Annotated in this window: 45 protein-coding genes, 3 tRNA genes and 1 pseudogene (2 of these 49 only partly in view); 21 read left to right on the forward strand and 28 right to left on the reverse strand. The window is 51.7% G+C overall.

Annotated features, from left to right (window positions below; all coding sequences use genetic code 11):
- From HMPREF2554_RS05125 to HMPREF2554_RS05135, 4 genes are all read right to left on the reverse strand, one after another.
- A protein-coding gene (locus HMPREF2554_RS05125) for a sigma-70 family RNA polymerase sigma factor (protein WP_041321511.1) crosses the window boundary here: on the reverse strand, positions 1-520 show its 5' portion. It extends 122 nt beyond the left edge of the window; 520 of the gene's 642 nt are visible here — the first part of the coding sequence; its start codon is at positions 518-520; its stop codon lies off the left edge, out of view.
- Between the two features lie 203 nt (positions 521-723).
- Positions 724-798: a 50S ribosomal protein bL37 gene (locus HMPREF2554_RS11990; RefSeq protein ID WP_095343185.1), complete on the reverse strand. Its 75-nt coding sequence runs from the start codon at positions 796-798 to the stop codon at positions 724-726.
- A gap of 197 nt (positions 799-995) precedes the next feature.
- On the reverse strand, positions 996-1,592 hold the full coding sequence (locus HMPREF2554_RS05130) for a GDSL-type esterase/lipase family protein (protein ID WP_013397390.1): 597 nt from the start codon (positions 1,590-1,592) through the stop codon (positions 996-998).
- A gap of 239 nt (positions 1,593-1,831) precedes the next feature.
- The gene (locus HMPREF2554_RS05135; RefSeq protein ID WP_013397389.1) at positions 1,832-5,662 is read right to left on the reverse strand and encodes a multifunctional oxoglutarate decarboxylase/oxoglutarate dehydrogenase thiamine pyrophosphate-binding subunit/dihydrolipoyllysine-residue succinyltransferase subunit; all 3,831 of its coding nucleotides are present in this window, start codon (positions 5,660-5,662) and stop codon (positions 1,832-1,834) included.
- A 365-nt stretch (positions 5,663-6,027) separates the two neighbouring features.
- Between HMPREF2554_RS05135 and HMPREF2554_RS05140 the strand changes: the two genes are divergently transcribed.
- The 5 genes from HMPREF2554_RS05140 to HMPREF2554_RS05160 all read left to right on the forward strand — a co-directional run bounded on the left by HMPREF2554_RS05140 (position 6,028) and on the right by HMPREF2554_RS05160 (position 11,532).
- Positions 6,028-7,380 carry a hemolysin family protein gene (locus HMPREF2554_RS05140; RefSeq protein WP_041321824.1) on the forward strand — a complete coding sequence of 451 codons (1,353 nt, stop codon included), beginning with the start codon at positions 6,028-6,030 and terminating at the stop codon, positions 7,378-7,380.
- Complete coding sequence (locus HMPREF2554_RS05145; protein ID WP_013397387.1) at positions 7,377-8,471, forward strand: hemolysin family protein; 1,095 nt, start codon at positions 7,377-7,379, stop codon at positions 8,469-8,471. Before HMPREF2554_RS05140 ends, HMPREF2554_RS05145 begins: the two co-directional genes overlap by 4 nt.
- Before the next feature lie 158 nt (positions 8,472-8,629).
- Complete coding sequence (locus tag HMPREF2554_RS05150) at positions 8,630-9,598, forward strand: metal ABC transporter solute-binding protein, Zn/Mn family (protein WP_246826010.1); 969 nt, start codon at positions 8,630-8,632, stop codon at positions 9,596-9,598.
- Positions 9,599-10,585, forward strand: coding sequence for a metal ABC transporter ATP-binding protein (locus HMPREF2554_RS05155; RefSeq protein WP_013397385.1), 987 nt, complete (start codon positions 9,599-9,601; stop codon positions 10,583-10,585). It begins immediately after the preceding gene.
- Complete coding sequence (locus HMPREF2554_RS05160; protein WP_013397384.1) at positions 10,582-11,532, forward strand: metal ABC transporter permease; 951 nt, start codon at positions 10,582-10,584, stop codon at positions 11,530-11,532. Before HMPREF2554_RS05155 ends, HMPREF2554_RS05160 begins: the two co-directional genes overlap by 4 nt.
- A 126-nt stretch (positions 11,533-11,658) precedes the next feature.
- Here HMPREF2554_RS05160 and HMPREF2554_RS05165 read toward each other — a convergent pair whose 3' ends face one another.
- On the reverse strand, positions 11,659-12,123 hold the full coding sequence (locus tag HMPREF2554_RS05165) for a Fur family transcriptional regulator (RefSeq protein ID WP_037231042.1): 465 nt from the start codon (positions 12,121-12,123) through the stop codon (positions 11,659-11,661).
- Between the two features lie 194 nt (positions 12,124-12,317).
- Here HMPREF2554_RS05165 and HMPREF2554_RS05170 point away from each other — a divergent pair, with 194 nt between their 5' ends.
- Positions 12,318-12,977 carry an MBL fold metallo-hydrolase gene (locus tag HMPREF2554_RS05170; protein WP_013397382.1) on the forward strand — a complete coding sequence of 220 codons (660 nt, stop codon included), beginning with the start codon at positions 12,318-12,320 and terminating at the stop codon, positions 12,975-12,977.
- A 15-nt stretch (positions 12,978-12,992) separates the two neighbouring features.
- Positions 12,993-13,421, forward strand: coding sequence for an HIT family protein (locus tag HMPREF2554_RS05175; RefSeq protein ID WP_041321510.1), 429 nt, complete (start codon positions 12,993-12,995; stop codon positions 13,419-13,421).
- Positions 13,422-13,652: 231 nt separating this feature from the next.
- On the opposite strand, the gene budA is transcribed toward HMPREF2554_RS05175, so the two are convergent.
- From budA to glnA, 6 genes are all read right to left on the reverse strand, one after another.
- Positions 13,653-14,402, reverse strand: coding sequence for an acetolactate decarboxylase (gene budA, locus HMPREF2554_RS05180; RefSeq protein WP_004004988.1), 750 nt, complete (start codon positions 14,400-14,402; stop codon positions 13,653-13,655).
- A 90-nt stretch (positions 14,403-14,492) separates the two neighbouring features.
- Positions 14,493-14,978 carry a GNAT family N-acetyltransferase gene (locus HMPREF2554_RS05185; protein WP_013397379.1) on the reverse strand — a complete coding sequence of 162 codons (486 nt, stop codon included), beginning with the start codon at positions 14,976-14,978 and terminating at the stop codon, positions 14,493-14,495.
- A gap of 154 nt (positions 14,979-15,132) precedes the next feature.
- Positions 15,133-15,615, reverse strand: a complete 483-nt coding sequence (locus HMPREF2554_RS05190) for a GNAT family N-acetyltransferase (RefSeq protein WP_238382282.1) — start codon at positions 15,613-15,615, stop codon at positions 15,133-15,135.
- Positions 15,616-15,730: 115 nt separating this feature from the next.
- Positions 15,731-16,597 (reverse strand): GRP family sugar transporter, encoded by an 867-nt coding sequence (locus tag HMPREF2554_RS05195; RefSeq protein ID WP_013397378.1) that lies wholly within the window; start codon positions 16,595-16,597, stop codon positions 15,731-15,733.
- A 221-nt stretch (positions 16,598-16,818) separates the two neighbouring features.
- Entirely contained in the window at positions 16,819-17,334 is a 516-nt protein-coding gene (locus tag HMPREF2554_RS05200; protein ID WP_013397377.1) for a nuclear transport factor 2 family protein, read from the reverse strand.
- A gap of 613 nt (positions 17,335-17,947) precedes the next feature.
- Positions 17,948-19,372 (reverse strand): type I glutamate--ammonia ligase, encoded by a 1,425-nt coding sequence (gene glnA, locus HMPREF2554_RS05210; RefSeq protein WP_013397376.1) that lies wholly within the window; start codon positions 19,370-19,372, stop codon positions 17,948-17,950.
- Between the two features lie 190 nt (positions 19,373-19,562).
- Here glnA and HMPREF2554_RS05215 point away from each other — a divergent pair, with 190 nt between their 5' ends.
- Positions 19,563-20,012, forward strand: coding sequence for an RDD family protein (locus HMPREF2554_RS05215; protein WP_013397375.1), 450 nt, complete (start codon positions 19,563-19,565; stop codon positions 20,010-20,012).
- 109 nt (positions 20,013-20,121) lie between these two features.
- On the opposite strand, the gene HMPREF2554_RS05220 is transcribed toward HMPREF2554_RS05215, so the two are convergent.
- From HMPREF2554_RS05220 to lipB, 3 genes and pseudogenes are all read right to left on the reverse strand, one after another.
- Positions 20,122-20,841: a DUF4191 domain-containing protein gene (locus tag HMPREF2554_RS05220; protein ID WP_013397374.1), complete on the reverse strand. Its 720-nt coding sequence runs from the start codon at positions 20,839-20,841 to the stop codon at positions 20,122-20,124.
- Positions 20,842-21,097: 256 nt separating this feature from the next.
- Positions 21,098-22,105: a lipoyl synthase gene (gene lipA / locus HMPREF2554_RS05225; protein WP_004004979.1), complete on the reverse strand. Its 1,008-nt coding sequence runs from the start codon at positions 22,103-22,105 to the stop codon at positions 21,098-21,100.
- A 208-nt stretch (positions 22,106-22,313) separates the two neighbouring features.
- Positions 22,314-23,021, reverse strand: a pseudogene (lipB, locus tag HMPREF2554_RS05230) (lipoyl(octanoyl) transferase LipB); the annotation flags it as partial.
- Between the two features lie 494 nt (positions 23,022-23,515).
- Here lipB and HMPREF2554_RS05235 point away from each other — a divergent pair.
- Complete coding sequence (locus HMPREF2554_RS05235; RefSeq protein ID WP_246826011.1) at positions 23,516-24,664, forward strand: serine/threonine-protein kinase; 1,149 nt, start codon at positions 23,516-23,518, stop codon at positions 24,662-24,664.
- Between the two features lie 144 nt (positions 24,665-24,808).
- Here the strand turns inward: HMPREF2554_RS05235 and HMPREF2554_RS05240 are convergent, their stop codons facing one another.
- The 4 genes from HMPREF2554_RS05240 to HMPREF2554_RS05255 form a co-directional block, all read right to left on the reverse strand.
- A complete protein-coding gene (locus tag HMPREF2554_RS05240; RefSeq protein WP_070554273.1) occupies positions 24,809-25,156 on the reverse strand; it encodes a hypothetical protein in 348 nt (115 codons plus the stop codon).
- A gap of 146 nt (positions 25,157-25,302) precedes the next feature.
- On the reverse strand, positions 25,303-26,976 hold the full coding sequence (sucB, locus tag HMPREF2554_RS05245; protein ID WP_070554276.1) for a 2-oxoglutarate dehydrogenase, E2 component, dihydrolipoamide succinyltransferase: 1,674 nt from the start codon (positions 26,974-26,976) through the stop codon (positions 25,303-25,305).
- Positions 26,977-27,143: 167 nt separating this feature from the next.
- Positions 27,144-28,526, reverse strand: coding sequence for a dihydrolipoyl dehydrogenase (gene lpdA / locus HMPREF2554_RS05250; RefSeq protein ID WP_004004973.1), 1,383 nt, complete (start codon positions 28,524-28,526; stop codon positions 27,144-27,146).
- Between the two features lie 327 nt (positions 28,527-28,853).
- Positions 28,854-30,347: a leucyl aminopeptidase gene (locus HMPREF2554_RS05255; protein ID WP_070554278.1), complete on the reverse strand. Its 1,494-nt coding sequence runs from the start codon at positions 30,345-30,347 to the stop codon at positions 28,854-28,856.
- A gap of 224 nt (positions 30,348-30,571) precedes the next feature.
- Here HMPREF2554_RS05255 and HMPREF2554_RS05260 point away from each other — a divergent pair, with 224 nt between their 5' ends.
- The 6 genes from HMPREF2554_RS05260 to HMPREF2554_RS05285 all read left to right on the forward strand — a co-directional run bounded on the left by HMPREF2554_RS05260 (position 30,572) and on the right by HMPREF2554_RS05285 (position 38,265).
- Positions 30,572-31,483, forward strand: a complete 912-nt coding sequence (locus tag HMPREF2554_RS05260; protein WP_070554280.1) for a PAC2 family protein — start codon at positions 30,572-30,574, stop codon at positions 31,481-31,483.
- Positions 31,484-31,751: 268 nt separating this feature from the next.
- Positions 31,752-33,389 (forward strand): DUF4192 family protein, encoded by a 1,638-nt coding sequence (locus tag HMPREF2554_RS05265; protein WP_070554282.1) that lies wholly within the window; start codon positions 31,752-31,754, stop codon positions 33,387-33,389.
- A gap of 274 nt (positions 33,390-33,663) precedes the next feature.
- Positions 33,664-35,070 (forward strand): RNA polymerase sigma factor, encoded by a 1,407-nt coding sequence (locus HMPREF2554_RS05270; protein ID WP_070524231.1) that lies wholly within the window; start codon positions 33,664-33,666, stop codon positions 35,068-35,070.
- 411 nt (positions 35,071-35,481) lie between these two features.
- On the forward strand, positions 35,482-36,369 hold the full coding sequence (locus HMPREF2554_RS05275; protein ID WP_013399322.1) for a YwqG family protein: 888 nt from the start codon (positions 35,482-35,484) through the stop codon (positions 36,367-36,369).
- A gap of 144 nt (positions 36,370-36,513) precedes the next feature.
- Positions 36,514-37,368 carry a YwqG family protein gene (locus HMPREF2554_RS05280; protein WP_070554284.1) on the forward strand — a complete coding sequence of 285 codons (855 nt, stop codon included), beginning with the start codon at positions 36,514-36,516 and terminating at the stop codon, positions 37,366-37,368.
- Between the two features lie 12 nt (positions 37,369-37,380).
- Complete coding sequence (locus HMPREF2554_RS05285; protein ID WP_070554285.1) at positions 37,381-38,265, forward strand: YwqG family protein; 885 nt, start codon at positions 37,381-37,383, stop codon at positions 38,263-38,265.
- Positions 38,266-38,299: 34 nt separating this feature from the next.
- Here HMPREF2554_RS05285 and HMPREF2554_RS05290 read toward each other — a convergent pair whose 3' ends face one another.
- Positions 38,300-39,433 carry an ADP-ribosylglycohydrolase family protein gene (locus HMPREF2554_RS05290; protein ID WP_013399319.1) on the reverse strand — a complete coding sequence of 378 codons (1,134 nt, stop codon included), beginning with the start codon at positions 39,431-39,433 and terminating at the stop codon, positions 38,300-38,302.
- 104 nt (positions 39,434-39,537) lie between these two features.
- On the opposite strand from HMPREF2554_RS05290, the gene HMPREF2554_RS05295 reads away from it, so the two are divergent.
- From HMPREF2554_RS05295 to HMPREF2554_RS05305, 3 genes are all read left to right on the forward strand, one after another.
- Positions 39,538-40,725 carry a metallophosphoesterase family protein gene (locus HMPREF2554_RS05295; RefSeq protein ID WP_070554287.1) on the forward strand — a complete coding sequence of 396 codons (1,188 nt, stop codon included), beginning with the start codon at positions 39,538-39,540 and terminating at the stop codon, positions 40,723-40,725.
- Complete coding sequence (locus tag HMPREF2554_RS05300; protein WP_070554289.1) at positions 40,722-43,913, forward strand: AAA family ATPase; 3,192 nt, start codon at positions 40,722-40,724, stop codon at positions 43,911-43,913. Before HMPREF2554_RS05295 ends, HMPREF2554_RS05300 begins: the two co-directional genes overlap by 4 nt.
- 89 nt (positions 43,914-44,002) lie before the next feature.
- Positions 44,003-45,520 (forward strand): hypothetical protein, encoded by a 1,518-nt coding sequence (locus HMPREF2554_RS05305; protein ID WP_246826012.1) that lies wholly within the window; start codon positions 44,003-44,005, stop codon positions 45,518-45,520.
- 105 nt (positions 45,521-45,625) lie between these two features.
- Here the strand turns inward: HMPREF2554_RS05305 and HMPREF2554_RS05310 are convergent, their stop codons facing one another.
- The 8 genes from HMPREF2554_RS05310 to bcp form a co-directional block, all read right to left on the reverse strand.
- A complete protein-coding gene (locus HMPREF2554_RS05310) occupies positions 45,626-46,273 on the reverse strand; it encodes an MBL fold metallo-hydrolase (RefSeq protein ID WP_013399314.1) in 648 nt (215 codons plus the stop codon).
- Positions 46,274-46,295: 22 nt separating this feature from the next.
- Positions 46,296-47,387, reverse strand: coding sequence for an S-(hydroxymethyl)mycothiol dehydrogenase (locus HMPREF2554_RS05315; protein WP_070554291.1), 1,092 nt, complete (start codon positions 47,385-47,387; stop codon positions 46,296-46,298).
- A gap of 201 nt (positions 47,388-47,588) precedes the next feature.
- The gene (locus tag HMPREF2554_RS05320; RefSeq protein WP_070554293.1) at positions 47,589-48,524 is read right to left on the reverse strand and encodes an alpha/beta fold hydrolase; all 936 of its coding nucleotides are present in this window, start codon (positions 48,522-48,524) and stop codon (positions 47,589-47,591) included.
- A gap of 164 nt (positions 48,525-48,688) precedes the next feature.
- On the reverse strand, positions 48,689-49,984 hold the full coding sequence (locus HMPREF2554_RS05325) for a YihY/virulence factor BrkB family protein (protein ID WP_070554296.1): 1,296 nt from the start codon (positions 49,982-49,984) through the stop codon (positions 48,689-48,691).
- Between the two features lie 231 nt (positions 49,985-50,215).
- Positions 50,216-51,697: a malate:quinone oxidoreductase gene (locus HMPREF2554_RS05330; RefSeq protein ID WP_070554299.1), complete on the reverse strand. Its 1,482-nt coding sequence runs from the start codon at positions 51,695-51,697 to the stop codon at positions 50,216-50,218.
- Positions 51,698-51,879: 182 nt separating this feature from the next.
- Complete coding sequence (locus HMPREF2554_RS05335) at positions 51,880-53,862, reverse strand: ABC transporter substrate-binding protein (protein ID WP_070554301.1); 1,983 nt, start codon at positions 53,860-53,862, stop codon at positions 51,880-51,882.
- Between the two features lie 254 nt (positions 53,863-54,116).
- Positions 54,117-54,201, reverse strand: a tRNA-Leu gene (locus HMPREF2554_RS05340).
- Between the two features lie 65 nt (positions 54,202-54,266).
- Positions 54,267-54,743: a thioredoxin-dependent thiol peroxidase gene (gene bcp / locus HMPREF2554_RS05345; RefSeq protein WP_013399308.1), complete on the reverse strand. Its 477-nt coding sequence runs from the start codon at positions 54,741-54,743 to the stop codon at positions 54,267-54,269.
- Positions 54,744-55,010: 267 nt separating this feature from the next.
- Between bcp and HMPREF2554_RS05350 the strand changes: the two genes are divergently transcribed.
- Positions 55,011-55,083 (forward strand) — tRNA-Lys (locus HMPREF2554_RS05350).
- Between the two features lie 186 nt (positions 55,084-55,269).
- Positions 55,270-55,342 (forward strand) — tRNA-Lys (locus HMPREF2554_RS05355).
- A 113-nt stretch (positions 55,343-55,455) separates the two neighbouring features.
- On the opposite strand, the gene HMPREF2554_RS05360 is transcribed toward HMPREF2554_RS05355, so the two are convergent.
- Positions 55,456-55,974 carry a hypothetical protein gene (locus tag HMPREF2554_RS05360; RefSeq protein ID WP_013399306.1) on the reverse strand — a complete coding sequence of 173 codons (519 nt, stop codon included), beginning with the start codon at positions 55,972-55,974 and terminating at the stop codon, positions 55,456-55,458.
- A 533-nt stretch (positions 55,975-56,507) separates the two neighbouring features.
- Between HMPREF2554_RS05360 and HMPREF2554_RS05365 the strand changes: the two genes are divergently transcribed.
- Positions 56,508-57,671, forward strand: the 5' portion of a protein-coding gene (locus HMPREF2554_RS05365) for an acetolactate synthase large subunit (RefSeq protein WP_013399304.1). 657 nt of this gene lie beyond the right edge of the window; only the first 1,164 of its 1,821 coding nucleotides appear in the window; the start codon lies at positions 56,508-56,510; the stop codon falls past the right edge of the window.

Here is a 57,671-nt window from a genome sequence, read left to right on the forward strand (position 1 = left end):
TGACCGTCCCTAATGGAATATCCATAATCTCGGCGATCTCTTTATATGAGAACCCCTCGACGTCGGAGTAGTACACCACCATGCGGAAGTCTTCGGTGAGTGAGGCGAGAGCCTGCCGTACTTCGGTGTCCGGGAGCGCATCCAGAGCCTCCATCTCGGCTGAGCGTAGCCCTGAAGCGTCATGAGCGCCCGCTTGGGCTAACTGCCAGTCTTCGACGGATTCCGTATGGGCCTGCTGTGGCTCTCGCTGGCGTTTACGGTACAGATTAATGTATGTATTGGTTAGAATACGGTACAGCCACGCCTTGAGATTGGTACCTTGCCTGTACTGGTGAAAAGAGGCAAAGGCTTTCGTATACGTCTCTTGAACGAGGTCTTCGGCATCTGCCGGATTCCTGCTCATGCGTAAGGCAGCGGCATAAAGCTGATCGACGTATTGCATGGCATCCGCAGTGAAGCGCTCACGTAATTCACGAGGTGTGAGAGTCGCCGTCGCTTCTGCGGCGTTGGACTCGCTCATAGGTGCTCTTTTCTGTCGTGTAATGACTTTCGGGGGGCCTGTGTACAGCATACCTTCGTGTGAGGCTTCGGGGAATGTAACGGCTCGCTCGAATGAATTATTCCCGGTATCCGCAGTACGATCATTAGCTGAAAGGCCAGATAATTCGATAAAGCAAAACCCCGGTGAAAGACCACCGGGGTTCTTACGTATAGCAAGATACCTTATGCGTTGGGGCGCTTACCGTGGTTTGCGCCGCCTTTACGACGGTCCTTGCGCTTACGACCGCGCTTGCTCATAGGAGCCTCCTTCAGAATTGTGAACCTCTGCTCAAAGAAAGCCAGCGAGGTTCTAAACTAACCGCCCCGAGTCTTAGCACAGGCTTAAACGCATAGGGCAACGCCGTCTATTTTTTCATAGAAACGGCTTGAATGCATCTTACCAACAGGTTGATGCGAAAAATATGGAGATCTAGATACTCTGTCTGCGTAAGATCTTACTGCTCGGGAAGGTTAAGCCAGCTGTACCAACCGCGGTGGAGCACAAGCCACGCCATGAGACCGTATCCAGACTGCCCCGGACGCCCATCATTAGCGGCCAGATCATTGCGCCATTGTTCGTGGTGCAAAAGAGGGTTGAACGTATCGACATACACGTGATTGCGGCGGGTTACTACATCTGCATAAGCCGCCGAAAGATCAGCGATGCGACGGTTACGCTCCGGGTCGAGAGTCGGGGGAGGGCCCACCACAAGTACACGGATGCTGTTCTGAGACGCCATGTCTACCATATTGGCAAGATTCAAGCGTGAACGTGCACTAGTGAGTCCCAAATCAATGTCAAAAGTTGAGGGAGCTATGACCAAACGATTATCGGCACCGGGAAGGAACCTGCGGCGTGCCTCATCAAACCATCGAGTGCTCAGCTGCTCGCTTCCTTCATTCGGGGCGGCGAGATTATAGGCTGAAATGGATGCACTAGTTTGCGGGGTACGTGCCATCACGCGACCAAACCAACCTAGGGTGCGGGGGTCACCGACACCGGCGAGCAGGTCGTCTCCAACCGCTACAAGTCGAATATTGCGTTGCTCCACGGGGTTCTTTCTTCCGTTGATATCTTGCGTCTGCAGTACGTAAACGCTCTGTCCTTTTGTTTAAGCATAAGGTGTTCGAGTTATGTTTTCGAACTCCTCGAAAATTTTTGATCCAATCGTGATGAAAAATCCACTTGAGGCATAGGAAAAGCCCCATCACTACAGTCTTCCACAATCGCACGAGTTATAAAACTCGCTGTGAAGCTACGGTTGTGATGGGGCTTTACCCCACAAAGGATTTAGCCTTCGAAGACCTGCTTCATCAGTGCCTCAGCTTCAGCGGCATGGCGTTTACCCGTACCTGCTGCGGGAGATGCCGACGCAGGGCGGGAAACCAAACGCATCCGGTAGTCAATAATTGGCAGCAGGTTCAAAGCCATAAACGGCCACTGACCCTGGTTAGCGGGCTCATCCTGTGCCCATACAATATCGGTGGCGTTCGAGTACAAATCCAGCTGCGCCTTGATCTCTGCCTCGGGCAGGGGGTAAAGCTGCTCAACGGAGACGATAGCGGTTTTCGTATCACCGCGCTTTGCACGCTCAGCCTCAAGATCGTAGTAGAGACGACCAGAGACAAAGACTACACGCTCAACTTGGGCTGGAGTAACACCGGAACGATCGCCAATAACGGGCTGGAATGACCCCTCCGTGAAGTCCTCAATTGAGGAGGAGGCAGCCTTCAAACGCAAGAGCTGTTTAGGGCTAATAACCACAAGCGGCTTATACGGGCGGTGCTGTGCGTGACGACGCAACAGGTGGAAATACGATGCCGGGGTAGAAGGCACAGCAACCGTCATATTGTTTTCAGCGCACAACTGCAGGTACCGTTCTATACGCGCTGATGAGTGGTCCGGGCCCTGCCCCTCATAACCGTGGGGGAGCAGAAGAACCAGCGAAGAACGCTGACCCCACTTCTGTTCAGACGATGACACGAACTCGTCGATAATCGTCTGGGCACCGTTCGCAAAGTCACCGAACTGGGCCTCCCACACCACCATCGAATCGGGACGTTCAACCGAGTATCCATACTCGAAGCCTATGACACCGTACTCAGACAGGAGTGAATTGTAGATACGTAGCTTGCCCTGATGGTCCGAGAGGTGCTGCAGCGGTGACCATTCGTCATCGGTGAGATGATCATGCAGCACCGCGTGACGCTGCACGAAGGTACCGCGTTGAACGTCTTGGCCGCTCATACGCACATCGGTGCCTTCCATGAGCAGAGAGCCAAAGGCCAGAAGCTCGCCCATGCCCCAATTGACCTTGCCGTTTGTGCCCATCTCAACGCGCTGTTCACACAGTTTCTTGAGCTTTTTGTGAACCGTGAAGCCCTCGGGAACTTCGCCGAATGCTTTTGCGATGTGCTCGAAGGTATCGCGAGAGATCGCGGTGTTACCGCCATGAACAATTTCGGTGCTCTGCTGAGAAGCAGGCAGCTCAAGCCCAGCAACATTGGGGGTCTCGGGAGCGGGTACGGCCGCTTGGGTCTCGCTGAAGATCGCATCCAGCTTCGAGTGGTATGCACTCAATGCCTCATCTGCTTCTTCTTGGGTGATATCGCCGCGACCCACCAGAGCCTCTGCATACTTGGTGCGGGTCGAAGGCATATTATCGATCACCTGGTACATCTTCGGCTGAGTCATCGACGGGTCATCAGCCTCGTTGTGGCCACGGCGACGGTAGCAGAGTAAATCAATTACGGCATCGCGGCCGAAGCGCTCGCGGTACTCGAATGCGAGACGACCTGCCCGAACTACAGCCTCGGGGTCATCGGCGTTTACGTGGAAGACAGGCGCCTTGGTCATCCGAGCAATATCGGTTGCGTTGGTGGCGGTACGGCCATCCTTCGGAGATGTTGTGAAGCCGATCTGGTTATTCACCACGATGTGTACGGTGCCGCCGGTAGTGTAGCCACGCAGATTAGCCATCTGCAAGGTTTCCATGACGATACCCTGTGCGGCAAACGCGGCGTCACCATGAATCAAGATGGGCAGAATGGGATGACCTTCGATACCCTGGTCGTTAAGAACATCCTGCTTGGCGCGCACGATGCCTTCCAGAACGGTGTTAACAGCCTCCAAATGTGAAGGATTAGCAGCCAAATACACCTGAGTCTGCTTGCCTGAGGTAGAGGTGAACGTGCCCTCGGTGCCAAGGTGGTATTTCACATCGCCAGAACCACCTTCATATGGTGCCGCAGTACCGCTGAACTCACGGAAAATCTGGGCGTAAGACTTACCCGCGATGTTGGTCAGAACATTGAGGCGGCCACGATGCGCCATACCGATGGCGACCCCGTGCATATTATTATCTGCCGCTTTGTTGATGATCGCATCCAGCAGGGGGATGAGCGACTCTCCGCCTTCGAGTGAGAAACGCTTCTGACCCAGGTATTTGGTCTGCAGGAAGGTCTCAAAGGCCTCGGCCTCAACAAGCTTCTCCAGAACATGCATCAGACGTTCGCGGCTAGGCTTGCTGTAGCCATGCTCCAGCTTCTCTTGGAACCATTCACGGGCTTTACGGTCTTCCATGTACATGTACTCGACCGCGAGAGTACCCGCATATGCCTCACGTAGACGCGCCAGAATAGTACGCAAAGGAAGCTGTTCTTTGTCGCCAAACCCTCCCGTAGGCCATACTCGATCCAGATCCCACAGAGTCAGACCGTAGCTTTCTACGTTCAAATCGGGGTTTGAATGTAGCTGGTAGCCCACTGGGTTGGTGCGGGCGATAAGGTGACCGTGCACGCGGTACGCGTGGATAAGCTGCTGAATGCGGGCGACCTTAGAAACCTCAGTATCAGGATTAACCTGATTATCCTGGCTCCATCGAACAGGTTCGAAGGGAATCTGAATAGCCTGGAAGATTTCGTCATAGAATCCTTCGGCACCTAAGAGGTAGCTCTCTACTATCTTAAGGAATTCGCCGGAACCAGCACCTTGAATAACGCGGTGGTCATAGGTGCTCGTAAGGGTAATAACCTTGGAAATAGCATGCTGGGCTACCATCGTCTCCGCCACACCGCGGAACTCAGCAGGGTATTCAAGAGCACCCACACCGATAATTGCGGCCTGCCCTTTCGAAAGACGAGGAACAGAGTGTACGGTACCGATACCGCCAGGGTTCGTGAGAGTAACCGTAGTTCCCTGGAAATCTTCCAGCCCAAGCTGGCCTGCACGACCACGTTTGACGATATCGTCGTAGGCCTGCCAGAACTCCAAGAAGCTCAAGGTCTGTGCACCCTTGATATTCGGAACCACGAGGTTGCGGGAGCCATCAGGGCGGGGCAGATCGATAGCCAGACCGAAGTTCACGTTCGCATTGTGAATAGCAATCGGTTTGCCTTTTTCATCATGACCGTAGGTGACGTTCATTGAAGGCATGGCAGCGAGCGCACGAATAACAGCGTACCCAATGATATGCGTGAAAGAAATCTTGCCGCCGCGGGTTCGAGCTAAATAAGCGTTGATGGCAGAACGGTTTTCAATCAGCAGTTTAGCTGGTACCGCGCGCACCGTCGTAGCGGTTGGAACGGTGAGCGAGTCTTCCATGTTGGCGGCAACGGCTTTAGCCGGTCCGCGTAGGGGTACAATTTTATCTTCTAAAGGTTCCACGTTTTCTGCCTTTGATGAGGTTTTAGGAGCGGGCGATGCTGTCGACTTTGTTGGTGCGGCAGGCTGAGGTGCCGGGGTAGTAATAGATGCTGCAGCGGCTGGAGCAGAAGGTGTCGCCTCGGCTTTTTGGGTAGCTGTTACCGGGGCGGAGACCGCCGGAGTTCCTTGAAGGGCCTTATCAATGGACTGAAAAATGGGCCACCACGAAGGATCCACGAGATTTTTGTCTTGCTGATAACGTTCATATTGTTCTTCGACGAACCATTCGTTACCGGCAAATTCCTCAGGTACCAGGTGATCTGGCAGATTTGGCACTGTAAACGCCTCTTCCTTGACTGTGAATTTATCCGTCGCGTCCGGAGAAATCCGGCACAGACGACCCGCATCTTCGAGGGGCGAATCATCACGCTGAGTATAAGTTGGCTTTGTGTGTGCCTCTTCAAGTCTCGCACACATTGCGGACTGCAAGAGCTGCAGCGCACCAAATACTCTATAACCTAGTTTAGTGAGAACTCACCCGAACTTTCCAGCTGAACCCGGCGGATACGGTGAGTTGTTCTTCACGGGAACACGCTTGTAGGAAGGCAAAACATGCCTTGAGGGTGGGTAAGTTCTGCGAGATATTGTGCTCATGGGAGCTTATGCATCTCTGTTTTACATTGATATCTAAAGGAAAGCGTAGCGACCACTGCAAAATTGCCTTAAACATTCGCTAGAATATGGGCTATGGATGACCCCTTCAGTTACCCCAATACAGACTGTCGAATATTACACTTTTATGACGCTCGTCGTCCTGATGACGTTGGGTGCGCGGTGAACGCATGAACTTTATACTTCTTGCTCTCGGCATCGCACTCATTCTAGGAACCGGTTTCTTCGTAGCTGTCGAATTCTCACTTGTGGCGCTTGAGACCGCGACCGTGTATCAAGAACGAGAAAAAGGTGATACTCGCGCTAACGCCGTTCTTCAATGCTTACGTACTCTCTCAACACAGCTTTCAAGTTGCCAAATTGGCATTACGATCACGACTCTGCTCACGGGGTACACACTCGACGCTTCCATTAATGCGTTAACCGCTGGATTTATCTCTTCGTGGGGTCTTCCTAGGGCTGTAACTTCAACCCTGACCCTTGTGCTTGCTATGGGAATTGCCACCCTGTTATCAATGCTCCTCGGTGAACTGGTGCCTAAAGGCCTTGCGATCGCTGAACCCTACCGGGTGGCGCGGCAAGTCGCGCCTGCGCAGCTTATATTTACGCGCATCATGAAACCTGTGGTCGTCGTGATGAACGGGTCTGCCAATAGGATTCTTCGTCTCTTCGGTATGGAGGCTCAGGAGGAACTTTCTGCTGCCCGCAGTCCCGAAGAGCTTTCGGCAATGGTGCGTCGCTCTGCGGAGCAGGGAACCTTGGATTCGGATACGGCTCGATTTGTGGATCGCACGCTCAGTTTTGCTGAACTTACCGCTTCCGAGGTGATGACTCCGCGAGGGCGGGTTACGATGCTCGAAGATACGGCGCCCGTAACAGAGGTTATAGAGCAGGCCCGTGCGACCGGGCATTCGCGTTTTCCTCTATATCGTGGAGATCATGACAATATTGTGGGTGTTATCCATGTGAAGAAAGCTGTCGGGGTTCCAACCGATGTGCGTGAAACCCTGGAAGCCGGTGCATTGGCTGATGATGTGCTGCAGGTTCCTGAAACGCTGCACGTGGATGCGCTTCTTACTCAGCTGCGTGAAGGAGCATTACAACTTGCCGTCGTTCTCGACGAATACGGCGGAACATCGGGAATTGTGACTCTTGAAGACCTTGTTGAAGAAATTGTGGGTGAGGTATCCGATGAGCACGATCAAGGGCGAACGGAACGGCCTCTACGTTTTGGTAACGGCGACTGGGTGTTCTCAGGCTTGCGTCGCCCGAATGAGGTTAACGAATTTATTCCCGGTGTCATCGCCGAGCATCCTTCTTACGAAACCGTGGGCGGTTTTATGATGGAGCAGCTGGGGCGCATACCTGAACAGGGTGACCAGGTACCGATCTCTGGCGGTATTCTGCGTGTAGACCATGTTGAGGGGCGCCGGGTAGACCGCATCCGCTTTATTCCCGACAGCATCGGGAAAGGACTCGTATCGCAGCCAGCGGTTTTGCAGAATCGGCGGGTGCGCTCATGAATGACTGGATAGCTATAGCACTCCTCGTTATTTTGCTTATCGGCAATGCATTTTTTGTCGCAGGTGAATTTGCCATCATGTCTACCCGCCGAGCCCAAATAGAGCCCCTGGCGGATGGGGGAAATAAACGCGCAAAAGTGGTGCTCTACGCACTGGAACGCGTTTCTCTGATGTTGGCTACCTGCCAGTTGGGTATTACGATTTGTTCTCTGCTGATTCTGAACGTTTCCGAACCTGCTCTGCACCATCTGCTGGGGACACCTTTAGAGTTACTTGGTCTTCCGCACGCCACGGTCGATATTCTTGCCTTCGTCGTTACCCTTATCGTGGTGACGTATCTGCACGTTATTTTTGGTGAAATGGTGCCGAAAAATGCTGCGGTTACTCTGGCAGCGCGCGGTATTGCCCTGTGGATTGTTCCTACGTTGGTACGGGTTTCGCATGTTTTTGCTCCCATCGTGGCGTTTCTCAACGGTATGTCAAACATGCTTTTACGCTGGATGCGGGTGGATATTAAAGACGAGGTCGCCTCTACCTTTACACTAGGCGAGCTACAGTCTATCGTTGCCCAATCCACGGCAGAAGGCACCGTCGAGGACGATGCCGGCGTTATCGGCGGCGCTCTCGAATTTAGCGGGAAGCATGTTTCTGAGATTATGGTAAGTCGGGACAACGTGCATACACTGCCCTTCGGATGTACTCCGGCAGAGGTAGAACACGCCGTAGCACGCACCGGATATTCTCGTTTTCCCGTCCACGATGAAGCCGGAATCTATATGGGGTACCTGCACCTCAAGGATGCCCTAGACGTAGCCCCTGAACGCACAGACCAGCCCTTTCCCTGGTACAAGCTGCGGTCTTTGACCGTTCTAACACCGACGACCGAAATTGACGATGCGCTCGCCACCATGCAGCAGAATCGCTCTCATCTGGCGCAGGTCGTAGACACTTCGGGCACATTATTAGGTGTGGTCTTTATGGAAGATGTGATCGAAGAACTTGTGGGCGAAATTCGTGATACGACACAGGACTCGAAGCGGCGTAAAGCCAGCACATCGCACTCTGAAGGGATAAGCCAAGATGAACAATAAAGAGTTGTTTATACGTTATATGGCGTGATTTAGTGGTAATGCATCAGCAAACCCGGCGCGTCGTAATTGAAAATCGTTTTCACCTTGCGTAGCCTGGTAAAACTCGCTCGGAAAATATTCGCGCCGCAGTCGAAAGAAGAAATAACATGAAAAAACTCATGAGCACCATAACGGTATTGGCTGGAGTATCTCTCATGGTGAGTGGCTGCTCAACCGCTAACTCGGGTTCCAACGGGTCATCAGGCAACGACGGCGGGAAAGTAAAAGTTGTTGCAACCACTGATGTTTATGCCGATATTGTCAAGCAGGTGGGAGGGGACAACGTAGACGTTACCCCTATTATTGCGTCAACTAGCACTGACCCTCACTCCTATGAAGCAACCGCAGCAGACCGTGTTAAAACGAAGGACGCAGGTCTTGTTGTCGTCAATGGAGGCGGCTACGACCAGTTCCTTGAAGATATGGCAGGCAAAGACAATAGCTCACAGAAGGTTGTCAACGCCGTCAAGCTGAGCGGGAAACTAACTGACAGTGAATATGATCATCTCGCCGAAGACCACAAGGACGGTCATCATGACCATGAAGACGGTGAAGAACATAAACACGCCCACGAGTTTAACGAACACCTCTGGTACGACTTCGACACCATGAAGAAAGTTGCCACCGAAGTAGCAGAAGACTTGGCACAGCTGGATTCCGCACATGCAGACTCTTACCGCGAAAATGCTAAGAAACTCGGCACAGAACTTGATACTCTGGACTCCTCAGCGAAGAAGATTGACGGCAAAGGCAAGAAATATATTTCGACTGAGCCCGTGCCCGATTACCTGATCGCCTCCACGGGAGCCGAGAATGCAACCCCTGAAGAATTCGCGGAATCAATCGAAGCTGAGAAAGACGTTCCGGCACTCGTGCTTAAGGAAACCCAAGATTTGGTGACTGAGAAGCAGGTCTCCCTGGTGGCATACAATGAGCAAACCGAAACCTCACAGACCAAGGAAGTGCTTCAAACGGCTAAAGACGCGGGGGTTGCCCACGTTTCCTTTACCGAAACTCTCCCCGAGAACACCGATTACCTATCGTGGATGAAGACTAACGTTTCAAATCTCGAAAAGGCACTTTCCTAAGTGAAAAATACGACACCATCAGGCACCCCCGCGATAGAAATACGCGGGGGTAACCTCGCTTTTGGAACCCGTACCCTTTGGAATGACCTCAACCTGTCCATTGCTCAAGGAGAATATTTCGCGGTCCTTGGGCCGAACGGTTCCGGAAAATCTACATTCCTCAAAGTAGCCCTCGGACTCACCGCGATGAACACCGGCACAATCTCTGTTCTGGGCAAGCCGGCCCGCGCCGGAAACCCCGGCGTAGGCTACATTCCCCAGCAAAAAGCAATCGACCCATCAACCCCGATGCGTGCCCGCGACCTCGTTGGCTTGGGCATCGACGGGCACCGCTGGGGAATCCGGTTGGGCGGCAGAAAGTATCGTGCAAAAGTCAATGAACTCTTAGAGGCCGTCGGCGCTTTAGAATACGCCAATGTCCCGGTTGGTCTGCTTTCAGGGGGCGAACAGCAGCGACTGCGCATAGCCCAAGCTCTCGCGAATAACCCCCAAATGCTGCTTGCTGATGAAGCTCTTCTCTCTCTCGACCTGAACCATCAATACGCGGTTGCTGATCTGATTCATCGGTTTAACCGCGATCAGGGTGGCTCTGTTATCTTCGTAACTCACGAGATTAACCCCATCATTGAGCATGTTGATCGCGTCTTATATCTCGCCAACGGGCGATTTACCGTAGGAACTGTACCCGAGGTCATGAACAGCGAAACCCTGAGCGATCTTTATGGAACCCCCATCAACGTGCTGAAATCCAACGGGCGCTACGTTGTGGTAGGGGAGACCCATGCCAGCGACCATTGCCATGTGGTAGGTGGGGAGCAGAACCTTCATGGTGCGCATCAGGACCTTCGAGAAATTGCAGTCGAGACGGATCATGATGCATCCTCGGGCAAACCGGTCAAAACCGCGAGCGCGGCGGGTGCCTTAGAAGATTCTTCTAATACTACGAAATATCACGCCGAGCACAAGGGCGGAGGAACACCCCAATGATTCTTTCCACAGTAATCTCTCCGGTGCTTGCGGCAAGCCAGCAACAGAACGATTTACTCTCGCGGATTTTCGTTTTCGACCGATACAGCGAACTAGTTCAGCTGTTGCAGAACTCTATTCTTGCGGGTGCAGTCCTCGGTATTATCGGTGGTTTCGTCGGCATGTTTGTTATGATGCGCGATCATGCCTTCGCCGTTCACGGTGTATCTGAAATGTCGTTTGCGGGTGCCGCGCTGGCACTTCTGCTGGGGTACGATGTCATTACCGGGTCAATGATTGGGTCCATTATCTCCGCCTTGCTGATCGGCATGATGGGCGTGAAGAAAAGCGAATCAAACTCGGTCATTGGTGCCCTCATGCCCTTTGGTCTGGGCTTAGGCATTCTCTTTCTCTCGCTCTATCAGGGCAGGAGCGCCAATAAATTCTCGCTTTTAACCGGTCAGATTGTTTCGGTTGACGGCGATCAGCTGAACGCCATGATCGCTGGAGCCATCGTAATTATCGCAATCCTGACTCTGGTCTGGCGGCCACTGAGCTTCGCTTCACTCGATCCCGAAGTGGCCCAGGCAAAGGGCGTTCCTATGCGTACCCTATCTCTGGTCTTTATGGTGGTTCTGGGTATCGCTGTAGCGCTTTCGGTTCAGGTCGTTGGCTCCCTGCTGGTGCTGGCCCTCTTGATTACTCCGTCTGCCGCGGCACTTCAGGTGACTGCATCCCCGCTTAAAGCGCTTATTCTCTCGGTGATTTTTGCGGAACTGGCTATTGTGGGCGGTATTTTGCTTGCGCTTGCTGGTTCGTTACCGATCAGTCCTTATGTCACCAGTGTATCCTTCGTAATTTATCTTATCTGTCGCATTATTGGCGGAATTAGGAGGCGGCACAGCGCATCAGGTCGCATCGCCCGTCAGACACAAGGGGATGCACATCATCACCCTGCGAGCGTCTAGTAGCGGCTCTTTCTAGAGAATCTTAAAGTCTGTTGCCCACAACTCAACCAAGAGTTCAAGAGTTGTGGGCAACAGACTTTAAGAGTAGCGCATACTCTGCGGGATGAACCAAGATTCAGGTCTTATTTACTGGCGCCCCGTCAACCGATTTTCTTCATCGCGGAGTTCCAGAGTGCATTCAGGGCAGTAGCCGGTAACTTCAACTACATGCTCCAATTCCGAGAACCCGTATTTTTTCCCCATATCAAGGGCCCAATCCTCAATAGCGGGTGCCTCAAGCTCCACGGCCTTACCGCAACGGCGGCACAGAAGATGATGATGGTGTGTATCGCCCTGACAATGACGGTAAAGCGACTCGCCTTCGACACCCTTCACGACATCCAGTTCTCCCGAATTAGCGAGAGACTGGAGCACACGGTAGGTTGTCGCCAAAGACACCTGCTCTTTACGGTTAGCTAGGGTGAGGTGCAAATCCTGCGCCGAAATAAAATCGCCCAGTTCGGCCATCGTGGCCTTGATAATGCGGCGCTGCTTGGTGTTGCGCGCCTCTGCCTGTTTCACGATCTTGCGGACGGGAATATGAGTATCCAAAACATAACCTTCCGGGTGGGGCACACCCAAGTAGTATGCGGGTTTGTGAGCCTTTTCTAATGACTCTACACTAAAATTTTGCATATCAAGTGCGAGTTATTAATTCTCTCACGTGGTGAAAATTCTAGATTACCCTGTAGTTAGCTATGGTACAGCACTAGAGCAGGCTCGAATCTGGCGAGTAGACTGGAACCATGGAACTGACAAAATATACCCATTCAAGTGTGCGGATAGAGCACGACGGTCATGTACTAGTGTTTGACCCCGGAAATTTCGCGCCTGAGGGCGAACATGCTCAGCTGCTTGATGGCGCGGACTACCTCTTGATCACACACGAGCACCCCGATCATTTTGATGCCGATCGTGTGCTGCCTTTGATCGCCGAAAAGCAACAGTTGCGTATTTGGGCGCCGCAAGCTGTCGCAGAGAAAATTCTTGATACTGCACCAAACGCCCACGTCACTGTTGTATCGGCAGATAGCGAATTTTCGGTGCCCGGTTTTGATGTACAGACCTTTGGCGGTCAGCACGCGCTGATTCACCCTTTGATCCCTACGATCGCCAATATTGGATACCTCATTAACGGTGTTGTGTACCACCCCGGTGATTCCCTCGTGGTGCCACATGGTGTGAAAGCTCCTCATGTGTTGGTGCCGGTGCACGCGCCCTGGAGCAAAGTTCAAGAAGTTATCGATTTTGTGATCGCGGTGGGAGCACAGCATGCGTACCCCATTCACAATGGCATGATTAATGAGAATGGTACGGGAATTATCGAGGGTTTGATTACTACCTTTAGCAACAAGTACGGTACCGAATATTCGCATCTAAACCCCGGTGACACGGTCAAGTTCTAGATTTTGGAGGATAGAGTGAGCAGTATTTTTACCAAGATTATTGACGGCGAGATTCCGGGCCGTTTTGTCTGGAAAGATGAGAAATGCGTAGCGTTTATGGATATTCAGCCAGCATCGCACGGGCATCTGCTTGTGGTCCCGCATGAAGAAATTGACCGTTGGCCCGAGCTGCCGGTGGAGCTTGCAGCACATCTTTTCGCAGTAGCGCATAAGATTTCCGGCGCTCTAGATCGAGCTTTCGATAAAGACCGGGTAGCGCTTATGATTGCCGGGTTCGATGTGCCACACACGCATATTCATCTGTTCCCAGCGGATAGTATGGCGGAATATGACCCGGCGAATGCGCTCGCTAACGTGACTGCCGAGGAACTGGATGCTGACGCGGAGGCAGTGCGTACCGCCCTGCGCGACCTCGGACACGGTGAATTTGTGCCGGAGGCTTAGGAGCGCCTGATTCTCTTATTATTCCGTTTCACCACAGACATTAAAAAGTGCCTTTATTCAGATAAAGGCACTTTTTAATGTCTGTGGTGAGCATGATGCACAGCTTAGCGTCCCTCAGCGGTACGCTGTGAACGGTGCATGTTGCCCTGTTGTTGCTGCTGTGAAACAGGCAAAAGCCTTCGCATACTCGCAAGAAAAGTATTCGGAGGCTCGCCCTCGCCGTAGGTAGGTTTAGTGTTTTTCCGCCTTTGAGATCTGATCTGCCAAATCTTCGGGGGAGAGGTTGGCGGAAGAGAACTCGGGGGTCAGTGGCAGATGCAGCTGTAAACCGGTGCCGGGGCAGATTTCTACGTTTGCTGACTTTAGTTTGAAGTCGACCACGTGTCCGCCATGAGTACGGTCATCGTCAATAAAGTGGGCGTGGCACCCCGGAACGGAAATGCCCTGCTCATAGATTGGGGTACGGAAACCCACAATCGTTCCCGTCAGATTATCGAACTGAACGATATCCTCATTCTCGGTTGCGTCTACCATCTTCGGGTAGGGCTTTTCCTGCTTGACCACGGTACGAGTACGAACCCACTCAAACTCGCCATAAATCTTGATAGCGTACATGTAGTTCTTCGACACCGTAAAATTATCGAGAACCTGTGAGGTGGAGGTGCGCAGCATGTTTTGCGGAAGCTCACGACGGATCATGGGTACGAAGTTTGTGACCACTGCATATGGGGTTCGATCAGTAAGCTGGGGGATAGAAACCGAGCCGTCATGGCGCACCTGGTAACAATCGCCGTCGAGCACCACCATCTCCCCATCAAGGCCGTTAAAAGTTCCTACCCCAAAGTTACCGTGGCTCAACAGTTCACCAATTGTCATTTCGCCATCGTACACGCCGTCGAGTAGCTGCGACATAAGACCTGTCTGGAAGACCTCGTTGCGGAATACGGTTTCTCCATTGAGCTGAGTCGGCTGATATGCCATCGTTTTACCTTCCATCGCGTATATTTGACTACACCATCATTCTACGCCGCATATTCCAAATGCCGTGTTTGTATATAAAATATGCCCATGCTAGAGATCGAGTACCATTTCAATGTGCTTGATTCCAGCTTCCTGATAGGGTTCACCGCGAGCCACAAAACCGGCCGCCCCATAGTAGGTATCTCTTAAATATGCTTGCGCGCTAATCACAATCTGCCGTGCAGATGTGTTCGTGCGAATCCAGTCAATGGCCGCGTGTAAAAGTTTACGTCCTAGCCCATTTCTGCGTACTTCTTGACGTACCGCAACACGACCCAGCGTCCATGCATCTGCGATGGTGCGGTGATTACCGTCATTGACATGTTCCAGATCAAACATGCGCAGATACGCGAGTACACGACCAGAATCATCAGCGGAAAAGAAATGGACGCATTCAAAATCGGTTTCATCAGCCTCGGGCTCAGTAATCTTCTGCCCCGCAGCAAAAACCAGGGTGCGTGTTATATGAATCTGCTGAAGTTCATGCAGTGTGAGCTCATCAAATAGTTTGGCCGTAAAACCGGGAGAGGAAGTCATGAATCCTGCTTGTCTGACGAACGGTCTGTTGAGAGCGGGCGGGCATATAATGCGTAAAAACCTACACTACTAGAGGCACATATCCGGCACTGTAGTTTCCTAAAACTTGCCCGTCCCGCATCATCCGTGGATGCGCTAGTGCTCAATCGCCGGATTAGCGCTGCAAATCGAGTACCATTTCGACATGCTCGATTCCAGACTCCATGTAGTGCTCACCGCGCTCAACAAACCCCTCAGGACTGTAGTAGGTATCTTTCAGATATGCTTGAGCGGCGATCACGATTTCTTTTGCGTCCGTGTTATTCCGGATCCATTCCAAGGCTGCGTGTAAAAGCTTACGTCCCAGGCCGGTACCACGTGCATCTGGGTGAACTGCCACACGGCCGAATGTCCACGCGCCCGGAATGTAGCGGTGGCGTGCATCCTGAACCTTCTCAAGATCGAATAGACGCAGATACGCGAGCACTTTTCCCGAATCGTCCTCATTCACCATATGGATGCATTCGAAATCAGCGTCATCAGGCTCCTGATCAGTTGATTGCTGACCCACTGTGAACACCAGAGAACGAATAATATGAATCTGCTGCAACTCGTGAGCGGTCAGCTCGTCAAAATGCTTGGCGATGAATTTGGACACGGGCTCTCCTGCGTTGGTCATATCGGTGAAAAGACAGTTCTCATTATTCTAACGTGATGTGTGCGAATCACACGAAATCTAAAGAATATACGGTAAGAATGTGCGGCGTGTACAGCTAAAGCGTACCAATAAGAACGCCGCCAATAACTACGAGGGCGAGTCCTCCTAACACATACAGCAACTCCAGCCTCGTTTTCTTCTCGCCCAGTAGCAAGATACTGCCCAGAGTGGAGATAATAACGTTCATCTGTGAGAGTGTAAACCCGCTGGCAACACCGTTGCGATGCGGCTCAATAGACACTAGGTAGGCTAACGCAGCACCCGAGAAAATCACGCCACAGATAATGTTCTGTAAAGACTTCTTATCCCAAGGGCGGGTACCGTCACGGGTCAGCATAGACATCGTGATAGCTGCTACCACCATACCCACTGATTGGGGCAGGAATTTATACCACCCGTCTACACTCACATAGTTGGGAAAGAATGAATATCCAACATATCCGATGGTAGAAAATAAGAGTGTGATAATACCGGTCCGCATATTCCCGCCAGACTGTGGGTCAGGATTCTCTTGCTTCGTGGTCATCCAAATACCGATGATAATGAGAGCCAGAGCTACGGCCCCAATTACTTTAGCTTGAACGGTACCCCAGTCGCCGAACGCCACCACGCCCATCAGCGAAGTACCTACCAGCTGCATGCCAGTCGATAAAGGCATGGTTTGAGAAACACCGATTTGGGTAAAAGCACGGTACTGGTTCATCTGACCAAACGCCCAGCTTGCTCCTGAGAGGAAGCACAGAAAAAATGCCCAAGCGTCAAGGCGAATCGGGAAGAAAAGCAGGGAAGTGGCAATACCCATGAGGAGCACGCCCATCGTGGTACCCATAATTTGCTGAGTCGGTTTACCACCGATTTTAGATACGCACAGAGGCAGAATGCCCCAGAATAGCGCGGGTATAAGACCGATAAGGATATTCATGGAAATATTTCCTTAGGCACTATGAGAACACAGAATATACAGCTGTTCCGTGGAAAGAATAGTAAATTACCATTTTAGAAACGTCTATAACGCTGTAAGCTCACTCTAGCTTATCTTGTTTTATAAAATTCGAGCCCGGCAGGTAAACATCCTGTTTGAGATCTTAAAACAGAAGATGCCCTCCTTACATAAGGGCATCTTTAGGATAGTTCGGTCAAGCTTTAAGACCATAGGGAAGCGACAGTCTTCGTAAAGTGCGCACCATCGGGGTGTATCTGCGATACAAGCTGGAGATTCCAGGTTCCATTGCTCCCATTAATATTTGCGGTCGTGCGCGTACGTGCTACGAGCTGAGCGCCATTGTCACTTCGTTCCACGTGAGCAGATACTACCTCAATATTGCTGTAGGACATAGTTTTATCGGCAACCGACTGTACCCACTCATCGCGAGTCTGGATTTGGCCTGTGATGTGGGTGAGTGTAGCATCCTCAGTGAGAGTGGAACGGAGAGATTCGGCGTCAGCATCCATCATCGCCATAAACATACGCTCTTGTGTGCGAATAGGCTGTTCATCGGAACCTGTATAGGGCTCGCCTGGTGCAGAGGGTAATAGCTGGTCATTCTTATATAGTGCTTCATCGGACGACAGCGAGCTGGAAGCGCAACCTACGAAAGTTGCAACTGCTGTAAGACCAGCTGATAGACATACAGTACGCCGTGATAGTACATGCGACACGTCAAACTCCTTTAGAACGTGGAGGCAGTAATCCCCTAAGAACTTACTTGCGGCTTCATCATACGTGAAGGTTAAGCCTTAATTCCAAATTTTGTAAGTATTCCACATTATGGCCACTGAGGGAATCAAGTACCTTGTGGAGCTGTTCTTTCTGAGTGGGGAAACTTGCGAATAGGTCTATCTTCTCAGTGTTTACTAGTTAAGGAAGGCTACTATGCTAGGCAATGCCGCAGTGTATTGTCAATATGAAAGCACAACCGGAATATACAAATTCTGGAAAGGTTAGTATGTGTATGCTCGCCATGAGCATAATCTATGATGAAGCAAAGGTGGATAAAAAAACTATAAGACTATCTCAAAATTATTATAAAGCTAATAAATATGCTTGTCAGAGGTCGGAGTCTTAGAATCCTTAGGAATTATCATCGTGAGTTCTGATATACAACTATATTGAAAATTAGAATCGGCTATGTCAGTAAAAGGGATAAATTTTTGCCCTTTTATTTTCAGAGTCAAAGGTACAGAACTATTCCTATAACGCCGATATTAACTAGAATGCTCCATGCCCTCATATATTGAGGACACGGAGCATTCTAACCTCTATAAATAACGGTTAGACACCGTAGTACAGCTGGTATTCCAGTGGGTGAGGAATCAGCGAGAGCGGTTCAAGCTCGTTCGTGCGCTTGTAGTCAATCCACGCATGAATCAGATCCTCGGTGAATACGCCGCCTTCGAGTAGGAAGTCGTGGTCTGCCTCAAGCGCGGCCAGCGCTTCCTCAAGGTTAGCGGGGGCCTTCTTGATATCCTTGGCCTCTTCGGCGGGCAGCTCGTATAGGTCCTTGTCGATCGGTGCTGGTGGCTCAATACGGTTGCGAATACCATCCAAACCGGCCATAAGCTGAGCCGAGAACGCGAAATAGGGGTTACATGAAGGGTCAGGGGCACGGAACTCCAGGCGCTTAGCTTTCGGGTTGGCGCCAGTAATCGGGATGCGAATACCGGCAGAGCGGTTACCCTGCGAGTACACCATATTCACGGGGGCCTCGTAGCCAGGCACAAGGCGCTTGTAAGAGTTAACGGTCGGGTTGGTAAACGCCAACACAGCGGAGGAATGCTCAATCAGACCGCCGATGTACCAGCGAGCGATATCGGAGAGGTTTGCGTATCCGCGCTCATCATAAAAGAGTGGGTCGCCGCCTAACCACAGTGACTGGTGGCAGTGCATACCCGAACCGTTATCGCCGAAGACAGGTTTCGGCATGAAAGTCACTGACTTGCCCCACTCATCGGCGGTGTTCTTGATAACGTACTTAAACTTCAGCAGGTCGTCGGCGGCATTGGTGAGGGTTGAGAACTTGTAGTTGATCTCTGCCTGTCCGGGAGACCCAACTTCGTGATGGCTGCGCTCAACTTCGAGCCCAACCTGATCCATCGCTACGCACATAGCATCACGCAGATCGGCTTGCTTATCGACAGGGGAGACCGGGAAATAACCGCCCTTGATAGGGGTCTTATTACCAAGATTGCCGCCTTCTTCCTTGCGGCCGGTGTTCCAATATGCTTCATCGGAATCGATTTTATAGAACACGGAATTGGGCTCTACCTGGTAACGGACATCCTCAAAGACGAAGAACTCGGCTTCAGAAGCAAAGAACGCGGTATCGGCAACACCTGTGGACTGCAAGTATGCTTCAGCGCGTTCGGCTACACCGCGAGGGTCACGATGGTAAGGCTCACCGGTGCGGGGATTCACGATAGAGCAGATAATAACAAGGGTTTTTTCAAGACGGAAAGGATCAACATACGCCGACTTAACATCAGGAATAAGCTGCATATCAGACTCGGCAATGCCCTGGAAACCACGAATAGACGAGCCATCAAAAAGCTGACCGTTGACGAAGAAATCCTCGTCGATCGCCTTCGCCGGAAGGTTGAAGTGCTGCTGCACCCCAGGCATATCGGTGAATCGAATGTCGACGAAGACAATTTCGTCGCTCTTAATAAAATCGAGAACTTCTTGGGGACTGGTAAACATACGGACTGCTCCTCGTGGTGTTTTGTCCTTGGTGTCTGGTGTGGCGCCCAGTTTATGAGTTGTGCACCACTATCTAGCATAGGGGGTATTTTTTGCTCTGTCGTGTCTATTATGTTTCGGTAGTGTTACAAAGTTGCCGATGTGGTAGGGTGGCGTACGTTGAGGAAAGAGATACAGGATAATAGAAACCATGATTGAACGTGACGATCTTGGGTCGTGGCTCAACGGCGCGCCCAGCGACCAAAAATACCCCGGAGAGATCATGGGGCGACCAGAGACAGGACCTGGCGCTATAGCCCGTCCGATGCGTCGCCTCCTAGGTTTCATCATAGATTGGTATCTATGCTTGGGTCTTGCGTTTCTGCTAGTCGGAGGCCAAAACGTACAAATACATGGTCTAATGACACTAGGAATTTTTCTGCTGTACCTGATCGTACTCGTAGGATTTATGGGGCACACTCTGGGGCATTTTCTGGTTGGAGTCCAAGTGCAAACTCTAGATGGCAGGCCTGCTGGTTGGAAGCGAGCCCTTATCCGAGCTGTGCTGACCATGCTGGTGCTGCCCACCGTAATTTTGGACGCGAATTCACGCGGTCTTCACGATCGCGCGGCAGGAACTATACTTGTGCGCATCCGCTAGATGCGAACTGTATTGCCGGAGAGCTTATATTATTTTCCGGGTATTAGACAGACAAGCTGAGCCCCGACCTTACCATGAGGTCGGGGCTCAGCCATAGGATGTACCGTTTCTAACGCCCACGCATTGCGCGACGATCGGGGCGCACACGGTTCGGATCTATACCCTTTGGAATGCTGTTCATGGGGTTACGCACATGGTTGAGGGTACTAAGACGATTAGAAACTCCCTGAACTTCTTGCTGAGTCAGGGCTTTAGGCAGCTTGTTCATAGTCTTGACGACATCTTTTAACTCAACCTGATTCTCGTCGTGACCGGTCTCAATCACGTGTACGGGAACGCCAGGAACTACGCGGTTAAGATGTTTCTTCTCATTTTTCACAAGGTTCTGCACACGCGATGAAGGTCCCTCGGTTACCAGCACAATTCCCGGCCTACCGAGACCCCGAAAGACAAGATCCTGATTGCGGTTCGCAGCTACAGGCTGCTCTTCCACAATCCAGCCGCGGCGCACAGAGTTCATAGCGGCACCCGCACGCCCGGGTTGTCCTTCGATCTGTGTGAACGCTGCTTTTTGTGCGCGACGACCCAGAATAATCATGGCGGCAAGAACGCCAACCGCAAGACCAAGAATAATAAAAGTGATGATGTTGTTGAGTAACGCGCCGATCAGGACGAAAACAAGTAGGGTAACGACCACTGCAAGAAGCAGAATCCACCCGATATTCGGGTCAGATTTTTTGGTCATCTGGTAGACCTGCTTCATCTGGGCAAACGTACCCGGAGACTTATCTTTCTTCTGCTTTTTCTTCTCTTCGCGTTTTTCTGCCACGGTGCTTCCTCTGGACAACGGGTAGGAAAATGCAGTATAAGACTGCAGTATTTATTCTATCTTAGATTGTTCTTGACCTGGATGCCCGTGCATTCTCCTCAAGGAAAAACTCACCTAACAGCCAAACCCTGCAAATGTGTCTAAAGTTTGGCCCTCGTTGGGGTAAACAAAGTTCCCCGATTCGTAACCTTCAGGAGAGGATGAACCGGGGAACTTTCTAAATCTATGTCTCTGCGGACTGAACTATTCTACTATTCTAGAAACCCGCTGCGACTAGGGAAGAAGCCTCTTGCAAAGCCGCACCGCCATCTTCGATATGCGCAAGGTTTTCTGGAATCTCATAGCCGTTCTTCTTCATCGCGCGTGCCCACAGACGACCGGCACGATATGAGGACCGAACCATCGGACCAGCCATAACGCCAGCAAAACCGATGGATTCTGCCATAGCTGAGAACTCCAGGAATTCGGCGGGCTTCACCCAACGCTCAATGGGATGGAAAAGGGGACCGGGGCGCAGATACTGAGTCAGGGTGATAATATCGCATCCGGCGTCGTACAGATCGCAGAGTGCCTCGTAAATCTCATCGTTAGTTTCACCCATACCCAGAATCAGGTTGGACTTCGTGACCATGCCGGCCTCTTTACCCTGGGTAATCACATCGAGTGAGCGCTCATAACGGAATGCCGGGCGGATCTGCTTAAAGATGCGCGGTACGGTCTCTAGGTTGTGGGCAAAAACCTCTGGACGTGCATCAATGACTTTCTGCACATGCTCTGGCTTACCCTTGAAATCAGGGATCAGCATCTCAACACCGGTATTGGGGCACATCTTGTGAATCTGGCGTGTAGTCTCTGCGTAGAGCCAGGCACCGCCGTCTTCAAGATCGTCACGTGCCACACCGGTCACCGTGGCATAACGCAGACCCATAACCTTAACGTTTTTAGCGACTTTGAAGGGCTCAGCGTAATCAACTGCAGCGGGTTTACCAGTGGCAATATTGCAGAAATCGCAACGGCGAGTGCATTCAGAACCGCCAATAAGGTAGGTTGCCTCGCGGTCTTCCCAACACTCATAGATATTGGGACAGCCAGCTTCCTCACACACTGTATGAAGCCCCTGACCGCGGGCCAATTCCTTCATTTCGTTATATTCAGGCCCCACAACGGCTTTGGTCTTAATCCAGTGAGGCTTCTTCTCGATGGGAACCTCAGCATTGCGAGCCTCGACGCGCAGCAGCTTGCGGCCTTCAGGCTTAATGCTCATGTGTGTTGCTCCTTCTAACTGGATGCGCCCTCGGTTTAAAACGGGCTGAAACCTATTTTACGCCTGCATCGTGCAGGCGAAAAACACTGTGGCGTGGATTATGGTTTGTATGTCTTTAAGTCTTGTTTACGCACACAAATTTCTATTCGGATTACTCGCCGAATATCGATAAGCAGTACTGACAAGGGGAAATACGTGAACCTTGTGGCTACGCAGCCGTCTCGTGTGCCACCTTGTGCTCCTGCGGAACAAGGGGCTCAAAAGGCATTGCCAAACGATCCTGATACTTAATAAGCTCACGCTCAAGGGTCTCTAGAATATCTGCCGGGGTTACTGTACGACCGAGCTGCTCTGAGATTGTTGTGACGCCAGCATCCGTAATACCGCAGGGAATGAACTGCATGAACGGTGCGGTCTCATTGCAGCAGTTAATGGCGAACCCGTGCATTGTGGTTTGCTTTGAAACGCGAATCCCAATAGCGGCGATTTTCTTATCCGGTGTGATGCCATCGCCCAGAATCCATACGCCGCTGCGCCCTTCCACTCGTTCGCCTTTGATGCCAAACTGAGCGAGTACATTCATAATAATCTCCTCTAGGATGCGTACATACGCTACTACATCAAGAGGCTCAGGAAGTTTCAGAATGGGATACCCGGTCAGCTGTCCCGGACCATGCCACGTGAGTTTTCCGCCGCGGTCAATTTTCACGACTGGAGTTGAACGGTCTGTGGGGTACTCATGATCTTCAGTGCGCTTGCCAGCTGTAATCACGGGCTCATGTTCGAGCAGAAGAATAGTGTTTTGCCGAGCACGTGCCGCTACCTCTGCATGAAGGCGAGATTGCATATCAAGGCTCTCAACATAATTCACATAGTCAGGGGCAAACCCCACACGTTCAAGTATTACGGACATAGCTTCTACCTTAGTACCGGAACGACCACGATAAAAATTAGGGCTTCCTGATTACACGTGCTCTGGGCCGCAGCATCGCTCTAGGAAAACAACTCGTACCTTGTGTGACAGATTATGACGTCATAAACAAGGCAGAAGGCGAGCAGAAACGCGTTATACAGCATGAAAATCGCTAAAAACCTTGTCCCTGTGGATAACTTTCACGGTGCTTTTCCAAAATCCGGTACATCTAGAGTATGAACACCGATAGCATCACATACCTTGAAAATCTTCACGAAGAACCAAACCTGAGTATTTGGACAGTTAAGATACATACAAATAGAGATTCATCGGTTAAGAATCGTATACTTCCCAAACAATTAGCCCCGGGGCTTTACACCCTTGCGATAAGTCATGATTCTCAGCAAATACCGTCGCACCAGATCAAAACACTTTGCGGTTTACCACCTTTACCCGGTGTCGCCACTGTACTAGCCGTAACGCGAGACGAAAGGCAGTTGTCTGGCACAGAGACAGGAACTTATTATTGGTACGAACCGGTTGAGGCAGGATCACTCGAATCCCTTGTGCATGCACGCGGATCCTTACCGCTCGCCGAGGTTGCGACCCTAGCACACCATATAGGATGGGGCTTCAAAAGCTTACACGCGGCGCATATCTATCCTGAGCATCTAGAGCCTCAGTACGTGATGATAACCATTGCTGGACTCCCCGAGTTTCTTTGCCTGCCCAGTTCTATCAAAGCGAGTAAACACCAGCCGGATGAACATGAACATGTCGGAGTTCATGATTTTGTGGCTCTTCTGTGGTATGCGCTCACCGGAGAGTCGCCTCGGCAAACTCATCAACGCATCCCGCTGCCGCTCCTTGCCGATGTACCGCAGACATTGGGAACCGAGCTTGAGCGTCTGCTTGATGATCCTAAGGCCACTGTACAGGAGGTTCTTGACGCATTCAGCGCATTCCAGACGCAGCCTCTCAACGCTTATACCAGCGCGCCTGAGTCAGTACGGTCTAAACTCCCTGTTGCTTCGCGAGAACCGAATACCGTTAAAAGCACTAAGACCCTGCCCAAGGTTAGACATCAGAACGCTCAGAAACTTATAGGGAAGAGTACTTTCAAAGTTGGACATAGCCGTGGGCGTTCAAAGGCTCGTAATTTTACGACCCGCAAACTCGTGATTCTGGGGGTTGGGAGTCTCATAATCTTAGGAGCTGGAGCAATAGCTGGGGCAACCTGGGTTCCGGAAGCTATGCATCATCATGAGTCTCACGCTACTCAGCCTGCCGTTGTGAGTACTCCGCAGGATGAGCAGGCTATTCTCACTCAGGTTATAGAGGAGCGCAATCAGTCGTTGAGCTCCCAGGGGGCGGCGACGCTGAAACTGCGCTCATTGACCCGTATTCTGCACAGAGACTCTGACTCTTTAGGAATAACCGCAGAAGTAGAGTCGCCCGGATACGCCCCAACGGATGCGGAGCAGAAAGAATCCGGTGTTCACCTTGTGGACGGCGTGCCGGTGCAGACAGTTATCTTTGAGCTGCATCGCGACGAGGGGGTATGGCGTATTGTCACGGCAACGCCAGTCACGGATAAAACACCCAACGAGCCCGATGCGCAGCCTACGGTTGTCCGTGAGCCGTGAATAAAAATAACCACCAGGGGAGAGCTACATGTAGATGAGGCAGCTGCGAGTTCAAGCGTGTAGCTCTTAAAAATATATCCCCGGTAGATCTATAAAAACTACCGGGAACATGGGCAAGAGTATTCTGCCGAAGTGAAGAGCTGTTTAGTGCCAGATGGTGGCAACGGCAACATTAATGACGGCAAGACCGCCCACTGCATGCGCTAAGCCTGTTGAAATTGTTTCTCCCGCCTTGTACTTGCGTTGACCGATGAATGCGGCAATGGCGATGCCCAATGCAATAAGAATTTTGACCGCAATCTTAATGTGGTTAGGACTGCCGGTAACCTCAGCAATTCCTACCAGGAGTAGGCCCGTTATGAGCATCAGAAGCGATGCGTGAAACTGCCCGGGCAGAACTTTAGGTGTGCGAAAATGAGCAATCCAGAGCCCAATAATAATCGCGGCACCTATGATGTGCAAAAACACAAGAACGTTGTTGAGAAGAAACATAGCTAATATTCTGACACTCTGTCACTATAATGTCTACTTTAATAAACTCGGCATAACGACGAAGAATAAAAAATAAAAAAGGGGTGCGTTGGCTTATACGCCAACACACCCCTTGAAACACGATGCTACATCATGCCAGGACCCCTTTAGAGACCGAGCTCAGCCTCAAAGTTTGCCTCTTCCAGGCGAGTCTTGAGGGTGTACAGGAAGCGACCTGCATCCGCACCATCGACCACGCGGTGATCGTAGGTGAGGGAGAGGTAGCACATAGAGCGAATCGCAATTGAATCGTTGCCATCAACGTCCTTAACCACCATGGGGCGCTTCACGATGGAGCCGGTACCCAAGATCGCCACGTTCGGCTGGTTGATAATCGGGGTATCAAACAGAGCCCCGAAGGAACCGATGTTGGTGATGGTAAAGGTAGAGCCGGTCAGCTCTTCGGGAGCGATATCGCCGGTGCGTGCACGTCCGCCCAAGTCACCAATTGCCTTAGCCAAGCCGGCGATGCCGAGATCCGATGCGTTCTTGATAACGGGAACAAGCAGACCCTTGGGGGTATCTACAGCGATCGCGACGTTCTCGGAATCGGGGTAGGTAATCTGCTTCAGATCCTCGGTCATGGAAGCGTTCAGTGCGGGGTGCTGCTGCAGAGCCTCGGTAACAGCCTGTGCGAAGAAAGGCAGGAAGGTCAGCTTTGCGCCCTCGCGAGCGAGGAAGCCGTCCTTAGCCTTGGCACGCAGTTGTGCCACACGAGTCATATCCACTTCGGTAACCTGAGTCAGCTGAGTGGAAATATCGAGGGACTCACGCATACGTTTTGCAATAACCTGGCGAATGCGTGCGGTCTTTTCGACGGTACCACGCTTGGGCGAAACTTCGAAGGTATGTGCTGCCTTGGGAGCACCGTCTGCGGCGGGAGCTGCTGACGCGGCGGGTGCTGCAGCAGGAGCGGTCGAGCCCTTAGCGGCAATAGCTGCCTGAACATCCTGCTTGCGGATACGACCGCCTACGCCGGTGCCCTTCACAGTGGACAGGTCAATACCATTGTCTTTGGCGAGCTTACGAACCAGCGGGGTTACGTATGCTTCGCCATCGGCGGCGGGAGCCGCTGGGGTAGCGGGGGTGTCGGGTGCAGAAGCAGGAGCTGCAGGCGCAGCGGGAGTTGCAGGAGCCGGTGCTGCCGCAGCAGGTGCGGGGGCAGCCGGTGCAGCAGGAGCAGCTGCGGCGGAAGAATCACCAATGATGGCGAGAACCTGGCCGACCTCTGCTTCCTCGTCTTCCGGAATGCGAATTTCGAGCAGGGTACCTGCTACGGGCGAAGGAATCTCGGTATCGACCTTATCGGTAGAAACCTCTACGAGAGGTTCGTCTACCTCGACCTGCTCGCCAACTTCCTTCAGCCAGCGGGTCACAGTACCCTCTGTGACAGACTCGCCCAATGCGGGAAGAGTCACTTCCTGACCAGATGCAGAGCCAGCTGCGGGCGCCGCAGCAGCTGCGGATGCCTCAGGAGCAGCAGGGGCAGATGCTGCAGGAGCTTCGGCAGCGGGCGCAGCAGGTGCAGCTGCGGGAGCACTGGAACCATCGCCAATGACAACGAGAGCAGCGCCAACCTCAACATCTTCGTCTTCTTCCACCAAGATCTGCTCAACAACGCCTGCTACGGGCGAGGGGATCTCGGTGTCGACCTTATCGGTAGAAACCTCGACAATAGGATCGTCCACAGCAACAGTGTCACCGACAGCTACAAGCCAGCGGGTCACGGTGCCTTCGGTCACGGATTCGCCCAATGCGGGCAATTCTACGGTGTGGGACATATCTCTTCCCATTCTCCTTGTGAATGCTTGAACTAGAAAAACTTTTACTGGGCAAGGCCACCCCGCGCATAATTTTCGTGTGATAACAAAACACGGGGTAACTCTCTGCCCTGGTGATAGGGTATCTCAGTCTATTGTGACATACCCATAATTTGATAAGGCGATAATTAGCCGTGTAGCGGGGTACCGTTCAGAGCCATGGCAGCCTCACCCAGAGACTCATTTTGAGTCGGATGAGCGTGGATAAACTTAGCAACATCCTCGGGGAATGCTTCCCAATCAACCCACATCTGAGCTTCGCCAATCTGCTCGCCCATACGCTTACCGATAGCATGAACACCTACGATCGGACCGTCCTTTTCACGCACGACCTTGACGATGCCGGAAGCGCCCAAAATTGAGGACTTGCCATTACCAGCTAGGTTATATTCGGCAACTTCAACATTGTCCTCACCGAATTTCTCCTTCGCTTTCGGCTCGGAGTAACCCACGGAAGCAATCTCAGGATCGCAGAAAGTCACCTTCGGAATATTAACATCGGGAACAACGGTGGGGTTCAAACCAGCAATTTCTTCGGCAACAAAGATGCCCTGCTGGTAACCACGGTGTGCAAGCTGAACGCCAGGAACAATGTCACCCACAGCATAGATATTTCCAACACCAGTGTGCAGGCGCTCGTTAGCAAGCACGAAGCCACGATCCATGGGGATACCTTGCTCTTCGTAACCCATATTTGCAGTGTTGGGGCCACGGCCAACAGCAACGAGCACGATGTCGGCCTCAAATACCTTACCGTCTGCCAGGGTTACCTTTGCACCGTTAGCGTCCTGCTCAACCTTCTCAAAGAAAGTACCAGTATTGAACTTGATGCCGCGCTTCTTGAAGGCACGCTCAAGAACCTTGATGATGGCGGGATCTTCGTTCGGAACGAGGTTGGGCAAACCCTCGATAATAGTGACGTCTACGCCCATAGCTTTCCACATGGAGGCAAACTCACAGCCAATCACGCCGCCACCGAGAACGATAGCGCTCTTCGGCAGGTAGTCCATTTCAAGAGCCTCGGTGGAGGTCAGAACTCGACCTTCAATAGGCAGGCCAAAAGTCTTAGAAATAGAGCCGGAAGCAAGAATAATATTCTTGCCCTTGTAATCCGTACCGTTGACGGTCACGGTATCTTGAGCGGTCAGCTTGCCTTCACCAGCGATAACCTCTACGCCCTTCATCTTCAAAAGACCGGAGAGACCCTTGAATTTACCCGCGACAATACCATCTTTGTAATCGCGTACCTTACCCATTTCGATGGACTCTAGGGTGGCGTTTACGCCTACTTTAGAGGCTTCACGAGCGTCCTCCGCCAATTCTGCGGCGTGTAGGTATGCCTTCGTCGGAATACAACCGGTGTGCAGGCAGGTGCCGCCTACTTTTTCCTTTTCAACGAGGCCAACGGTAAAACCCAGCTGGCGCGCGCGCAGAGCGGCAGAGTAACCAGCGGAACCGCCGCCAAGGATGAGGATGTCGAATTCTTGAGCCACGATGTTGCTCCCTTGCATAGATTGTGGGGCTGTAACCCCGGTGCAATGCGTTCTTTATCTATATTGCTTTTCTGTCAAACAGCAGACCCGCACCTTCCGGTTTGCGTGAGGGCGCGCACCTACGAGAGAGCAGAAAAACACTCACTACAACAATACCCCTGTTTTAGACCCTTTAAGTTCACCTGACGCTAATTTGGGGCAATAATCGCACAAACTGTGCAAATTTTTTGAAGAGCGTAACCATCCTGGAATTTATGATGTGAGATTTTGCACGTAGAAGAAGAGCAGTATCGGGGGCCCTGAGACCGTCAGTCTAGGGACCCCGATATAAGGCGGATGTTTCCTTTACTGTGCGTACGATTCGATGAAATTCACCAGGGTCGCGGTACCAAAACCGGTACCTTCCTTAGGGGTGAACCCATAAGCACTTTCTTCGTTAAAGGCAGGACCAGCAATATCGAGGTGAGCCCAGGGAATACCTTCACCCACAAACTCTTGAAGGAACAACCCTGCGATCATCATAGAACCGTAGCGTGAACCCATATTTTTAATATCTGCTACTGGGGAATTCATAGAGGCACGCAAGTAGGACTCAAGCGGGATTTGCCAGTAGGCCTCACCAGATTTTGCCCCCGCCTGCTGTACTCGATCACGGATATCTTCATCGCCCATAAGCGCAGCTGTACGCAGTCCCAGTGCCGCCATGGCTGCGCCCGTGAGCGTCGCAATATCAAGGATGACGGTGGGGTCCGATTCGGAGGCGAGGGCAATACCATCCGCCATGACCAGGCGACCTTCGGCATCGGTATTGAGAACTTCAACCGTGCGGCCGTCACGAATAGTGATGATGTCTTCGGGACGCAGGGAGGCGCCACCGGGCATATTCTCGGCAAGGCAAAGGTATCCGGTGACCTCAACCGGAATTTCCAGCTCGGACGCCGCAAGAACTGCGTGCAGAACCGATGCTGCACCTGCCATGTCGCATTTCATCGTCATCATAGATGCCGCAGGTTTTAGGGAGTTTCCACCGGTATCAAAAGTAATCCCTTTGCCAACGAGAGCTACATGTGCAGAAGGGCTCTCGGGGGTGTACTTAACAACGGCGAGTGCGGGCTTCCGCGGGGAGCCTTGACCGACTCCTGCGATGCCTCCAAAACCTTCCTTGAGCAAACGGTCATAGGGGTAGACTTCAATGCTGACATCTGAATAATCTTTGACAAGCTCTGCGGCGAGATTTGCAAAAGATTCCGGGTACAGGTGTGAAGGGGGCATATTGACGAGGCGGCGCGCATCTTTGGTAGCCTCGCCCAGGATGACAGCGCGAACGAGGGCGGGCTCGGCTTCGCTGACGTCGGCTTTTGCCACGATAGTGATGGATTCCGCTTCGTCTCGAACAGAATCTGTGGTTTTGCCGCGTACTCCTTCTTCGGAGAACGACCCGAGAACAGCACCGTGAGCTACAGCTTCAATTTCGTCGCGTGAGGTAATACCGAAGTCGAGCGCGATATGTGCAGTTCCTAAAAGCTGACGGGTTGCCGAGCCAGCAGCGAAGCGAAGGGCATCTAGGCGCTCCTGGCCAATTGTGGTGTCTGAGCCTAAACCGATGAGAGCGATGATGTCGGACGATGCCCCTTCTACGCCGGGGAGGCGAAGTATTTGGTCGAGAGCACCTGTGGCACCTAGAGACTCCAGAAGTTTATTGATGCTCTGCGCCGAATCATCAGGAAGTGAATTTGAGGCTAGGTAGGGTCCGTCTTCTCCCGAAAAGACGCCGAGAACAAGTACCTCAGCATTCAGCGATTGCAGGTCGTTGGTGTGAAGAGAAAGTGCTGTCGACATAGTTCCTCCGCGAATGGGTTGGAATATTGATATTGGGTAATGTGTTTCTACTGTACACTGCGGGTATCGGAAATCTTGACGAACAGTACGGTGAAAATACCCTTCTAACGCTTTTACGAGTGTTCGCCTCGCGCGAGAGACTAGGAAATAGTACTGTTGCGGTTAGACACATACATTAAAATAAAAAGTTCAGAGACTAAACCCGGCGAGGGAAAGGAGTGAAGATGTTAAACCCTGAAGATTTATATTTGGCGAATAATAAAATTCTTCATGATGCACGGTTGAAAAATCTCACTCTGGTTATTGCTCTCTCAAGCCCACAGGATGCAGGATCCACCGCGGGGCAGCTGGGGCATTTTCTTCTCAAGGAACTTAAGAATATTGAGATTGTGGAGTTTGATACGGATCAGCTTCATGATTACCGTAGCCGCAGACCACATATTTTCTTCAATAAAGACCATTTTGAGCAGCCAATTATGCCTGCTCTGAAGCTTTATGCGGTCGAAGATACCCTTGATAAGCCTTTCTTGCTTTTGACCGGTTCAGAACCTGATTATCAATGGCAGCGTTTTCAGCAGGCGTTGTTGTCTATTGTGCGGACGCTGGATCCTTCACTTGTGGTTCTGGTGTCAGCGTTTCCAATGCCTGTGCCGCATACACGTCCTATGCCGGTGACGGCGCATGGCTCTCGAAAAGATCTCATTGAAGGTATTTCGCCGTGGCGTCCTAAGGCTGATTTGCATGCTAATATGACGAATCTTTTAGAGGTTCTTTTCACCGAGAATGGCTTCGACACCGTAGGATTCGGCATTAATATTCCCCAGTATGTTTCTGATGCTGATTTACCGCAGGGAACGCTGACTGCGCTTGAACACGTGAGTATGGCAACCCGATTGGCTTTTCCGAGTGATGAGCTTAGGGAGGCTGCGAGGGCTGTTCATGGGCAAATTAATGAGCAGGTCAAGGAGAACCCAGAGATTGGGCGTATGATTTCGACGATGGAAGCGAATTACGATGAAAACTTCCGTACCTCAAACGTCGCTATTCCACTCTCGCAGCGCGACGCCCATAAGATTCCTGGACGTGATGAAATCGGTGCCATGTTTGAGCGATTCCTTGAGGAGCATGAAGAATAAGTAAGGCTCAAAAGATCCCATGGTTTAACTCAGGGGCGCACGCAACATAGAAAATTCAAGCTATGGTGGGTGCATCCCTACATTTTTAGGGGCCACATATGCCTTGTGCTGTTCGTGTGAGTATGGATCGTAATATTTGGATAGAAAACAACTAATTCTTATCCACAGAAGCGAAATATGTGTCCTAACGAAGCGAATGCACCTGGGTTATCCACAGGTTAGTTGGTCTGCGAACTTTTAAGGTGAGCAATCTTGCCATAGTAAAGATATGACAACAACGAGTAACCTAACGACAACCTATAGCTTACATACCGAAGAAGACTTGATAGCTCTCGTGCTGCATCAGTTTGGATACTGGCCGCAAGAATCGCTGGTGCTTTTAAGCGTGACGAAGCATGCCGTAGGGCCGTGTATACGCGTTAATCTTCCTGATGAGCAACAAGATCTAGAACAATATTTTGATACGTTAGCGAATCTGGTACCCGCCACCGTTGACGGGTTCGAGCCCATTACTGGGGTCTTTGCTTTGATCTTTAGCGGCAATGCGGCAACTCGAGAGCGGCAACTTTCACCTGCTACACGCACTGTCTTACATAATACGGATTTGTATATCGATAATCGCGCCGGAATCTCATTCAACCAGTGGCTGCCCACACTCTACGCAGCTTGCAACAATGTTCATCTTGATCTTTACGATGTGCTGTACTGCGGGTCCGTATCGCGATGGTCACTTGATCGAAACCAGCTTGCGCTCACTTACCGCGGCCCTATTGAAGACATTATGCATAGCTCGTACTATCTCGATCGGGTGTATGAGGGACGCCGAGTATCCGCAGAACCCCTGTCTGCATATACGCAATGCCTCTGGGATACTGCAACCAGTGCCTCCACGAATGAGGTGACAGAATGGGAACAAGCAAGTCTGTTGTGGATGCATACCTTTGAAGAAGAACTTAACCAAGCTACGGGTCGGCATACTGTTTTAGAACATCCCGGCTACTACCGTCAGAAAAGTATTGAACTCTGCTACTGGGAAAGTGCCCTTGAAGCTGTACGCTGGGTAATGCGTACCTATCCGCCTGAAAACGCCGAAGAGCACGATAACGCCATAAGTTTTGGGGATCGTTTACGTTCGCTGATATCGCCCGAAATAGCCGGCTATCTGCTGTGCAGCATGAATACCCAGGCAACCCCAGAATTTATACTGTACCAAGCGGCTAAAGACCTGCCGGAAGCATTGGGGGTACTAGACGGATATGACTGTATGCATGCCGCATGCGGTGAAAGAGCATACGAACCGGTGGAACCTCTATGCTACGGCAAACCAACAACTCGTCGGCGCACGACGCTGCCGGAGACCTTTTATCAAACTTTTCGGGGCGAAAGCCCCCGTATCGGAGGTATCGGGCACGGTCGCGTGAGCTGGCACGACTGGATACGGCGTACGCATCGTATACTTCAACAGCAGATTTTAGACGACACATGCGACTCGTCTGAGACCAGACCGGAAGAACACATAACGAAGATAGACCGGATGGTGGAATTTCTGAGCGGTCTAACAAAGGACTATAAACCGACCTGGAGCCGTCTTAACGCTCTCGAAGTTCTCTGTAATCTGTTGGTGCATGCGGTTCAATCGGGTGAACAGTATGGTCGACTGAGGCTTCTTCAAGCCTGGATAAATTGGCTACGTGGAGGAAATACCTATGCAGGTATTCTCGCCGATATCGCTAGGCTTCACTGTGATGAAGATATGCCTCTTTTTCAGGCCCTATCAGAATCTGTATTTCCGCTCTGGATTACGGATCCCGTGCGGTGTTGGCGTGGCGACCTTTACTTCAGTACTCTATTGCCTCACGAGGCAGCCGCCGCCAAGGTAGAGACGATTGAGCCCAAGGCAGGGTAGCGAACGTTGTGTTTGCAGGGAATAAAACAGGGTTGTCTAGGCGAGCCTTATTTGAAAGAAAATAAGATTCTGCCATACTTGATGATGACCCCGTAAAGTCTGTGCTTTTGCGCGCGCCTTCATGAGGTGAAAACGCAGGGAATAATCCCCAGTATTTAGCGGTTATATTTATTCCGCTAACCCTGCTTTCACCAGTAATGTGAGGAGCAAGACTTGACAGGGTCTTAGGTGTTTTGCAGACAAAGCACCCCAACACGAGTTAGAAAGGGTTCTTGTGGCACCTGCAACCAGCAAGAAGACCGCGACCGGTGAAACCTCTGAAGAGACTGTAGCCGAAACCCCCAAAAAGACAACCCGCACTAAAAAAACTGCAGCCACATCCAAACCTGCAAAAAAAGCGCCTGCTAAGAAACGCGCAGCAGCCAAAACTCAAGAAGACGCAAAATCTGATGCAGAGGACTCGGTCGAAACCACTGCCGAGGCCGTGCCTGAAGAGAAGCCTAAGCGCGCGCGTAAAACAACCACTAAACGTAAAACCGGTGGACGTAAGAAGAAGACCGACGAGGACGAGTTTGATCTTGACCTTGACGACGAGCTAGATCCCGAGAACGTTGACGGCGAAGAGCACGAAGACGCTGACGAAGATGAAGAAGCCGTTGCCAAAAAGGAAGAGAAGAAAGCTGCCGAAGAAGTGGCAGCTAAAGGCTCTGGCTTCGTGCTGACCGCCAGCGATGATGACGATGCACCTGCCCAACGCGTCGTTACCCCCGGAGCAACAGCTGACCCCGTGAAAGACTACCTGAAGCAGATCGGTAAAGTCTCGCTCCTGAACGCGCAGCAGGAAGTCGATCTTGCGATGCGCATTGAAGCTGGCCTGTATGCGGAGCACAAGCTTGCCGACAACCCCGACATGGATCCGAAGCTCAAGAAGGAACTGCGCTGGGTGATCCATGACGGTAAGCGTGCGAAGAACCACCTGTTGGAGGCGAACCTGCGCCTCGTGGTCTCACTCGCTAAACGCTATACGGGCCGCGGAATGCTATTCCTTGACCTTATTCAGGAAGGTAACCTTGGTCTGATTCGCGCGGTCGAGAAGTTCGACTACTCGAAGGGCTTTAAATTCTCCACCTACGCCACCTGGTGGATTCGCCAGGCGATTACCCGTGCAATGGCGGACCAGGCGCGTACTATTCGTATTCCTGTGCACATGGTTGAGGTCATTAATAAGCTCGCCCGTGTGCAGCGTCAGATGCTTCAGGATTTGGGGCGTGAACCCACCCCCGAGGAGCTCGGTAAAGAGCTGGACATGGCTCCCGAAAAGGTTATTGAGGTGCAGAAGTACGGGCGCGAACCTATTTCTCTGCACACGCCGCTGGGTGAGGATGGCGATTCCGAGTTCGGCGACCTGATTGAGGATTCGGAGGCTGTCGTTCCGGCTGACGCAGTGTCATTCACTCTTCTCCAAGAGCAGCTGCACTCGGTGCTCGATACGCTCTCCGAACGTGAAGCGGGCGTGGTTGCTATGCGATTCGGCATGACCGACGGGCAGCCGAAGACTTTAGACGAAATTGGCAAGGTATATGGCGTGACGCGTGAGCGTATTCGTCAGATCGAATCAAAGACCATGTCGAAACTGCGTCACCCCTCGCGTTCGCAGGTTTTACGTGACTATCTAGACTAGAGACAATACCCCCCCCTAGTCGTAACGTGTTGAGTGCGCCCATCAGACCTTTCTGATGGGCGCACTTACGTATAACACTTAATACAATTAAGCAGTATGCGAATAGAAAACGCCCCTACTGAAATCTATCTTGAGGGTGAAAGAGCGTAACTTGCAGCCTTGGATACCGCGCTGTTGCGGCTTGGAAGGGCCCGCTAACAAGGCGGTGGTAAACAACGCAAATCTAAGGCATGTTCGTGCGTATAAAGTCGACCCTGCAAGTACACGACACGGAACGCAAGGTATGGCATAGCGTGTTTATCTGTGATTACCTAGAAGTAGTGGTTACCACAAGATAACGAACCCGCATTTTTCCGGAAATGCAACCAACAACCGCATCCCACATCCACATCACCGATAGGGGACGATACTGTGAGTATTCTTGAAAAGACCGCTCTTGAACAACAAGCCCTGAACGTTATTGACCGCATCAATGCACAGCAGATATCGCCTGTTATTTTCTTTGACACTCAGCAGACATCAGAACCTCTGCCAGTGACCGCTTCTAAGGTTGGAGGTGTTCCCTACGTTCCGGTTGGTACCGCGGCGCCGACCAACGGCAGTGGACAGAATTTGGGGCTTATTGCCCAGATTAATTGTTCTGAGCTTCCCACAAACGACATTTACCCCGAAACCGGAATCCTACAGTTCTGGCTTGATCCGCACGAAGACTTGTGGGGGCTAAACTTAGACGATCCCACCAGCCAACAAAAAACTCGAGTTGTCTATTATCCGACTCTGGATGCGCCAGACTCCGGGGTCGGTACCGCCGTAACGGAACTTATAGTTAATAATCCTCAAGATGACTTATATTGGCCGGTCAGCGGGCGTCATGGGTATGGTCTTATCGCCAAATCCCAGAGTAATGAAGAATGGATTTTTGACGGACGCCCGCATTCGGAATTTACTCGAATCTGGAACGATATGTACCCCGAGCAGCTTATAGCGAGCATTTGGGACCTTCGAAAGTTCGACGGCGGTGCTGACACTCTCAAGACTTTACGCGATATGACGGGCACCCCCGAAAGCTATACCCATCACAAAATTGGTGGTTACCCCCTCTTCGAGCAACGCGATCCGCGTGATGGTGATGCGGCTCTTACTCAGTACACCGTGAATCTGCTGACGCTTATATCACGGGTGGAGTCAGGTAGCCATGAGGGCATTATGTGGGGCGATATGGGAACCGCAAACTGGATGGTGACCTCGCACCAGCTTAAGAACCGAGACTTCTCGAAGGTTCTCTTCGAATGGTCATAAGGTCCAATACTTAGGACCAGCTGGCTGTACACACAAAATTCTCCGGCGTGTATCTTCTCCGACCGGGTGTAAAGATAATGCTTCATGCTAAGGTGTGAGTCATCTTTATATAATACTGGGCACCCAACCCAACGAGGAGAACGCGTGACGGATAAACAGACAGAAATACTAGAACGGGCTCGCACTTTACTGGCTGAGATGAATGTGGGACATCAAGTTCCCACGATGCGTATCAATACACAATTCGCTAAGTACAAGACATTGCCGGTCACCGCCTCCAAAATCGGGGGAGTGCCGTACCTGCCCAAGGGGCAGGACGGTCCCGTAGACGTTAATGGTGAACCTTTGCACATGATTGCGCAGATTAACTGCGCCGATTTGCCACCGAATAGCATTTACCCGGCGGAGGGGATGCTGCAGTTCTGGATTAGCCCGATCGAGACCGATACGGAAGATTACACCTCATCACGATATGATCGCGTGATCTACTATCCCAAGCTGGGAAAAGCGAACAGGAAGGCTCATAAACTAGTCATTACCGAGGATAATGGCTTTATATGGCCTCTTTTGGGCGGAGAATACGCCCTGAGCTTTGAGCCTGAAAACCTAGAGCCCGGGCTAAAACTCAAACAATACAGTACCGGGCAGTTATTTACGCGGTTGTGGAATGAACGTTACCCGCAGGAGCAGATTGAAAGTCCTTGGGACCTTGATGAACTTGCAGGGCTTGAAGGCGATGACCTTGCGAGCACCTTTTATGAAGATCTTGACCACCACCAGCTGGGCGGTGTTCCCGAGTATATCGACTGGGACCCCCGAGATGACAATGAAGAATGGAAAGACTACACGATTAATCTGCTCACTCTTGTCTCTGCATATGAAGGTGACACCATAACCATCATGTGGGGCGATGCCGGAGTGGCAAACTGGCTGATTACCCCAGAGCAGCTAAAGAATTTAGATTTCTCTAAGGTCTTTTATTCGTGGGATAGCTGCTAAAGAAAATACACCATGAGCACTATTTTTGAGCGGGTCAAACACCTTAATTATCTGCTGAGCCAGCAGGATCGTAAACCCACTATGCGTATCATTCCTCGCGCAGTTCAGGGAACTGTGCCGGTGACCGCCTCTAAATTTGGGGGAGTGCCGTACCTGCCCGCCGGGGCTCAGGCCCCCACTAACCAGAACGGTAGGCCGCTGGGTATGGTCGCACAGATTAACTGTGCTGAATTACCCCAAAATGAGCTTTACCCCAAGACCGGGATACTTCAGTTCTGGCTGGATCCGTATGATGATTTGGGACTGGGCGTCGATCTGAAGAACCCGGTGTCGCAGGTCAATACTCGCGTGATCTATTATCCTAATCTTGAGGAAACAAACCCATGTGCCCACACTCTTGTTATGCCAGATCAAGAGAAACAAACCGAGATGGAATTTATGGCCTGGCCAGTACACGTGGATCAGGGATGGGAAATCGGACTCAGCTTTGAAGAAGCCTCAGAAGGAATAACCCCACAGAATTGGTGGGTCTACCAGAGCCGGTTTGTAGAGTTGTGGAATGAACTATACCCCCAGCAGCCTATCGGCGATTTCGCGGGTGTTGATGCATACGCGCCCACAGATGAGGAACGCCCGAGCATGACGTTCTACCGCGACATAGATCAGAGAAGTTACCACAAACTTGGCGGATACCCCGAGTTTACCCAGCAGGACCCGCGTCAAGAGCATGATGGGCTCGATAACTACACAATCAATCTGCTCACCATGTTCTCTGAGGATGCTGAAAAATTTGTTACTGTTTGGGGAGATCAGGGCGCTGCAAACTGGCTGATAACTCCGGAACAGCTGAATAACCGAGACTTCTCGAAAGTCCTTTTTGAATGGTCCTGTGGCTAGCTGCTTCGCACCGATTGTTTGCGTGAAATATAGTCTATAGTCCAAGTTGAGCAAGAAACCGCTCAGCAACGGCCTGCACTTCATCAAGACCCCGAACACGTTTTATCTGCGGCTCCACCAAGTTGCCAAGCTGAAAACAAAGCGCCATGAGAGAACCCATCATAGACCCGATGGAATCCGAATCGGAATCTACCGATATGGCCTGCGTGTAAGCATCGAGCAAAATATGACGGGCTAGACCGGAGGAGACGCGGGCGCGCGATTCCGCGTAGAGCGCCACCCACACGGCGATCCCCAACACCGTCGTAGCCATCCAATCGGTACCGAACTCTTGTGCTACTGTCTCCGCAGAGGGCTCTACAGGATGTTCTCCGCTCCCGAGACGAAGCGCCTGCTCTAGAACATAGCGGGTCTGCGAACCGTCACCGGGAAACACACTATCCGCATTTACCGTGCCGCACCACTCGATAATTGTCTTTACTGATGCGGCGAGTATGTCTGAAGATCGTGAAGGTTGGTCCGAAGTTACCCGACCCAGAACATCACGAACCAGCAGAGCATATGCTGCTGCAGAAACTAGCGCCTCCGGATGCCCATGTGTGAGCGCCGCGCCACGTACCGCCAACGATACAACTGTACGTTCCTGCTCCACCGGTAAAAACCCGAAGGCAACCGACCGTACAAGAGCACCAGAACCTAGCCCCTCAGGATTAATGTTCTGCGTAGCGGTCTGCATCTCTCCGCTTGCTAAAGCACGCAGAGTTGCTTTCCCTGGACCTTCCTTTCGGGTCATATACGTACCATGATCGATGGTACGAGGCAGAGCATAAGGAGCGTTCTCGGGTAAAACGAAACCCATACCTCGGTACCAGCGCAGATAGGCGAGCCACAGACATGCCGCTTCATCGGCAGCTGCCCCTTGATTGTTCCACTCCAAAACCTCGGTCAGGGCATCAACGGTATAGCAGGTCAGCTGGGTGTCATCGCTAAAGACCAATGGGGCATTTTCCGTTACGATGTTCTGCGGGCGTTCCGCGATCTCGGCGGCGCTCAGAAGCTCTAAAGGATACCCGAGCGCATCGCCTAGTGTACCCGCAATCAGGGCAGACCGAAGGCGTTCGGCATACATTGGAGAAGAAATATGAGGCACCCGAGTAAAATCACCCATAACGCACATTATCCCATACCCCATAACGCCAAAGCACGGGCGTAAGTTACGTACATGATGAAATCAGGGTGCATGTTCCAGCACCCAATGTAATACTAAAAACTATGAAGATTCTGCACACCTCCGACTGGCATTTAGGGCGTACCTTCCACCGGCACAGCCTGCACGAATGGCATCAACGGTTCATCGATGAACTTATCGACTATGCGACTGCCGAAAAGATTGATGTGCTCCTTATTAGCGGAGACGTGTACGATAGCGCCCACCCCAGTGCCGAAACCACCGAGCTTCTTGGCAAGACTTTAGACCGTCTGGCGCTCGCGGGAATTCAGGTAGTTCTGAGCGCGGGAAATCATGATTCCGCTCGTAGGTTAGGGTATGGGGCAGGTACTTTAGCGCGGCAGGGTATATACCCTGTGACGACTTTGAAGGAAACATTTGAACCGGTAGAGCTCACCCGGGACGATATACGAGTGCGTATTTATGCCGTGCCTTACCTAAACCCACGTTATTATGGGCGTCAGCTTGATGTTGAGCCCACCCATGCAGCCGTGCTGGGAGAGGTCTGCACACGAATTCGAGAAGACAATGAGAAACGGAACGCAGGGGAGAACCCCGCAGATTTCACCATTGTCATGGCCCATGCCACCGTGAGTGAGCACGGTGACTTCAATGAATCTGTGCGTTCTTCTTCGGAACGAAATATCAGCGTAGGCGGCGTGGACTGGGTGCCAGCTGCGCTCTTCGAGGGATTCGATTACATGGCATTAGGACATATTCACCGCCGCTACCCGGTGACGGATCGTGTACGATACAGCGGCTCGCCGCTACCTTTTTCCTTCAGCGAAGAAGCTAATAAGAACGGAGCCTATTTACTGAACCTCACAGCACGCGACGGGGGCATGGAACTGCAGGTCGAATCCCATGAATGGCGCACTCGGCTGCCCCTCAAGACCCTGACGGGAACTTTCGATGAACTGATGGAAAGCGACGAATTCTCGCCCTACGAAACCGAGTATTTTTGCCGTATTATCCTGCGCGATGATAAGCAGCCGGTAGGTACTCTCGACGAGCTCCGTAAACGATATGAGAATATTGCCTCGTTCGTTTTTGAGCCTCTGCATCAACAACCGCGCGCAAACACTCGCCCGCGCATCACCGAAACCACTAACCCGGCGCATGTGTGCGAGGAGTTTTACGCTACCGTGCGGGCGCATCCGCTGGAGGCGGCAGAAACCCGAGCCCTTGAACATATTGTTGATGAGGTTATCAGCAGCGGGAGGTCAGCATGATTTTTCATCGCCTAGAATTTGAAGCATTCATGGCCTACCCCAAGCGAGAGGTCATAGACTTTGATGCCCTCAACGAAGCCGGTATTTTTCTTCTTAATGGTTCCACCGGGTCGGGAAAAACGACCGTACTCGACGCTATCTGTTATGCGCTATATGGAATGCCCTCTTCCGAGCGTGATATAGGATCTTTGTACTCTACCCATGTGCCCCCTGGAGAAATAAAACCCCATATTTTTCTGGAGTTGAGCATACAGAATCGTCGTCTAAGGATCGACCGAACCCCAGCGTACCGTCGGCTCATCACACGTGGGAAAAATAAAGGAACACCCACCCTCGAAAATCCGCAGGCATTAGTTTCTGAACTTATTCCGGGCAGAGACCCGCAGGATGAACAATCCTGGCGTAAAGCAGCGGAGGGCATGGCAGACTCGGCGGACTACCTGACAAAACTTATAGGACTCAACCGAGAACAATTCTTGAAGGTTATGCTCTTACCGCAGGGGCAGTTCGCAGATTTTCTTAAAGCTCGCAGTAAAGACCGAATTCCGTTGCTTAAACAGCTTTTTCCGGTTGATACCTATGAACAGGTAATGAATAGGCTTCGAGAGAAAGAACAGATTAGTGAGCGTGCTGTACAGGATATTAAACATGCTTTAGACAGGACTCTTGAGCAGACCGTCACGACGTACACAAAACTATGTGAACGACTTTCGCGTAGCGGCACAGACCTTGACGACAACAAAAATATCGTTGATGCGCAGGAGCGTGAAGTTTCTGAAGCATATACCAAACTTGACCTAGCGACCGATCTTGAGACTGCACGGCATGATTTCGAGGGGTGGTTCACGGAGCATCTTCACGCTGTACGCCGGCAAGAACAGCAGGATGAGCACGCCCTGACCGACCTCAAAGATGAACGTGAAAAACTTGCCGCGCAACAGCAGGACATAGCCCAGCGAATACAGGATTGGGCGGAATATGAGAAACTGCAGTCGGCATGGGCGCGACACGAATCCCAGGAAGAGGAACATAAGAAACAGTGCCGAACGCTCAGTAACTCTCGGGCAGCAGCCCCTGTGGAGGCTGAACTGGAACGTTCTCGTCGTGATGAGGAACGCCGGATGCACGCCGCCGAGCACGCACAGGATACGCTGAACATGGCTCGGTGCAGCGCCTCACAAGCTCTAGAAGCCCTAGGGGACTGCACCGAGCACCTTGAGGCTTCACTGTACCGGATAGACACGGCGCAGGATCTTCAACGGGTTCTCAATCAAGCTCCAAGCGTGATGGCGCAGCTTCGGGTATACCAGCACGATGAACAAGCTTTAGAAGAGGCAAAAGCAGCCCTTACAGCGCTCAAGCGGGACTCCGAGAAAGCGCAACGTACGGTGGAAGGAATTGCGAAACGCGAGCTCCAGAGCCAGCAAAAACTCAGTGATATTAGCAAGCGGCTAAGCTCCCTGCACGATGTTGAACAGAACTACGCTCGGGCCCAACTTGCCCTAGAAACTGCGAAAAAGACCCAGCAAGAAGTCGCTGCCCATGCAGAAAAATTAGAGCAGGCGCAAACTGCTCACGACCAGGCCGTGCAGGCGTATGAGCTAATTCAGCGGGTATCTATCACCGCATCGGAAGAGTACACGAGGCTTCAAAAACGGCGTCTAGAGCAGGTTGCTTTCACACTTGCAGAGGAGCTGGACGAAGGACAGCCCTGCATGGTGTGCGGCTCTCGGGAGCATCCGCAACCGGCCCAGCCCAGCGTCAGCGGCATTACCTTAGTGGAACAATCTGAGATTGATGCCGCCGAGGAACGTGCCCACCGGGAGCAGCAGAAAGCGTCGGCAGCAGCTACTTCCGTGGCACAAACCCAGACCGTTTTGGACCAACTTAACGAGTCTCACATGCCTGATTCTCAAGAAGCACAGAGTCAGGTGACAGAAGCACAAAATATCTATAACCAGGCTCAAGAAGCCTTAACACACAAGCGTGAAGTGCAGCATCAACAGGAAAAAGAGACGCTTGAACTTCAGAAAATTTCGGAAGAGCAGACCCGGGCACGTACATCTTTAACCCAACTGCAGACTCAGCAGGCGAGTGAGCAGCAAACTCTGACAAAGCTTGAGAAAAAACTTCGTCAGGTGGCGGCTACCATAAGTTTTGCCGACCGGGTATGCAAGCTTGAAAGCTACGTGGAGCAGGCGCATCGTGCCGTTGATGCAAGCCGTCGTCTTGACGACGCCACAATCAGCGCCGCAGAGAGCGCCCATCAGGCACAGCAAAGTCTGGAACGGTCGGTTTTCGAGACTTTCGAGGCGGTTCAGCAGGCGGTTCTCACAGAGGTACAGCAACAGCATCTTGAGCAGGCTATTTCGGCTTATCGAGAAGAACATGCCACTCTTCAAGCCTCTCTTGACCGACCAGCCATGCGTACCGTTGCCACGCTTATTGAGCATGGACAGAAGGCTCCTTCCCAAGAAGAACTTACCCGCATACGTCAAGAACGCGATAATGTTGAGCAACAGTATGAAACTTTGATGACACGCGAGGGTATTCGTACAAATGGTATTGAAACTTTAGAATCTCTGCTTCAGGACTACCAAGAACAGCAAGGGGAATCAGCCCATGCCGTGGAACAGGCCAATCTTTACGCCGGGCTAGCGAGCATCGCTCGGGGTGACAATCCTGATAAAAACCATCAGATAGATCTTGTGAGCTATGTGCTCGGCGGTGAATTTGAGCAAGTCTTGCAAGTGGCTTCTGAGCATCTGCAGCGTATGAGCGATAATCGTTACCGTTTGGTACTCAGCGACAAACGAGAGAAACGAGCGCGTATTGGCGGCGGTCTGAGTATTAGCGTTGAGGATAACTGGAATAACGACCAGCGTGAGGTGAATTCTCTTTCCGGCGGCGAGTCTTTCCTCGCATCGCTTTCATTAGCCTTGGGTCTTGCCGAAGTTGTTCAAGCACGTAACGGCGGTATAGAGATTGAAACACTTTTCATTGATGAAGGTTTTGGAACTCTCGATGCGCAGACTCTGGAGCTTGTAATGGAAACACTGGAGAATATTCGAGAGAACGGTCGTGTTATTGGACTTATATCACACGTTGAAGATATGAAAGAGCGTATTTCTGCCCAAGTCAGTATAGAAAAGCGACAAAATGGCTCGACTCTTCGAGTTAACGTTTAGGTTTGGACGAATGCGGGGGTAAACTATCCAAAGAGATATCACTTAGACGGTTGAGAAGACCGACCTCAAACACCCCCAAGGAGAACAGGATGCGCCCCACCACATCCGGAAGAGACGGCGGTGAGAGAACCTTACCTACACCGTTAGGTTCTGGTGCGTCTGGTACGCGCATTACTAACAAGCCCTCGCAACAGCGGCATAGCTCTTTAGGGACCGGGGTACCCCGCTGGAGCTCTGGGCTTCAGACAAATATTGTGGTTCCTCACGAAGAATACGATCTGCGAGAAGCGACCCGTGCTCACGGTCGCAGCTTTCTGGGAATGTTGAGGATTCGCCTAAGATACCTTATCCGCACACGGCGCGAAGAAGGATTTCTTTACAGCGCATTTGACGTTATGATGCACATGCCTGTTGCCCTGATCGGTATGACCCTTTTTCTAGTAATTGCACGAAATCTGCATACAGTGCATGATGGCGGCTATGCTGTAGGGGCTCTTGCCTTTGCCTATACCCTCAAGATCTCGACAACCCCGATTTTGGAGCGTTATTGCGGTCTTAGACTCGTATTAGGAGGCAGTGCGGTTCTGCATATTCCTGCGGTACTGTACCTCATGCATCTGTCAAATATGCTGGCTACAGAGGCCGCAGCCTCGGTCACGACTTTTGAGTATGCGGCGGCATGTATGCTGGCGGGCTACACTCTTCCACCATGGCCTGTAATTGTGCATGAAGCTCGGTATAATCCCACAAAAATTTCTGATCCTGAGTGGCTTTTTGCCATGGTTGCATGGACGAATGTCGAAAAGCTGGCGCTGTATCCTCTGGCTGCATTTGTCTTGGTGCTTCTGAACAGCCTTATGGGTATTAACGCTGGGTTCTGGGCGGCTATTTTATTGGCTGGTTTGTTAATATTTGTTGTCATTCTTATCCCCAACGTACTTCCTAGAACTCCAAAGTCGCTCCCCTCAGATTCGGACGTGGCGCGAGCAGATGGAACCGCACAACCGCATGTACAGGAAACACCCTCAGATTCTATAAGTATGGTTCTGATCTTGGGACTCATGGTTATCAGCGGATGCATCGGATCTATCGGTTCAGCTCTGCTGGGATTCGCTCTCAATCACAATGCATTATCGCTCTACCCCTTGATGATTACAATATGCTTGGGGACGGCTGTTATCACTATGCTTCCGGTGCTTTTAGGCGCAGATAAAATTGTTCCTTGGCACGGTTGGCTTTCGAGCGGCGTTGTGCTCACACTGGCTGCACTTTTACTGCCTACTGTCGATCGAATATCAATGATGATGGTAGGCCTAGCAATCTACGGCGTGGCGTTAGGAATTGTTGTTGGCGGCCATAAATTAGCTTTGGCGCATGTGCTGGTACGCACTCCCGACACCCAGATGAGCTTCTATATTAGTGGTGCTATGGCGCTAGGGCTTACTTTTGGCGCTACCTGGGGAGGGTACCTGGGAAGCGGCCCCTACTACCGTAACGCCTTTATCGTTCCGATCGTTGCCGCTTGCCTGTACTTCTGCATGGGGCATCTTTACGGGTATCTCTGGCGCCGCCGCTACGAGGAACAACTGGCGCCATTAGATGACTGATCAGCCAGTAGGGCTTACCCTCGTGAATAATATAATGAGGTGGTACAAGTTTTCGAGAGGAAAACCTGTACCACCTCATATATGAGCAAAAGAGCCGTGAGATTCTTAGTGCCCGCGTTTTTTCCAAGCGTCTAGATCGGGTGCCTCTACACCGATGCCTGTGGAGTCTCCGTGACCCGTGAGAACCGCCGTAGAAGCAGGGAGAGTGAGTAACTTCGACTCGATGGAATCGATAATAGTGTCGAAGTTACTGTATGAGCGCCCAGTCGCTCCGGGACCGCCCTTGAAGAGAGTATCGCCCGAAAAGAGTACGCCTTCGCTGTTCTCCCAGCTCAGTTCAGGGGCGTAGAAGCAGACTGAGCCGGGGGAGTGCCCGGGGGTTGCGATCACATGAAGCTCCGTAGCGCCAACACGGATTTTCTGCCCGTCATGCAGGGACTCGTCGAAGTCCCAGGAGGGGTACACCATCTCCCAGAGCACCCGATCCTCAGGGTTCAGGTAGACGGGTGCTTTGAAGCGCTCGGCGGCTTCCTTCGCGGAACGAATATGATCGTCATGGGCATGGGTCAGCAGAATTTTTTCGACCGTACGCTCACCCACTTTTTTCGCAATCTTATCTATATTATGCGCGGGGTCGATAATGGTTACGTGTTTATTATCGCCGATAATCCAGACGTTGTTATCGACTTCCCAGGTACCGCCGTCAAGCGAAAAAGTTCCGTGCGTGACGACCCGTTCGATAGTCTCAGCCATGAAAAAGTTCCTTCCCCGGTTTTTAGAGTTCTACAACGGAGCGCAACACGCGCCCGGTCTTCATGGTTTCAAAGGCATCATTGACGTCTTCCAGTTTAATACGCTCGGAGACAAAACCGTCTAGATCGAGGCGACCGAGCAGGTACTGGTTTACGAACTCGGGGAAGTCGCGCGAAGGCAGGGTGTCACCGTACCAGGCACTCTTAATGGATCCGCCGCGTCCAAAAACCTCATCCAGAGGAATATCCCAGGTAGTGCCAGGTTCAGGAACTCCCACAAGTACCACGCGCCCGGCAAGATCGCGTGCCTCGAAAGCCTGCTTGAAGGTGGGTGCGATACCTACGGCATCTATTACCAGATCCGCACCAAACCCGCCGGTCAGCTCCCGAATAGCCTCGACCGGGTCTACCTTGGCTGAGTTTACGGTGTGGGTTGCACCCTGCTGGCGTGCGCGTTCGAGCTTATCGTCATCAATATCAACGGCGATAATGGTAGTTGCCCCGCCCAGCTGCGCTCCGGCAATTGCAGCGGTGCCCACGCCGCCGCATCCAATAACGGCCACAGATTCTCCGCGTTTGAGCGCACCCGTGTTGAGAACAGCACCCAGGCCTGCGGTCACACCGCACCCGAGCAGTCCAATAGCGGCGTACTGCTCGGGGGAAATATCGGCGGTAATCTTCGTGCACTGACCCGCTGCGACAAGGGTTTTCTCGGCAAAAGAGCCAATGCCTAGGGCAGCAGTGAGTTCGGTGCCATCCTCCAGAGTCATTTTCTGGGTTGCGTTATGGGTCGCGAAACAGTACTGCGGCTCGCCCTTACGGCATGCACGGCATTCACCGCAGACTGCACGCCAGTTGAGAATTACCAGATCGCCGGGAGCAATATCGGTGACATCCTCTCCAACTGCCTCAACAACAGCGGCAGATTCGTGCCCCAACAGGTAGGGGAAATCATCGCCCACACCGCCTGCAACATAGTGGTGATCTGTCTGGCAAACACCGCAGGTAAGAACCTTCACGAGAGCCTCGCCCGGACCGGGATCGGGTACATTAATAGTCGTTACGGTAACGGGCTCGTTCTTGGCGAGCGCTACAACAGCTTTAACCTTGTGCATGCTTTGGCTTATTCCCTTCGGGATCGTTGATGAAGAAGTTTTCGGGACCTCGTGCGGCTTTACCCGTCGCATAGAGCATTTATGACCACATGTTCTGACGCATCAAGATTTCTTGATACGTCTTTCCATTCTAGGGCTATCACTAGGGTCTGTACATACGAATAGCTATAAGCTAAGCGTGTTGGTGCGCATGAAAGATGCTTATACTGCTTGCCGGTCACTTCCCAGAGAATCGCGCGCAAAGGCTAAAGCGTTGCGCCTAAAAACGCCTGAGGTTAAGGCGCTCACATGATCCCGCCCCGGAATATCAAGAAATTTTAGATACGGATGTACCCTCTGGAGCAGGGGATATAGCCTACGTCCGTCAGCAGCGATGGAGTCTTCGGAACCGATTGCGATCAGCAGAGGAACACGAGGGTACGGAAAAGGCGGGTTAGCAGCGTGAATAACGGGAATGCGCGTAGAGTCTGCAAGCGCAGACGGCAGTGAGAAGAACTCGCCGAAGGGTATATGCACAAAATTAAGGAGAGCATCGGTGCGCAAAGGTGAGGATTCAATAATGCTGGTAAAGGCTTCTTCTGTCGCAGGATCTTGGGTAATGGCATCATCAGCACACGAGGCGGAAAGCATAGAGCGCAGGGCTTCGAGGTGATTGTGCAGGGGCATACCGCCCAGAATAAGCGATGCAACGCGAGATGGGTGCCTCAGAGCGAGCTCCCACCCTACCCTAGATCCGAAGGAAAAACCCACACCATGTACTTGCTGGATAGCAAGTTCGTCAAGGAGAGCAGAAAGCGTATCAGCGAAGAGAGCCATGCCGTTTTGCGGTGAACCATTTTCTGACACTGTGGTCTGGATGACCGGAAAAGTACCGTGTTCTTCGATTGTTCCCACCGGGAGTTTGGCATCTACCGTAAAGTTGGGGTCTTTGAGGTATTTTTGCCCGTGAAAAGGTAAATCGATGGTCAGCACGGGTATACCTGTCCGAATGTACTGGCGGATCCAGCCGGTACCGCCCCAGAGCTGGTCGCTACGGGTCGCAAAGCCGTGCAGAAACAGAACGGGAGTTGTACCTTTTTCCGCGTCTGCAGGTGTGTAGCGGGTGTATTCAAAAGGCGGTATGGGAGTCTCACACATATGTATATTTTTGCACCTGCGCGCGCTGATTGTGTAGACGAAAATATATATGACGTGTGGGGCGAAAAATCACGTTTATGACAAACACAATCGTGGTGGGTGCGGTGTATTTCCGCCAACTACCACGGGTCTATCCGGTAGTGCATGTGCCGCTCATGCTGCACTTAAAAAAGCGTGTCTCGCGAAGAGTCTTGACGCTTAGAGCTGCCGTTTTGAGGATTATCGCTGTGTGGGGTGGAATCGCTGGTATGTTTTTGAGAGGACTGCGAAGCCTTCTCCTTCACCTCCCCAGAATCCTCAGAGGATTGTGTCTCCGTCGCCCCTGCACGGGTATCGGAAACAGCCTGTCGAAGCATCTCAGTGTTGGTAGAAACAGCAGTCTGCACCCGTTCGAGGATTGAGGGCTCGGGCGGTTTGGGAAGCGTCTGCTGACCGCTTGCAAGATCTTGGATCTCTTGGGCACTTGAGCTTAGGGCCTCTAATTTTTCCTGGTACTTGGTAATGGCTCGGGTGTCGCGGGGCTCTACACGCAGTTTTCCGTCGATATCCTCACCCGCCACAATTTGGCGCATCCGTTCAAATTCAGCATCGACATGGGCACCAAAGACCAGCATATTGTTCATGATCCAAAGGAACACCAGCATGACGATGACACCACCGATAAGTCCGTAGGTAGCGTTATATTTGCTGAAATTATTGGTGTAGATGGTAAAGCCTAATCCGCCTAATCCCATGCCAAACAAGGCGATAACGGCTCCCGGCGAGGTCCACCGAATTTTAAGACGCCGCACATTGGGTGTTGCAGTGTAGAGCATCGCAATGAGAAATACCGCAAGAATGAGAATTAAAACCCAACGCCCATTGAGCCACAGAACCTTGATGAGTTCTATATCTACTCCAGGCATATAGGGTGCAACCCAGTCGAGAACTGAGGCCCCCAAGAGGAACATCAGCATCATGAGAACCACAAGCACTATCACCCCGGTAGTGATGAGTACGTTATAGGGTTTGAGGAACCACCCGGGTCGTCCTTCGCGTACTCCGTATACGTTATTGAGCGCACGCCCGAAAGACCCTACATATCCGGAGGCAGACCAGAGCGCACTGAGAATACCAATGATTAATGCAAACCCGGCGCCTTGTCCATTGGTTAGCTGATGAATAGGTCCTTCCAGAATCGAGTACATTTGCTGAGGGGCACGCTCTTGGAGGAACTCTAAGATTACCTTGGCGCTGTCTTCTCCCTGCCCAAAAATTCCCAGGAGTGATAGGATCGCGAGCAGAGCAGGAAATGCAGAGAGCACCGTGAAATAGGTGAGTGCTGCGGCTAGATCTGTTCCCCCGTGCGCTCCAAAGGAAAAACCCGCGCGTCGAAAGATATAGGCGATACTGCCCTGAGGAAATTCGCGTATTTTTACATATTCTGAATGAGGAAGTGATTTTTTGCGGTGTCGTGCCATAGGAGCGTTCCTTGTCTTGGTGTTTGCGTGCGGCGCTTAGGAGTACCAAGTACTTGTGGCAATAATACAGGAAATAGTTTTTCTCATGAGGAGGAACGATAGAGCGCGGCACGTATGAGTTCTCTCCACTGAAGAGTTTTACTATTACTTAACAGCGAAAACCTCCATCCAAAAACCTGTGTATGGCAGGGAACAGGATGAAGGTTTTCGAGTCAGTACCTCAAGTTTATCTTAGTTGGCGATATCTAATGTATGTGCAGTGTGAGCCATAATTTCGTCAGCGAGATCCGGATTATCGTTGAGTTTAACCCCATACCCCGGAACCAGAGCACGGATGCGCGACTCCCAACCTGCAAACTGAGAGGGAAAGCACCTCTTGAGTAGGTTCAGCATAATGGGTGCTGCGGTTGAAGCCCCCGGTGATGCGCCAAGCAGAGCGGCGATAGAACCATCGGCCGAAGAAACAACCTCGGTGCCAAATTGCAGAATTCCGCCCTTCTTCGCATCCTTCTTCATAATTTGCACACGTTGACCCGCTTCAATGAGTTCCCACTCGTCGCCGTTAGCCTCAGGGTAGTAGCGGTGCAGGGACTCCAGACGCGCATTCTTATCTTTAACCAACTCGGTGAGCAGATATTTGACGAGCGACAGGTTATCGAGACCCGCACGAGTCATGGGATAAATATTGTGCAGACGAAGTGAGAGAGGCAGGTCAAGGAGAGACCCTTGCTTCAGGAAATTAGTCTTGAACCCAGCATAAGGCCCGAAAAGCAGAGAGCGCTTGCCGTTAACATACCGAGTATCCAAATGTGGAACAGACATGGGAGGAGCGCCTACGGACGCCTGACCGTACACCTTTGCATTGTGCTTAGCGGCGGTAATTTCATTGGTGTTGCGCAGGAACAGACCCGAAACCGGGAAGCCGCCGTATCCCTTACCTTCCTCAATCCCAGACTTTTGGAGCAGGTGCAAAGCACCGCCTCCAGCGCCGAGAAAAACAAATTTAGCGTGGATTTTCAAGGGTTCTTCGGTATTAATGCGGTTAATGGCAGAGATAGTCCACGTACCGTCAGATTCACGGTCAAGGTTCTTAACCTCGTAGCCGTAGCGTACTTCGACTCCCTGAGATTGCAGATAGTCGATCATGCCGGAGGTAAGCGCACCAAAATCAACGTCGGTACCTTCCGGAGCCCAGGTAGCTGCGACCGGTTCTCCTTCGGAGCGGCCCTTGACCGTCAAGGGCGCCCATTGAGCAATTTGGTCGCGTTCCGTGGAGAACTGCATTCGCTCGAAGAGCTTCTGCTGGCGGAAGGAATCGTAACGTGCCGCAAGGTACTTGGAATGATCTTCGTCGAATACAAGGGACATATGGGGTACAGGGTGGATGAAATCGTTATTGGGCAGAATACCTTCATTCACAAGGGAAGCCCAGAACTGACGTGAAATCTGGAACTGCTCATTAATACCTAAGGCTTTATCGGCGCTTACTTTTCCGTCGGGACCAGCGGGGGCGTAATTCAACTCGCACAGTGCAGAATGACCGGTGCCAGCGTTATTCCACGGGTTCGAGGACTCCTGTGCGGGCTTATCAAGGCGTTCCAGAAGAGTAATATTCCAGGTGGGTTCCAACTCCTTCAAAAAGACACCAAGCGTTGCGCTCATAATACCGCCGCCCACAAGGACGACATCGGTCTGTTCAGTACGTGCTACCACTGATACTCCCAGGGGTTTGGTGCCCGGCTTTGGGCACGGTCATATGACAGTTGTATGACTCTAGCGTACTCCCTGAGGGTCTGTAGGTACACATTCCACTGAGAAAAATCCAGAATCAGTAATGTAGTTCACAAAAGAGTGAGGAAATTCTGCAAAATACATTAAATTCCACAACTGAAGCCTTAGGAAATTCGCACTTTAGCAAAGAGCTCGATAGCGCTTTGTTCGGTTTCGTAGCCAATAATACGTCGATTAATACCTATGTTAGACGTAACGTTCAAAAGTGGGACCGCAGGCATAAATGCCGCTAAATCCTGGTTGATGGAACGATATTTTTCACGTTGTTCGTCTAAAGAAGTGGCGCTGTCGGCTTCGCGAATCTTACTCATAATCTGTTCCAGCGTAGGCGCAGGTTCTACCTTTGCAGGAGTAATGCTGGGAGACGGGGTAGGCGATGTCTCGGCTTCGGAACTGTCCTTCGGGGTAGCGCTTGCTGACGGCGATGGAATCGGAGAATCGGTGGGATGTGCCTTCGCCTCGGGGGTATCGTGCGATACGGGGTTTAATCCCATAGCATCGATCCACTGCGCCACCAGAAGAGGCGCAAGAACCGGCCCAAGAAAAGCGTAAGGATCACGATAGGTTCCATAGAAACCACCGAGGAGAATGCCGCGAGTAGTATTTATTTCCGTAGCGCGGGCATGATAATCGGACCAGTTCAGCGGAATAGGTTTAATATTGAGCCCAATATCGAGAAGAGCTCCGATCATCTCAGAATAGACTTTTTGGGGTGACATAATCCACGGAAGCGAAACATCAATAGGGTAGTAGCATTCGATAGTTTCGCCTGTGTAACCTGAGGCTGCGAGCAACGATTTTGCTTGGTCAACATCTCGCTTATACAGACGTTCCAGAGAGTCATCCGAGGTACGAAAAAGCCTAGGCATAAGGTGCAGCGCTTCAGAAGTTCCAGAAAGGTAATATCGGATGAGGGCACCGCGATCGACAGCTCGCGCGATAGCTCGGCGCACCGAAATATCTTTAAGAACCGGATGCGCAAGGTTGAACCCCAGATAAAGAAGCGAGAAGGGATCACGCAGCGGGTACAGGAACCCTTCACGCCCCAGAGGCCCTAAGTCATTGCCGCTTACTTGATCGCAGGCATCAACTTTATTGTCTACGAGAGCATAGTAACGCTTGTCGGAAGAATTGAGAGTCGAGAAATGTATTTCGTCGAGTTCAATCTTTTCCTGCTTGATACTCACAAATTTATCGTTGCGTATGAGAACGATATCGGTATTTTGCGAAGTGGGCGTTGAGACTTTAAAGGGACCAGTACCAATGGGTACTTCTTTGATGCGATGGTTTTCGGTAAGTGCCTCGGGTGAAACGATGCCGAAAGCCGGTTGGGTCAGAATCCTCAAGAATGCTTGTGAAGGGCGCACAAGCGTAAACACAAGTTTGGAGTCGGTGACGCGCACATCGGAAACTAGGGGAGCATAACGTAAAGGTATCTGCTCGGTGCGTTCATCAGTCTTTGGTGTATCGGCCTTGGGTGTATCTGTGTCTTCCTGAGCCGCAGGGGTTTGCGTTGCGGCGGCAGACGGTGAAGAGCTTGTCTCCTGTGATGCTTTACCTGCGTGTGGCGAGTTGGAGTGCACAATATTACCAAAACCCCAGCCGTAGAGTGGCTGAAAGGGAACGCAGCGAGCCGCCGTTTCTGGGGATGTTGCTAACGCCTGCCACCGCTGTACATTACGCAGTACGGCTTCTGCCGTAAGGGGAGTGCCATCGCTAAATGAGACCCCTTCCCGGAGCGTAAACGTATAGGTCAGACCATCTGGGCTAATCGTCCACGAGGAGGCAAGCGCCTCCTGCGGAACGCCCGTGTAATGGTCGGCACTCACGAGAGTTTCAAGAATCTGTGCTGTTACACGGTACGTCGGAGAGACCGGGTCAAAGGCGGGATCAAGAGAGTAAGGTGCCGCGCCTTGAGCAAATCTAAAGATCCTGCGGGTCTCTCCTGAACCGTTGTCGGGTGCCGAATCACCGCAGGCCGTCAAAGTATAACCCGCTGCCAGAAGAGACCCTAACCGCAGCGCAGTGCGGCGGCTGATACCGCTATAGCTGATACCGGAGGCATCGGTTGGGGAGAGATGATTCACGGACAAACCCTTCCATGGTGATTACTGAACCGTGATAGGTAATGCGTGGTTGATAAGGCGTTTATGTCTGGGCGAAAACACTATTCTTTTAGAATACAACGTCACGATTTAATGTCGCGATACTCAAAGAGGGTTTTAGGCACGACTCACAGCGAATTATAGGCTTAGGGATATAGCGCCAGGGTACTCTGCTGTGCGGTATATAACAAAAAGCCCGCAACTTCTTCGATAAGAAGACGTTGCGGACCCAAGATTGGTGCGCGAGGGGGGACTTGAACCCCCACGCCGTAAGGCACAGGAACCTAAATCCTGCGTGTCTGCCAATTTCACCACTCGCGCGGGGAGCAAAGCTACCTAGGAAAGTCTACACGAGGACGTAAGACTATACAAACGGAAAAATCCGACTATTTGGGGTCAATGCCAAGGTCACGGCGTAGCTTAGCAACATGGCCGGTGGCGCGTACATTATATTGCGCCAGCTCTATGATGCCCTGCTCATTGATGACGAATGTAGATCGGATAAGTCCTTCGTAGACTTTGCCATAGTTTTTCTTCTCGCCCCATGCGCCATAGACAAGCGCAACAGCGTGATCGGCATCGGAGAGAAGGGGGAAAGTGAGAGACTCTTTGGTGGTGAACTTCTCTAGGGCTGCGGGTTTGTCGGGAGAAACGCCTAAGACAACGTATCCGAGCGATTTCAAAGAGGCAAGGTTATCTCGAAAATCGCAAGCTTCTTTGGTGCATCCGGGTGTTGATGCCTTGGGATAGAAGTAGAGAATGACCTTATGCCCTGCGTAATCCGCTAGGGAATATTGCTGACCGGTATAATCTTCCAGGGTAAAACTTGGGGCTTTTGTGCCTGGTTCTAGTCGGGTGCTCATGGTTTCTCCTTAAAAGTAGAGGTTCTCGGTATTGCATGTGTTGCCGTAAACGTTCTCTTTAGTGTACGGGGTTTATAGGATCTCTGGGATATTTTTTTGTGAGGGTGCGCCATGAGATGAGGCGCTGCGGTGCCATCGAGAGCATGAGCGACAGCAAGAAATAAGAGTTTGTGTGAAGCGTCACTTATATGTAACTTGCGTGAAATATTAATTATCCGTATAGTATTTATCTGTTGTCGTACGAATGCGATACATCACCCCAAGTAAGCGCCTCTAGCTCAATTGGCAGAGCAATTGACTCTTAATCAATGGGTTCTGGGTTCGAGTCCCAGGGGGCGCACAAAATAAACCCCGTCGGTTATGGCGGGGTTTTGTTGTATACCATAGTGATTTGCAATCGTGATGCTGGACGTCGATGTTCGCCAAAATCGCTGACTACAGCCGTGTTCATAAGTTGCAAAACGCGCTTGATGCTCGTATAGTATTTATCTGTTGCCGTTGCGAAGCTGCAATATTTGTTACCTAAGCGCCTTTAGCTCAATTGGCAGAGCAATTGACTCTTAATCAATGGGTTCTGGGTTCGAGTCCCAGAGGGCGCACAGAATAAACCCCGTCACTATCTGTGACGGGGTTTGCTTTTTATACAGTCCGGCTGGATTAGTGTATATGCATTATCCGTGACAGCCCTGTATGGTACAGGCCGTTTAAGAGCCTAGAGAACAGGCCAGCGTGAGGTTACAAACTCGCGGAAAGCAGAGACGTCGCGACTCTGGTTGAGAACACCGGTCCCGTGAATGGTGGTAATCTCAGGCGCATCCTCAAAAATAAGCAGGAAAGAGCTGCCGTTCACCGATTCAATAGCCACCGAATGTTCACCTACCCGGTATGCGTGCAGCGCATTTGTGTTATCAATGGTGGATGCGGTGCCAGCAGGCGTAACATCTGGCATGCGGATAGGGGCGATAATAACCTCGTCAGGAACCTCTTGGTAGCCCACCAAAAAATGCTCCTGCATAGGTTCTTGGTGTTGGTCGATATCAGGGTTACGGTAGATGGCGCTTCCGGTAGCGTAGACCAAGTCGTAGGCCCCATAGTTAATAATCTGCTCATCGAATGCAGGGTGGAGCACCTTGATGAGCTGTTCTCCCGTAAGAGCCTCGGCGCTCTGTGGTTGGTTAGACTGCTCTGGTGTAGGGGAGGGTGAAGCAGCCAGGTTTTGCGAGTCGGTCATGTACTCATCTTACCGGCGAAGGCGTTCTACGTCACTGTATCACGTCACATATTTACCTGGGGGATTACTGGAGCTCGCAGATTACCGCAAGAATCAATTATTGTCTGTGCCGGTGCTGACCTGAGTCAGGCTCTCTTGGGCGCTGGGCATACAACAGGATATCCTACAGAGCTGGGTAAGAGCTCGAAAATATATCGAAAGTACACGCAATGCGAAGAAATTAGAGAAACTCTCATAAAAACGGCGTGGAAATTTGACTCATGACATCAAGAGCGAGACTATATAAAGGTGCAAACACGCAAGACGCAGCGAATTCTTGGCCTTGTCGTCGTCGCCTAGGGCGCTTCACAAGGTAGATTTTCTGTGAATAGAATGTGCGCCCTTCGCAACACCATAGCGGAGGGTATTTTTATAGCTAAAGGCGCCCGACCGGAGCCTACAGCGAGCGAAACAGTGCGTAAGATACCCGAACAGACGGGCTTCACGCGCATCTGTCGAGAACTAGAAAACAATACAAACGAGGCATCATTATTATGACCACGGGATTTTCGATTAACTCCGCGGGTAGTGGGCAGGCTGAAGAAAAAGCCCCTGCTGCCGAACGCATGACCGGCTCGCAAGCGATTATTCGTACACTCGAACTTTTGGGTGTTACCGATGTCTTCGGTCTGCCAGGTGGCGCAATTCTGCCCACCTACGACCCCTTGATGGATTCTTCCAAAATTAACCACATCCTCGTTCGTCATGAGCAGGGGGCAGGGCATGCGGCTCAAGGGTATGCAACTTCCACCGGCAAAGTCGGCGTGTGTATTGCAACATCAGGGCCGGGCGCCACAAACCTGATCACCGCGATCGCGGACGCCAATATGGACTCCGTTCCGCTGGTAGCTATCACCGGTCAGGTTTCCACCAAACTTCTGGGCACCGACGCCTTCCAAGAAGCGGATGTGGTGGGCATGACTATGCCGATTACCAAGCACTCCTTCATGATTTCTGATCCGCAGGATATTCCGCGTGCGCTCTCTGCCGCGTTCCATATCGCCTCCACCGGACGCCCCGGCCCCGTGCTCGTGGACATCACCAAGGACGCGCAGGTCGGTATGATGGAGTTCAACTGGCCCCCCAAGGTTGAGGTACGCGGGTACACTCCCGTAACCCGTGGTCACTCCAAGCAGATTCGTGAAGCGGCCAAGCTCATCAGTGAATCCAAACGTCCCGTACTGTACGTTGGCGGCGGTATTATCCGCTCCGGTGCATCCGAGGAGCTGGCAAAGCTCGCCGAAATTACCGGGGCTCCCGTGGTGACCACGTTGAACGCCCGTGGTGCTTTCCCAGACTCCAACCCGCAAAACCTGGGCATGCCTGGTATGCACGGCACCGTTCCCGCCGTGTTCGCTATGCAGAAATCCGATCTGCTGATTACTCTAGGGGCTCGTTTTGACGACCGCGTGACCGGTAAACTCGACTCTTTCGCCCCCGAAGCCAAGGTCATCCACATTGACGTAGACCCGGCAGAAATCTCCAAGATTCGCTTCGCAGACGTGCCGATCGTGGGTGATTTGCGCTATGTGCTCCCCGAACTCAACGAACTGCTCTCCACCGAGTTCGCCAATAAGTTGCCGAACTTAGGCGAGTGGTGGGTTGAACTTGATACCATCAAGAACGACTACCCCCTTGGGTACACCAAGACCGACGAC

The organism is Rothia sp. HMSC071F11 (genome assembly GCF_001809115.1).
Classification (GTDB): domain Bacteria; phylum Actinomycetota; class Actinomycetes; order Actinomycetales; family Micrococcaceae; genus Rothia; species Rothia dentocariosa.

Coding starts and splice junctions, on each gene's coding strand:
- HMPREF2554_RS05135 (WP_013397389.1), bottom strand. CDS start 5,662: ATGTGTGCGAGACTTGAAGAGGCACACACAAAGCCAACTTATACTCAG.
- HMPREF2554_RS05140 (WP_041321824.1), top strand. CDS start 6,028: ATGAACTTTATACTTCTTGCTCTCGGCATCGCACTCATTCTAGGAACC.
- HMPREF2554_RS05145 (WP_013397387.1), top strand. CDS start 7,377: ATGAATGACTGGATAGCTATAGCACTCCTCGTTATTTTGCTTATCGGC.
- HMPREF2554_RS05150 (WP_246826010.1), top strand. CDS start 8,630: ATGAGCACCATAACGGTATTGGCTGGAGTATCTCTCATGGTGAGTGGC.
- HMPREF2554_RS05160 (WP_013397384.1), top strand. CDS start 10,582: ATGATTCTTTCCACAGTAATCTCTCCGGTGCTTGCGGCAAGCCAGCAA.
- HMPREF2554_RS05170 (WP_013397382.1), top strand. CDS start 12,318: ATGGAACTGACAAAATATACCCATTCAAGTGTGCGGATAGAGCACGAC.
- budA (WP_004004988.1), bottom strand. CDS start 14,402: ATGGCATATCAGCCGACTCAGCTCAATGGAGAAACCGTATTCCGCAAC.
- HMPREF2554_RS05185 (WP_013397379.1), bottom strand. CDS start 14,978: ATGACTTCCTCTCCCGGTTTTACGGCCAAACTATTTGATGAGCTCACA.
- HMPREF2554_RS05195 (WP_013397378.1), bottom strand. CDS start 16,597: ATGAATATCCTTATCGGTCTTATACCCGCGCTATTCTGGGGCATTCTG.
- glnA (WP_013397376.1), bottom strand. CDS start 19,372: ATGTTTACCAGTCCCCAAGAAGTTCTCGATTTTATTAAGAGCGACGAA.
- HMPREF2554_RS05215 (WP_013397375.1), top strand. CDS start 19,563: ATGATTGAACGTGACGATCTTGGGTCGTGGCTCAACGGCGCGCCCAGC.
- lipA (WP_004004979.1), bottom strand. CDS start 22,105: ATGAGCATTAAGCCTGAAGGCCGCAAGCTGCTGCGCGTCGAGGCTCGC.
- HMPREF2554_RS05240 (WP_070554273.1), bottom strand. CDS start 25,156: ATGTTTCTTCTCAACAACGTTCTTGTGTTTTTGCACATCATAGGTGCC.
- sucB (WP_070554276.1), bottom strand. CDS start 26,976: ATGTCCCACACCGTAGAATTGCCCGCATTGGGCGAATCCGTGACCGAA.
- lpdA (WP_004004973.1), bottom strand. CDS start 28,526: ATGCAAGGGAGCAACATCGTGGCTCAAGAATTCGACATCCTCATCCTT.
- HMPREF2554_RS05255 (WP_070554278.1), bottom strand. CDS start 30,347: ATGTCGACAGCACTTTCTCTTCACACCAACGACCTGCAATCGCTGAAT.
- HMPREF2554_RS05260 (WP_070554280.1), top strand. CDS start 30,572: ATGTTAAACCCTGAAGATTTATATTTGGCGAATAATAAAATTCTTCAT.
- HMPREF2554_RS05265 (WP_070554282.1), top strand. CDS start 31,752: ATGACAACAACGAGTAACCTAACGACAACCTATAGCTTACATACCGAA.
- HMPREF2554_RS05285 (WP_070554285.1), top strand. CDS start 37,381: ATGAGCACTATTTTTGAGCGGGTCAAACACCTTAATTATCTGCTGAGC.
- HMPREF2554_RS05290 (WP_013399319.1), bottom strand. CDS start 39,433: ATGGGTGATTTTACTCGGGTGCCTCATATTTCTTCTCCAATGTATGCC.
- HMPREF2554_RS05295 (WP_070554287.1), top strand. CDS start 39,538: ATGAAGATTCTGCACACCTCCGACTGGCATTTAGGGCGTACCTTCCAC.
- HMPREF2554_RS05300 (WP_070554289.1), top strand. CDS start 40,722: ATGATTTTTCATCGCCTAGAATTTGAAGCATTCATGGCCTACCCCAAG.
- HMPREF2554_RS05305 (WP_246826012.1), top strand. CDS start 44,003: ATGCGCCCCACCACATCCGGAAGAGACGGCGGTGAGAGAACCTTACCT.
- HMPREF2554_RS05310 (WP_013399314.1), bottom strand. CDS start 46,273: ATGGCTGAGACTATCGAACGGGTCGTCACGCACGGAACTTTTTCGCTT.
- HMPREF2554_RS05315 (WP_070554291.1), bottom strand. CDS start 47,387: ATGCACAAGGTTAAAGCTGTTGTAGCGCTCGCCAAGAACGAGCCCGTT.
- HMPREF2554_RS05320 (WP_070554293.1), bottom strand. CDS start 48,524: ATGTGTGAGACTCCCATACCGCCTTTTGAATACACCCGCTACACACCT.
- HMPREF2554_RS05325 (WP_070554296.1), bottom strand. CDS start 49,984: ATGGCACGACACCGCAAAAAATCACTTCCTCATTCAGAATATGTAAAA.
- bcp (WP_013399308.1), bottom strand. CDS start 54,743: ATGAGCACCCGACTAGAACCAGGCACAAAAGCCCCAAGTTTTACCCTG.
- HMPREF2554_RS05360 (WP_013399306.1), bottom strand. CDS start 55,974: ATGACCGACTCGCAAAACCTGGCTGCTTCACCCTCCCCTACACCAGAG.